The sequence below is a fragment of the Bradyrhizobium sp. B025 genome (assembly GCF_042257955.1).
GTDB classification, from domain to species: Bacteria; Pseudomonadota; Alphaproteobacteria; order Rhizobiales; family Xanthobacteraceae; genus Bradyrhizobium; species Bradyrhizobium diazoefficiens.
Map to the genome: position 1 here is coordinate 6,056,351 of NZ_CP170150.1, position 55,480 is coordinate 6,111,830.

The window sequence follows — 55,480 nt, forward strand, 5'->3', positions numbered from 1 at the left end:
CTCCAAGAAGGAGGAGAAGAACGAGACCTACACCAAGGCGGAAGACGCCTGCATGGGCAAGAAATGAACGTTACCAGGACCGATACCACCTCTTGGCGTCCTGCGAGAATTTGAGGAGTTTACGATGAAGACACGTGCCGCCGTTGCTTTCGAAGCCAAGAAACCACTCGAGATCGTCGAAGTCGATCTGGAAGGACCGAAGGCCGGCGAAGTCCTGGTCGAGATCAAGGCGACGGGCATCTGCCATACCGACGCCTACACGCTCGACGGCTTCGACAGCGAAGGAATCTTCCCGTCGATCCTCGGCCATGAGGGCGCCGGAATCATCCGCGAGATCGGCCCCGGCGTGACCTCGGTCAAGCCGGGCGACCACGTCATCCCGCTGTACACGCCGGAATGCCGGCAGTGCAAAAGCTGCCTGAGCCAGAAGACCAATCTCTGCACCGCGATCCGCGCGACGCAGGGCAAGGGCGTGATGCCCGACGGCACCAGCCGCTTCTCCTACAAGGGCAAGCCGATCTACCACTACATGGGCTGCTCGACCTTCTCGAACTTCACCGTGCTGCCCGAGATCGCCGTCGCCAAGATCCGCGAAGACGCGCCGTTCGACAAGAGCTGCTACATCGGCTGCGGCGTCACCACCGGCGTCGGTGCGGTCGTCAACACCGCCAAGGTCGAGCCGGGCGCCAACGTGGTCGTGTTCGGCCTCGGCGGCATCGGACTGAACGTCATCCAGGGCGCCAAGATGGCCGGCGCCGACAAGATCATCGGCGTCGACGTCAATGATTCCAAGGAGGACTGGGGCCGCCGGTTCGGCATGACCCACTTCGTCAACCCGAAGAAGATCACCGGCGACATCGTTCCGCATCTCGTCAACCTCACCGACGGCGGCGCCGACTACACCTTCGACTGCACCGGCAACACCACCGTGATGCGCCAGGCGCTGGAAGCCTGCCATCGCGGCTGGGGCACCTCGATCATCATCGGCGTCGCCGAAGCCGGCAAGGAGATCGCCACCCGCCCGTTCCAACTCGTCACCGGCCGCAATTGGCGCGGCACGGCCTTCGGCGGCGCGCGCGGCCGCACCGACGTGCCGAAGATCGTCGACTGGTACATGAACGGAAAGATCCAGATCGATCCGATGATCACCCACGTGCTCAAGCTCGAGGAGATCAACAAGGGCTTTGACCTCATGCACGAGGGCAAATCCATCCGTTCCGTCGTCGTCTACTAGCTCACTGCCATCACCCCAAGGAGGATCGTCCCATGACTATTGCACTCCACCCATCGATCGACAACGGCCTCAAACAGGGCAGCGGCAGCTTCGCCGGCGGCACGCTCGCCTGCAAATGCAAGGACCATCAGGTCAAGGTCGGCATCAAGGGCGACGTCGCCCACAACCACGCCTGTGGCTGCACCAAGTGCTGGAAGCCGCAGGGCGCGACATTCTCCGTCGTCGCGGTGGTGCCGCGCCAGAACGTCACCGTGCTCGAGAACGGCGACAAGCTCGAGATCGTCGATGCCTCCGCGGTGATCCAGCGCCACGCCTGCAAGGCCTGCGGCACGCACATGTACGGCCGCATCGAGAACAAGAACCATCCGTTCTACGGCCTCGACTTCATCCATCCCGAACTGTTCCAGGAGCAGGGATCGCAGGCGCCGCAATTCGCCGCCTTCGTCTCCTCGGTGATCGAATCCGGCGTGAAGCCGGAGCAGATGGCCGGCATCCGTTCGCGGCTGAAGGAAATCGGGCTCGAGCCTTATGACTGCCTGTCGCCGGCGCTGATGGACGCGATCGCGACCCACGTGGCGAAAGCCAAAGCAGCCTGACGAAGGCGACCTGAACGAGGCGGCCCGAGCAGGGCCGCCGGACCCACGCCACGTCCGCTCGCTGGTTCCGACCAGCACCAGCGAGCCGGACGGAGGTGGCTTCCCACGATCGCGACGAAGCCGCCACTTCTGCACTCTGCGTCTACGAGGGCCACGCTCCCTCAGTCCTGGTCTCTGAATGACTGCGCAGTGCCGCCCGCTTTCCGATTGAAGTCGGCGGCACCTGCGTTTCTCCCTCCCTCGACTGAGGCATCCTGCTTCGTCCGTACAGTCTTTCTGGCGGACGAAGCTTTTTTGCTGCGGCCTGCTTTGCAATTGCGCAATGCGCGCGGCGCGATACCGCGCCCTGCTTTTGACAAATCACAGATGCAACCTCTTCACGCCGAGAACAACCGGCTGTGAATGCCGGACCGGCGCGATCCCTGCTACGATCGCGCCGTGACGATGCCGCGCGAAGTTCAATCAAATAAGAACAAAACGGGAGGTATCGAACACATCCAGACATCGCCATTGGCGTTCCTGCCTCCCTCCGGGATTTGCCCGCGCGGGATGACGGCGGAACGCGGCAACGACGCACCGCCGCCGGCGCATGCCGGCGCATTTAATTCATGCTTATGAAGAGCGAGGGACGATCATGATCAAGGTGAAGATCAACGGCCAGGAACAGAGCTGGGACGGCGACCCGAATCTCCCGCTACTCTGGTTCCTGCGCGACGAGGCCGGGCTGACAGGCACCAAGTTCGGCTGCGGCCAGGCCTTGTGCGGCGCCTGCACCGTCATCGTCGACAAGGAGGCGGTGCGCTCCTGCGTCACGTCGATCAACGACGTCGCCGGCCGCGAGGTCACGACCATCGAGGGATTGCATCCGAACGGCGATCACCCGGTTCAAAAAGCCTGGCGCCAGGTCAACGTGCCCCAATGCGGCTTCTGCCAGGCCGGCCAGATCATGCAGGCCGCGGCGCTCCTGATGGACAACCCGAAACCCTCGCACGACCAGATCCGCGAGGCGATGTCCGGCAACATCTGCCGCTGCGGCTGCTACCAGCGCATCGAGAACGCGGTCCATCTCGCATCGACGGGAGTGTGACATGAATTTCATCGACAATCCCCGGAAGCTTCACAGCTTCGAAAAGAACATCCGTGTCGAGAAGGTCTCGCGCCGCAGCATCCTGAAGGGGCTCGGCGTCACCGGCGGCTTCGTGCTTGCCGCGCCCGTGATGTCCCGCCAGGCATTTGCCTATGAGACCGGCGCCGGAAAAATGCCGCATGGCGTCGTGGTCGATCCGCGCGTGTTCGTCGCGGTCGCGCCCGACGGCATCGTCAGCATCGTCGCCCACCGCTCCGAGATGGGCACCGGCGTGCGCACCAGCCTGCCGCTGATCGTGGCCGAGGAGATGGAGGCCGACTGGTCCAGGGTCAAGGTGCAGCAGGCCCATGGCGACGAGGTCAAGTTCGGCAACCAGGACACCGACGGCTCGCGCAGCACGCGGCATTACCTCATCCCGATGCGCCAGATCGGCGCCGCCGCCCGCACCATGCTGGAACAGGCCGCCGCCAAGCGCTGGGGCGTTCCGGCAACGGAGGTCAAGGCGGTCAATCACGAGGTCGTCCATAGCGGCAGCGGGCGCAAGCTCGGCTTCGGCGAACTCGCGGCCGACGCCGCCAAGGAATCGGTGCCGAGCGTCGAAGGCCTCAAGCTGAAGGACCCCAAGGACTTCCGCTATCTGACCAAGGGCCAGATCGGCATCGTCGATCTTCACGACATCACCACTGGCAAGGCGCGCTACGGTGCGGACGTGCGCCTTCCCGGCATGAAATATGCCGTGATCGCGCGCCCGCCGGTGACCGGCGGCAAGCTCGCCTCGTTCGATCCGAACGAGGCGTTGAAGGTGCCCGGCGTCGAGAAGGTGATGCAGGTGCGCGGCTGGCCGTGGCCGTCGAAGTTCCAGCCGCTCGGCGGCGTCGCGGTGATCGCGCGCAATACCGGCGCGGCGATCAAGGGCCGCGATGCGCTGAAACTGGTCTGGGACGACGGCGCCAACGGCAAATACGACTCCGTCGCCTACCGCAAGGAGCTCGAGGAGGCCTCGCGCAAGCCCGGCCTCGTCGTGCGCAAGGAGGGCGATGCGGACGCCGCCCTGAAGGGCGCCGACAAGGTGATCGTCGGCGAGTACTACGTCCCGCATCTCGCCCATGTCGCCATGGAACCGCCGGTGGCGGTCGCCGACGTCAAGGGCGACAAGGCCGAGATCTGGGCGCCGGTGCAGAGCCCGGGCGGCACCCGCGAGGACGTCGCCAAGACGCTCGGCATTCCGGAAGCGAACGTCACCGTCAACGTCACCCTGCTCGGCGGCGGTTTCGGCCGCAAGTCGAAATGCGACTATGCGCTCGAAGCCGCGCTGCTGTCGAAGGAGCTGGGCGCGCCGGTGAAGGTGCAGTGGACGCGGGAGGACGACATCCACAACGGCTTCCTGCACACCGTCTCGGTCGAGCGGATCGAGGCCGGCCTCGACAAGAGCGGCAAGGTGATCGCCTGGCGCCACCGCAGCGTGGCGCCCAGCATCGCCTCGACCTTTGCGGCCGGCACGGTGCATCAGGCGCCCTTCGAGCTCGGCATGGGCCTCGTCGACATGCCGTTCGAGATCGCCAACATCTCCTGCGAGAACCCGGAGGCTGCGGCGTTCACCCGCATCGGCTGGTTCCGCTCGGTCTCGAACATCCCGCGCGCCTTCGCGGTGCAGTCAATGGTCGGCGAGATCGCGAACGCGACCGGCCGCGACCAGAAGGAGACGCTGCTCGCGCTGATCGGCAGCCCGCGGATCGTCAAGCCCGCGGTGAAGGACATGTGGAACTACGGCGAGCCGCAGGACAGCTACCCGATCGACACCGCGCGCCTGCGCAAGGTGGTCGAGCTGGTGGCCGAGAAGGGCGAATGGGGCCGTCAGGTGCCGAAGGGCCACGGTCTCGGCATCGCAGTACACCGCAGCTTCGTCAGCTACATCGCGACCATCGTCGAGGTGGCCGTCGACGACAAGGGCAAGCTGACGGTGCCGCGGGTCGACACCGCGATCGACTGCGGCACCTACGTCAACCCCGAGCGCATCGCCTCGCAGATCGAGGGCGCGGCGATCATGGGTCTCAGCCTCGCCAAATATGGCGAGATCACCTTCAAGGACGGCAAGGTGCAGCAGAAGAACTTTGACGACTTCCAGGTCGTCAGGATCGACGAGTCTCCCATGGTGACCAACGTCCACATCGTGCCGCCCGCGCCGGGCACGCCGCCGAGCGGCGTCGGCGAGCCCGGCGTTCCGCCGTTCGCGCCGGCGCTGATGAATGCCATCTTCGCCGCGACCGGAAAACGCATCCGGAGCTTGCCGATCGGCAAGCAATTGGAGGCGTAAGGAACGCACGCGGCCTCGCGCCGTCTCCATCAGCCGATGTGCCCTCTCCCCCTGTGGGAGAGGGCAGCGACGCCGGTTGCTACGATCTCGCTCGGGTGAGGGGTTTGTCTCCGCGGATAGAGACCCCTCATCCGGCGCTTCGCGCCACCTTCTCCCACACAAGGGGAGAAGGGAAGACAGCACTCTCGACACACACAAAAATGCGGCGGACGTTTCCGTCCGCCGCATTCGCCACCCCCCTTGCTGCTCCGCCTCTTTCGATCCGCCCGCGGAGCTATTTCTTCAGCGCGAACACCCAGATCACGCCGCCCTGCGGCACATTGGCCTCGATGCCGATGTTGTTGGTCACCAGCGCATCCTGGATCCGCTGCGCGTCCACACCCCATCCCGACTGGATCGCGATGTATTGCGTGCCGTCGATCTCATACGACACCGGCATGCCCATGATGCCGGAGTTGGTCTTCTGCTCCCACAACAGCTCGCCGGTCTTGGCGTTGAAGGCGCGGAAGTTGCGGTCGTTGGTGCCGCCGGCAAAGATGAGATCGCCCGCGGTCGCCGTCACCGAGCCGAACAGCTGCGACTTCGGGAAGTTGTGCTGCCACACCTTCTTGCCGGTAACGGGATCCCAGGCCTGGAGCTCGCCAAAATGATCCGCGCCCGGCTTGGTCTTCAGCCCGATGTCTTCCGGCTTGGTGCCGAGCCAGAGCTCGCCCGGCTTGAGTGCGACCTTCTCGCCGGTGAATCCGCCGCAGAAATTCTCGTTGGCGGGCACGTAAACCAGGCCCGTCTTCTGGCTGTAGGCCGCCGACGGCCAGTCCTTGCCGCCCCATAGAGAGGGACAGAACTCCACGCGCTTGCCAATCACCGGCTTGTGCGCGGGATCGACGATTGGCTTGCCGGTTTCGGCATCGATGCCCTTCCAGACGTCGGTGGAGACGAACGGCCAGCCTGCCACGTAGTTGATCTTGGTCGGCGTGCGCTCGAGCACCCAGAAGATCGCATCGCGCCCCGGATGGACCAGGCTCTTGATGCTGCGGCCATCGCGTTGCAGGTCGATCAGCATCGGCGCTTCGACCTCGTCCCAGTCCCAGGAATCGTTCTGATGGTACTGGTGATAGGTCTTGATCTTGCCGTTGTTCGGATCGAGCGCGAGCACCGACGAGGTGTAGAGATTGTCGCCGGGATGGGTCTCGCCCGGCCACGGCGCCGCGTTGCCGACGCCCCAATAGATCGTCTTGGTGTCCTTGTCGTAATTGCCGGTCATCCAGGCCGAGCCGCCGCCGTTCTTCCAGTCATCGCCCTGCCAGGTGTCGTGACCGGGCTCGCCTTCGCCGGGAATGGTGTAGGTCCGCCACAGCTCCTTGCCGTCCTTGGCGTCATAGGCGGCGACATAGCCGCGCACGCCGAACTCGCCGCCGGAGCCGCCGACGATGACCTTGCCGTCGACGATAAGCGGCATCAGGGTCATGTACTGGCCCTTCTTGTAGTCCTGCACCTTGGTGTCCCACACGACCTTGCCGGTCTTGGCGTCGAGCGCGACGACATGATCGTCGGTGGTGGCGAGATAGAGCTTGTCCTCCCACAAGCCGACGCCGCGGCTGGTCGGATGCAGCTGGAACAGATCGTCGGGGAGCTGCCGCTTGTAGCGCCAGTACTCGTCGCCGGTTTTCGCGTTCAGCGCGATCACCTGCCCCATCGGGGTCGCCACGAACATCACGCCATTGTTGACGATCGGCGGCGCCTCGTGGCCTTCGACGACGCCTGTTGCAAACGTCCAGACCGGCGTGAGACCCTTCACGTTCGAGGTGTTGATCTGGTCGAGCGGGCTGTAGCCCTGCCCGTCATAGGTGCGCCGATAGAGCATCCAGTTGCTCGGTTCCGGATTCTCCAGGCGCTGCGCGGTGACCGGAGAATAATTCTCGATCGGGCCGGCACCGGCGGCGGTCGAGGCAAGACAGGTGAAGGCGACGAAGCCGGACAGAAACCATTGCTTCCTGGTCATGGACGTTCCCCTTTTTCATCCGTTTGAATTCTTGTGTTGAATTCTTTTCGTTCGTCCCGTCGTCCGCCCGTCGGCGGATGCGGCCTCTCGTGACGCGGGCACAACCCGCGACCGTCCATCATCCTGGCTGCGCGCCACCTACCTTTCCGATGAAGTTTCCGGCGACGCTGAGCGAACCTTCAGCGAACGCCAGTGGCAGCGCCGCGAGCCGTCGCGGTGCCGGCCCGAACACGACCTGCGCGCCCGCGCGAGGATCGTATTCGGAGTTGTGGCACATGCACTTGAGCACCTCCTTGTCGCCGACGTCGCTCTTCACCCAGGCGGTGACGGGACAACCGGCATGGGCGCAGATCGCCGAATAGGCGATGATGCCGTCGACGGCGCGCGCGCGGGTCTGCTCGTCGAGCTCGGCGGGATCGAGCCGGATGACCAGGATCTCGTTGAGCCGCGAGGCGCTGCGCACGACCGAGGTCTTGGGATCCTTCGGCCAGGCATGCACCGGCGGCCCGCCGGCCTGCAGGTCGGCCGCCGTGATCAGCTTTCCCTCCTGGTCACCTTCGGAGAAGACGAGCACATCGCCCTTCTGCGGTCGTTCGTCGGAGCCTGGCGGATCCTCGCCTGCGCGCGCCGATGCGGAACAGCCGAGGCAGGCCGTGGTGGCGAGCGCACCCAGCAGCAGCGTTCGCCGCGTCTGCTCTGCGCCCGCGTCAACTTCAGGTTCCGCAGGGTTCTCGGAAGATGAGGAATTGATGTTGAACGATGCGCGCGACATGCCCGCTAGCAGGCGCTGGAACTCTGCCGAAAAAAAGGCGAAGAATTGGCGCCGCAGTGCATCAATATGGCTCTGCTCGCTTTGATTGAACGAGAGTGAACGCGTTCAAACGTATTTTCACCAGTTCTACGTCGCACCACGCGAGCGGCATGATGATTTTGCAGATCAGACCGATGATGTTGGAATTGGTGCAACGCGCCATCGCGCGATGTGAGCTGCACGTTTCTCAGGCAGGCATTTTGTGTTTCACGATCTGAGCACGTGACGCGGCGAAGCGATGCGGCCTGCGACGGTTGCCGACGCCATTTCAAAACTGTCGGCGATGCGCCGTGCCTTGTCGATGAAGAGCGCCGCCGCCGCGGGCGGACAGACGTCGCGCGCGGTCTGTTCGAACAGATCGAGCCAGCGGTCGAAATGATCGCCGACAAGACCGAGCGGCAGATGCGCGCGCATCGGCGAGCCATGATAGCGGCCGCTCATCAGCACGACTGACGACCAGAAATCCCCGAGCTTGGCCAGATGCTCGTCCCAATTCCGCACGACCGCGAACACCGGCCCCAGGAGCGCGTCCTCGCGCACGCGCCCGTAAAAGCGGGCGACGAGTTCCGCGATCATCGCTTCGGTGATCCCGGTGCGCTCGATCGCATCCTGGGTCAGCAGGTTCCGGCGCGCGGCTGCCGCCTCACGCTCGGCCTTCAGTCGATCCGACATTGTCCTTTGTTATCCGTTCCGTTGTTCCCGCGGGCCACCCGTTCAACATTGTCGGGTCAATTGCGCGCGGCGTCTTTGTCGCAGCGCAAATTGCGGGAGGGGCGGCGAGGCTCGAAGGCCCCGCCGCCTACGCCTGTCATCAGGCGCCGTAAGTGTAGAAACCCTGCCCGGTCTTGCGGCCGAGATGGCCGGCATCGACCATTTCCTTCAGCAAGGGGGCCGGACGGTATTTGGGGTCGTTGAAGCCTTTATAAAAGACCTCCATCACCGACAACATGGTGTCGAGCCCGACGAGATCGGCGAGCGCCAGCGGCCCGATCGGATGGTTGCAGCCGAGCTTCATGCCGGCGTCGATCTCTTCCGCCGTCGCGATCCCCTCCTGGAGGGCGAAGATCGCCTCGTTGATCATCGGGCAGAGGATGCGGTTGACCGCGAAGCCCGGACTGTTCTTGGCCGTGATCGCCACCTTGCCGACGCGCTGGGCGAAATCGAGCGCCTTGGCGTGGGTGTCGTCGGAGGTCTGCAGGCCGCGGATGAGCTCGAGCAGCGCCATCACCGGCACAGGATTGAAGAAGTGCATGCCGATGAAGCGGTCGGGGCGATCGGTTGCGGCGGCAAGCTTCGTGATCGAGATCGACGAGGTATTGGTTGCAACGAGCGTGCGCGGCGACAGCGTCGCGCAGAGGTCCTTCAGGATCTTGACCTTGAGCTCCTCGTTCTCGGTGGCGGCCTCGATCACCAGGTCGCAATCGGCCAGCTTCGCCCGATCGGTGGTGCCGGTGATGCGCTTGAGCGTCGCCTCGCGGTCGGCCGCCGACATCTTCTCCTTCTTGACCAGGCGCTCGAGGCTGCCGCCGACGGTCGAAAGCCCGCGGTTCACCGCCGCATCGGAAATGTCGACCATCACGACCGAGAGCCCGGCCGCTGCGCAGATTTGCGCGATGCCGTTCCCCATGGTCCCTGCCCCGATGATGCCAACGGTTTGGATCATTGCGTCACATCCTTCTCATCCTTGCGGGCGTGCCGGTAGCGGCGCGGCCCCATTGTTCCTGCATCAGGGTCTAGCACCGCCGCGGGGGAGGCGCGACCTGATCCTGCCCCTTCCTTAAAGCATCCATCGCGGGAATAAAGCCGCAAAAGGGCATGATTTGGAGGCCTCGGGCCCGTTTGGCCCGCGCCATGCGGCGCATGCGCCCGTCCAGGCTGCGGTCAGGACCGGATCGATCAGCGGAGGCAACCTGCGGCGTCAGTCGCCTCATCCGAGACGGAGCACCTTGCCCGGATTCATGATGTTCTTGGGGTCGAGCGCCCGCTTGATCGTGCGCATGATGTCGAGCTCGGTCCTGGAACGATAGTGTTGGAGCTCGTCGAGCTTCTCGATGCCGATGCCGTGCTCGGCCGAGATCGAGCCGGCCATGGACGTGATCAGGTCGTTGACGACCCGCGTGATCGCCGCAGAGTACTGGTTGAGCGTCTCGCGATCCATGCCCTTCGGGCCCATGAAGGAGAAGTGCACATTGCCGTCGCCGATGTGCCCGAGCGGATAGGGGCGGATCGTCGGCAGGATCTCGAGCACGGCCTTGAGACCCCTGTCGATGAACTCGGGAATCCGCGAGATTGCGACCGACACGTCGTAGCTGAGGCCCGGCCCCTCGGCGCGCGATGCCTCGGCCACACTCTCGCGAATGCGCCACATGTTGCGCGACTGCGCTTCGGTTTGCGCGATCACCGCATCGAGCACCCGGCCCGCCTCGAGCTGATCGGCCAAGAACTGCTCCATCCGGTCCGACATGCACGTGCCGCCGTCCTGCCGCGGCCGGGCCGACGACCATTCGAGAAGGAGATACCATTCGGTCTCGGCCTTGAGAGGGTCCTGGGTGCCGGGAATATGGCGCAGCACCATGTCGGTGCAGGCGCGGCTCATGAGCTCGCAGGAGCCGACATTGTCGTCGGACGCGGCATGCGCCTCCGACAGGAGCTCGATCGCCGCCCTGGGATCGCGGATCGCGAGCCATGCCGTGCACACGTCCTTCGGCGCGGGCCAGAGCTTCAGCACCGCCTTGGTGATGATGCCGAGCGTCCCCTCGGCACCCATGAACAGATGCTTGAGGTCATAGCCGGTGTTGTCCTTCTTGAGTGCGCGCAGCCCGTCCCAGACATCGCCGTTGGCCAGCACGACCTCGAGACCCAGCACCAGATTTCGCGCATTGCCGTAACGCAGCACCTGCACGCCGCCGGCGTTGGTGGAGAGATTACCGCCGATCATGCACGAGCCCTGGGCACCGAGGCTGAGCGGAAAGAAGCGGTCGTGGCGCGCGGCCGTGTCCTGGAGCGTCTGGAGGATGCAGCCCGCCTCCACCGTCATGGCGTAGCCGACGGGATCGACATTCAGCACATGGTTCATGCGACCGAGCGACAGCACGATGCCGCGGTGCGCCGGCCACGGCGTGGCACCACCCATCAGGCCGGTGTTGCCGCCCTGCGGCACGATGGCAATGCCGTTGTCGTAGCAGAGCTTGACGACAGCGGAGACTTCCGCGGTATTGGCCGGACGCACGACCGCCGCGGCCTGCCCTGTCAGCTCGCCGCGCCAATCGGTCACGAACGGGCGCTTGTCCTGCTCGTCCAGGATCAGGCCCTTGTCGCCCACGATGGCTCGCAAGCGGTCGAGAATGGCTGGCGTCACGGGCGCAGTCGGAATGGAGGGAGCGGTGAGAAGGGCTGCGCCCGGCATGTGTTCCTCGCTTTGCGGCTCTTCTGCGCAGCCTGGGGCGCGCCGGCCTTCGTTGTCGTTCTCAATTCTGGACGTTTGCGCGATGAGCCTAGCACGAAGGTAACGCTCGCGGGAACGTCCCCGGCTGCGACGCTTGCGCAAACCTGCCTCGGCTGCTGAACGGGAAGCGCACTTCCGTCGACGCCCGGCGTGCCTTACTGTGCCAAGATCAACCTGGATTGGAGATCATGAGCCGCTTCTGGAGTCCCGTCGTCCACACGCTGTCGCCCTACGTCCCGGGCGAGCAGCCGAAGCAGGATGGCGTCGTCAAGCTCAATACCAACGAGAATCCCTATCCGCCCTCGCCGCGCGTCCTGGCGGCGATCGCATCGGCTGCGGAGCGGCTGCGCCTCTATCCAGATCCGCGCGCCACGCGCCTGCGCGAGGCGATCGCGGCGCATTGCGATGTTGCGGCCGAGCAGGTGTTCGTCGGCAACGGCTCCGACGAGGTTCTGGCCCACACCTTCCCGGCCCTTCTGAAGCACGACAGCCCGCTTCTGTTTCCCGACGTCACCTACAGCTTCTACCCGGTCTATTGCCGCCTCTATGGCGTAGCTCACGAGGAGGTGCCGCTCGATGCAGCGATGAGGATCGAGATCGCCGACTACAGGCGGCCATCGAGCGCCATTCTTCTCTGCAATCCGAACGCGCCCACCGGCATCGCCCTTCCGCGCGACGCGGTCGCGGCACTGCTCGCCGAAAACCCGGACCGGCTGGTGGTGGTGGACGAGGCCTATGTCGATTTCGGCGCCGAGAGCACCGTGCCGCTCGTTGCGCACCACGACAATCTGCTCGTCATACAGACCTTCTCGAAGTCGCGCGCGCTCGCAGGCTTGCGGGTCGGATTTGCCCTCGGCCAGCGGCCGCTGATCGAGGCGCTGGAGCGCGTGAAGGACAGCTTCAACTCCTATCCCGTCGATTGTCTCGCCATCGCCGGCGCCGTCGCCGCCATCGAGGACGAGGCATGGTTCCTCGAGAGCCGCACCCGCATCATCGCGAGCCGCGACGTGCTCACGCGCGATCTCGCGCAACTCGGCTTCGAGGTGCTGCCGTCGCTTGCGAACTTCGTGTTCGCGCGTCATCGGCGCCGGAGCGGTGCCGATCTCGCGGCCGTCCTTCGCCAGCGCGGCGTGCTGGTCCGCCATTTCAAGAAGCCGCGCATCGAGGACTTCCTGCGCATCACGGTCGGAACGGATGAGCAGTGCGGCCGGCTGATTGAAGTGCTGCGCGAGTTGATCTAGTTGAGGGCATGCGGCGGCCCGCCGCATGCTCACCACAATGGAAGTTGCAGGGACCAGTCTGTGACGCGCCTTTGCCGCCTCGACATCGACGCCCCGGAGGCCGCCCGAACATTGAAGTTCAGGCGCGGATGAACGACTTCGCACGATCCGTTGGTGCCGCCTTCGCGCTGATCGGCGAGGCCGATTCCGAGCTTGTGGGCATCGTCGCCTTGTCGGTGCGCGTCAGCCTGACCGCGAGCATCGTCGCGCTCCTGATCGGCGCACCGTTCGGCGCCTTGCTCGCGATCGCCCGTTTTCGCGGACGTCAGGTCATCATCGTGCTGACCAATGCGCTGCTCGGCCTGCCGCCGGTCGTGGTCGGGCTCGCGCTCTATCTGCTGCTGTCACGGTCCGGCCCGCTCGGGGCGGCCGGCCTGCTGTTCACGCCGGCGGCCATGGTGATCGCGCAGACGCTGCTCGCGACACCGATCGTGGTGGCGCTGGTGCACAGGCCGGCGAGCCTGCTCTGGGCGGAGTATGGCGATCTGGCGCGGATCGACGGGCTGTCGGTCCTGCGCAGCATGGGGCTCCTGTTCGCGCTGGGACGGACTTCGCTGCTGACGGCCTTTCTCGCGGCCTTCGGGCGCGCCATCGCCGAGGTCGGCGCCATCATCGTCGTCGGCGGCAACATCCGCGGCTTCACGCGCACGATGACGACCGCCATCGCGCTGGAAACCAGCAAGGGCGACCTGCCGCTGGCGCTGGGGCTCGGGCTGATCCTGCTCGCGCTCAGTGTGGCGGTGTCGACCGTCGCTTTCCTGCTAGTTGGACGCGTTGGGGAAAAATAGCTGCTCGCCGCCGACCTTGTAGCCGGCAATCGCCTGCTGTCCCTTCGGGGAAACCAGCCAGTCGATGAAGGCCTGCCCATCCTGCGCCTTCACGTTGGAATGCTTTGCCGGATTCACGAGCATGACGCCGTACTGGTTGAAGAGCCGCTTGTCCCCCTCGGTCAGGACGGCGAGCTCGCCGCGGTTCCTGAACGACAGCCAGGTGCCACGATCCGACAGAAGATAGGCGTTCGAGGACGAGGCCATGTTCAGCGCCGGCCCCATGCCCTGACCGATCTCGCGATACCAACTGTCCTTGCCGGCACTGAGATCGACGCCTGCCTCTTTCCACAATCTCAGCTCGGCTGCGTGCGTGCCGGACTTGTCGCCGCGCGAGATAAACGGCGCCTTCGCCGCCGCGATCTTGCGCAGCGCGTCAGCGACGTCCTTGCCGCCGCCAATCCGCGCCGGATCGCTGTTCGGCCCGACGATGACGAAGTCGTTATACATGACGTCGAAACGCTTCACGCCCTGCCCTTCGGACATGAACTGGTCTTCGGCGGGCCTGTCATGGACGAACACCACGTCGGCATCGCCTCTCCGCCCGATATCCAGCGCCTGGCCGGTGCCGACGGCTACGACCTTCACGTTGATGCCCTCGGCCTTCGAGAACAGCGGCAGCAAATAGCCGAACAGGCCCGACTGTTCCGTCGATGTCGTCGAGGCCACGGTGATGGTGCGATCCTGCGCAAATGCGCATGTTGACCAGACCAGAACCGCTGCGATGGCGGCAAGCTTCCTCATTGTGACGTCCTCGCTCCCCAGACAGCTCAAACTACGCGGGGAGGATGACGCAGGGAAGCCCGACGTTCGGCGCAGGATCAGCGGCCGGGGCAGTACCGCATGACGACCCGGATCGCCTGTGGCTCCGGCTCCTTCACCCAGGCGCCTTCGTGCAGCCAAAGCTTGTCGTCGCCGATGACATAGGCGAACGTCACGGTATCGAAGCCTCTGGGATTGCGAACCGTGACCTCGCCGCAGGCCACCTCGATGGAGCGGCCCTGCGGGTCCGACGCGTGGCTGGTCCAGGAGATGTGGATCTCCGCGTTCGGCGGAATGAGGTGAGCTGCGATCTTTGGCGTGAGATCGTCTGCAAGCGCGGGCGCGCAGATGAATGCGGCCAGGGCTGCCGCCAGGAATGTCTTGTGGATCACGTCTTCTCTCCGTCATTTCGCGAGGAAGCGTATCCACGTTCCGTGCAGTTGCACTGTGGTCGTCGTCACAATGGCGACCGGCGGTAACGCCGTGCCTTCATGACGTCCGCAGTCTCTCTCGCGCGCGATGGTGTGCTGATGTTCTGCAATTGGTCCCACCTACATTGACATCGGTGTGACGGCCGGGGCAGTTTTTCATATTGCTGGCGAATCAGCGATTGCTTCACGCCGAGTACCTCTTGGACAACTCCCTGTGCTTTCGAGACTGATATCGTTGCTGCGCCGCATCCCTGCGGTGAAATGGGCGTTTACGAGGCTTCGGCCCTTGCCGCACGGCGGAAGCATTGACGTTTTGCCGATCGCCACGGACGATTCGCCTGCCATCGTCGTCGACGTTGCAGAGGCCGCGCGCACTCCCGACATCAGCATCAGCGCCGATCCACCGCTCAGCGACCCGGGCATCGCGGTCGCGGCGCCGGTCGCCGAGGACGACACTGCGATCTCTATCATCGCGGAGAGTCCGCCGGCTGCGCGGACAGATACCGGCGACAGCGACGGTTCACCTCCGGAGACGCCGACGGAGGTCAACGAGGTCGTCGTGGAGGAGGCTTCGATCTCGTCTGTCGACGAGGAGACCGGGCCCGTTGATGTTCCCGAACTCACCGTCAGCGAGGCCGCACCTGCGGAACTCGGGACGGACGTCGAGTCGGTCGGCGCCGAAAAGGCCTCAGTCCCGTCTGTCGACGTCGATAGCGCGCCGGTCGACATTCCCGAACTCATCGTCAGTGGCAGTCCATCTCGCGAACTCTCGGCCGGCGTTGAGCCCGCCGTCGCCGAGGCGGCACCGGTTTCGTCCGTCGACGTTGAAATCGCTCCGGCTGCTACCCTCGACGTCGTCGTCAGCCACGAGCCACCTCCTAGCGTCCTCGTGGATGTTGAGCCGGCCGTCGTGGACGACCCGCCTGTCGCTCTTGTCGAGATCGAGGTCTCTGCGGCTGATATCCCAGCCGTCAGCGTCGACAGCGGGTCAACCGCCGACGTCGCCATGGAGATCGAGCCGGTCCCCGCAAGCGATCCCGCACCAGTCACAGCGGTCGCCACGGAGGACACTTCTGCCGCCACCTCCGGGGTCGACGCGGACATCGTGCCGGAGCCGATCCTTGCGTCTCCCGCACCGGAGATCCGCAACGCACCGAAAGTTCGCGCAAAAGCGACGGAACCCGTCGATCGCGCGGCGCTGATCCGGCAGCGGTGGGCGGAGACCGGGATCAGGATGTGGAATCCGCGGCTTCACGGCACCGGCGATGCCACGCTGAACATCCAGGGCCGGGTCGAGCTGCTGCCGCCCGCGCCCGGCGAGACGATGCCGCGCTACGACAAGCTCGAGTTCAGGATGCTGGGCGGGCAGATCGTTTGCGAGGGCGTCATCGTCGAGGCGCCCGCACAGGCGAGCCATCGCAGCTTTACCCGGCTCGCCGAGCCAGGGAAGCCAGACCGGGTCCGCGAGCCGGTGCGGGAACGCCAGGCCGCTCTCGCCTGATCCTTTTCCCTGCGGGGATACTCGCCATATGCTAGGCTGACGCCCCGGATATGGGAGATCGCATGCCCGCGACATCGTTGCGATTGATCGTGATCGTCGCCCTCTGCATCTCGCAAGGAGCATTGGCGGCGTCCAGTAAGCGGCCGCGCCACGTTCCGGCGACGGCACCCGCCGTCGATCCTGCGGCGCCCTACAAAGCCGACCGGCTCTCGTCCTCGCGTGGCGAGACGATCCTCGATACGCCCGGCCAGACCACCGTGCTCACGCGGCAGGTCCTCGACGACATGAAGGCAACGAGCCTGCGGGACGCAATGCGCTCGACCGCCGGCGTGACGATCGGGCGATAGGCTCGCGCTCAGCTTTCACCAAACGCACCGATATTCCCGCACGGCCCACGAATTTTTGCGGACACGTGGCAGTTGCCCCGAGCGCCAGCCACGACGTAACTTGCGCACCGCTCGGGCCACAACGCCCGCGCCAGACCAAAACGCCAAGAACACTGTGGGAGGTAAACTATGAGAAGGCTAACGGCCGCGCTGTGTGCTCTGACCCTGCTCTCGACTGGCGCGCAGGCGCAAACCATCAAGGATTTTCTGGCAGTCGCCATGAAGAAATGGACGGCGCCGTTCGAGCCGTTCCAGCTCATCGACAACATCTACTATGTCGGAACCGACGGCATTGCCGTCTATGTCATCAAGACATCGCAGGGCCTGATCCTGATGGACACGGCGATGCCGCAGTCAACCGGCATGATCAAGGACAATATTGCGAAGCTCGGCTTCAAGGTTGCCGATATCAAGCTCATCCTCAACACGCACGCGCATCTCGACCACACCGGCGGCTTCGCCGAGATCAAGAAGGAGACCGGCGCGCAGCTCGTTGCCGGCGAGCGCGACAAGCCACTGCTCGAAGGCGGCTACTATCCGGGTGACGAGAAGAACGAGGACCTCGCCTTCCCCGCGGTGAAGGTCGATCGCGCGGTGAAGGAAGGCGACAAGGTCACGCTCGGAGACACCACGCTGACGGCACACGCAACACCGGGCCACTCGCCGGGCTGCACGAGCTGGGAGATGAACGTCAAGGACGGCAAGGAGGACCGCGAGGTGCTGTTCTTCTGTAGCGGCACGGTGGCGCTGAACCGGCTGGTCGGCCAGCCGACCTACGCCGGCATCGTCGACGACTACCGCGCGACCTTCGCAAAGGCCACGGCGATGAAGATCGACGTGCTGCTCGGGCCGCATCCGGAAGTCTATGGCATGCAGGCCAAGCGCGCAGAGATGAAGGATGGCGCGCCGAACCCGTTCGTCAAGCCGGGCGAGCTCGTGACCTACGCGACCGGCCTGTCGGAGGATTTCGACAAGCAGCTCGCCAAGCAGACCGCGGCGCTGGAGAAGAAATAGCGTCATCAGATGCTGCCTTCCACCTCTCCTCGGGCGGGGAGAGGTGCGGCAACAGGTTGCGGCGACACACATAGTTAGCAGAGTGTAGCCGCAGCCTTGCAGTACTTTGCACTCGATACTGCTCGTTTCCATGGCCTCATATCGTTAACGCGACCTCACCAACGCACGCGAGCGGAACGGCTGCGGCAGCGTGCAACCAGCGCTAGCCTTTCCGCACGAAACTCGTCTAACGCGCCCTTTACCCCCGCTGTGCAAAATCGCCCTCGTTTTGAAGGGATCCGGGGCGCGTATTTCAATGCCTGTCGCCAATTTGAAGTCTCACTTCGCCGCCGCAATGCGGCTGTTTCGCGTACCGGCGGACAACCCGGACCTGACGCGCGCGCAGTTCGACGCCTTCTCCAAGCAGGTCCCGCTGCTCTACTTCATTCTCATGAGCAACACGATCGCGGTCGCCTACACATATGTGAACGTGGCGCCGGACTGGTTGACGATGATCGTGCCGAGCGTGCTGACCGTGCTTGCGGCCCTGCGCACCTTCTGGTGGCTGCGCCAGCGTCACCTCGTGCGCAGCGACGCCGACATCCTGCGCAATCTGCGCGCCACCAACTGGATGACATTGCCGATCGGCGCAGGCTTCACCATCTGGTCCTTCGCCCTCTACCCTTACGGCGATCCTTTCGCCAAGAGCCAGGTCGCCTTCTACATGGCGGTGACCGTGATCGGCTGCATCTTCTCGCTGATGCATTTGCGCTCCGCGGCGCTGATCGTGACGCTGGTCGTCGATGTGCCCTATGTGCTGTTCTTCTGGGCCACCGGCGAGCCGACGCTGAAGGCGATCGCGGTCAACAATTTGCTGGTCTCCGGCGCGATGGTGACGGTGCTGTTCATCTATTATCGCGACTTCGCCGACCTCGTTGCCAGCCGCAAATCGCTGCTGGCGCAGCAGGCGGCGACCCAGGCACTCTCGGACGAGAACTTCCGCCTCGCCAATCTCGATTCCCTCACCGAGCTGCCGAACCGCCGCCGCTTCTTTGCCGAGCTGTCCAGCGCCTTCGTTGATGCCGAGCGCAGGAGCGTCCGCGTCGCGGTCGGGATCATCGATCTCGACGGCTTCAAGCCGATCAACGACAATTACGGGCACTCGGTCGGCGACCGCGTCCTGATCGAGGCGGGCCGACGCATCCGCGAGGCCTGCGAGGGCTTCGGCCCGCAGCGGGTGGAGTTCGCCCGGCTCGGCGGCGACGAGTTCGGTCTTGTCGTGTGCGGCGACCCCGAGGAGGCGGATCTGACGCGGCTCGGCGAACGCATCGGCGACCAGGTCAAGCTTCCCTACCAGCTCGACACCGCCCATACCGGTCTATCCTGCTCGATCGGCTTCGCATTGTTCCCGCAGTCGGCAACGACGGCGGAAGCGCTCTATGAATGCGCCGACTATTCGCTCTATCACGCCAAGCGCCATCTGCGCGGCCGCACCGTGATCTTCTCGAGCGAGCTCGAGGCCGAGATCCGCAGCCGCGGCGTCATCGAGAATCTGCTGCGCACCGCCGATTTCAGCACCGAGATGGACCTGGTGTTCCAGCCGATCGTGGACGCCATGAGCGAGCACACTACCGGCTTCGAGGTCCTGGCGCGCTGGCACAGCTCCCGCCTCGGCCTGGTTTCGCCGGCCGACTTCATCCCGGCCGCCGAGCGCATCGGCCTGATCCGGCCGCTGACGCAGGCGCTTCTGATCCGCGCACTCGCGACGGCCAGGACCTGGCCCGACCACATCCGCCTGTCGTTCAACCTCTCCGCCCACGACATCTGCTCGCCCGAAGGGATCCTGCCGCTGATCAGCATCGTGGAGAAGAGCGGGCTGCCGCCACACCGGATCGATTTCGAGATCACCGAGACCGCCGTCACCTTCGACTTCGTGCGCGCGCAGCAGTCGATCGCGGCATTGAAGGCAATGGGCTGCGGCATTTCGCTGGACGATTTCGGCACCGGCTATTCCTCGCTGAGCCACGTGCACCGCCTGCCGCTCGACAAGATCAAGGTCGACCGCAGCTTCGTCGCCGACATCAACGACAATCCCGTCAGCCACAAGATCATCAAGTCGCTCACGGGCCTCTGCGACGACATGGAAATCGCCTGTGTGGTCGAGGGCGTCGAGACCCGCGCCCAGCTCGACAGCCTGCGCCGCCTGGGATGCGACTTCATCCAGGGCTACTATTTCGCAAAGCCCATGCGGGGCGATGCAATCGGCGAGTACCTCGCGAAGGAACGGCAACGCCTCGACGGCGCCGAGGCCAAGGTTGTGGCCTGAGGTCACACCGCGCAGTAGCGCTCCTGAATGTCCTTGTCCGCCAGCAGCGCCGCGGCGCTGCTTTGATGCACGACCTCGCCCTGGTCGATGATCACGGCACGATCGGCAAGCCGCAGGGCCCATTCGACATTCTGCTCCACCAGAAGCAACGTCTTGCCTTCATCACGCAGGCGGCGGAACAACACGCCCATTTCCTCGACCAGCACAGGCATGATCCCCTCCGAGGGCTCATCGAGCAGGACCATCCTGGGCCTGGCGATCAGGGCGCGCGCGATCGCCAGCATCTGTTGCTCGCCGCCGGAGAGCGTCACGCCCTCCTGATCGAGGCGTTCCTTCAGGCGCGGAAAGGTCTCGGCGATCTCGTCGATCGCGGTGCGCTCATCGATCTCGCTGCCGGCAGCAACCAGGCCGAGCCGCAGGTTCTCGCGCACGGACAGGCCAGGGACGATGCGGCGCTCTTCGGGCACATAAGCGAGGCCAAGATGAAAGCGCTGATGGGCGCGGAGCGGCAACAGCTCCCTGCCCGCAAAGCGCACGCGACCCGTCGCTTTCGGCATAAGGCCCATCATTGCCCGCAAAGTCGTGGTCTTGCCCGCACCGTTGCGGCCGACGAGCGCAACCACTTCGCCCTCCTTCACCTGCAGGGAAATGCCGTGAAGGACATGGCTCGCGCCATACCAGGCGTGGAGGTTCTCGATTTCGAGCAGCGCGGTCTCAGCCATAGCCTTCACTCTGTCCGAGGTAGACCCGGCGGACTTCCGGATTGCTCCTGATCTCGTCGGGCGCGCCGTCCGCCAGCAGGCGGCCGTGATGCAGCACCACGACGCGCTTGGACAGGCCCAGCACCATCTTCATCTTGTGCTCCACCAGCAGCACGGTGCGCTTGTCGGCGAGCCGTTCGAGCAGCGCGACCATGTCCTTGGTCTCCTCCGGTCCCATGCCGGCGGTCGGCTCGTCGAGCAATAGCAATTCCGGCTCGGAGACCAGCGCAATCGCGATCTCCAGCGCGCGCTGCTGGCCATGCGACAGGAATTTCGCCACCTCGCTGCGCTTACCGAGCAGCCCGACGGCGTCTAGCGCGGCATCGGCCCGCACATTCAGCTCCGCCAGCCGGGCACGGTTGCGCCAGATGTCGTAGCTGACGGTCAGCGCCTGTGCTGCCACGCGCACGTTCTCGTGCACGGACAGGTCCGGGAAGATGTTGGTGATCTGGTAGGAGCGCGAGATGCCCTGATGCACGAAGCGATGCTGGGGCAGGCCATTCAGCTCGCGTCCCCTGAAGTGCAGCTTGCCCGAGGTCGGCGTCAAAGCACCCGAGAGAATGTTGAAGAAGGTGCTCTTGCCGGCGCCGTTCGGCCCGATGATCGAGGTGAGCTGTCCCGCCGCAAAGGACACGGTGATGCCTTCGAGCGCGACGAAGCCTCCAAAGCGCTTGCCGATCCCTTCGGCGCGAAGCAACTCGCCGCTCATGGCCGTGCCTTTCCGATGCCGAGCGCATCGAGCAGCGTGCCCCAGATGCCCTTGGGCAGGAACAGCACAAAGAGGACGAAGATCGCGCCGACAAAGATCTGCCAATGCGGCGTCCAGAGCGAGATGACGTCCTCCAGGATCAGAAAGCTCGCCGCGCCGACGAACGGACCGAAGAAGCTGCGGGCGCCGCCGAGCAACACCATCATCACGATCATGCCGGAGGTCTGGTAGTGCAGGATGTCCAGCGGCACGATCGACAGATGCAGCGCCAGCATGCAGCCGCCGAGCGAGGAGATCGCGCCCGACAGCATGAACACGATCAGCTTGCTGCGCTCGACGTCATAGCCGCAGGCCCGCGCCCGCTGCTCGTTCTCGCGGATCGCCTCGATCACGGCACCGAACGGCGAGTTCAGGATGCGCGACTGGAACCACAGCGCCAGCGCCGCGAAGACCATCAGCACGTAGTATTTGTTGATGGGATCAAGAAAATTGACGGGAAGGCCGAACAGGCTGATGCGGTCGACGGTGAAGCCGCGCAGGCCGTTCTCGCCGCCGGTGAAGGACGAGGCCTGCAGCGCGACGTAATAGACGAGCTGGGCCAGCGCCAACGTCACCATGGAGAAGTAAATGCCACGGGTGCGTGTCGAGACGATACCGATCGCAGCAGCGAGGCAGGTGCTGAGGAGCACGGCGATCGGCACCGCGGCGAACCAGGCCACGCCGTAGCGGCCGATCGCAATGCCGGTGAAGTAGGCGCCCGCGCCGAAGAAGGCGGCCTGGCCGAACGACAACAGCCCGGTGTAGCCGAACAACAGATTGTAGCCCATCACCACGACCCCGTAGATCAGGACGTTCACGGCCAGCGCCTGTGACGGCAGCAGCCAGGGCAGCACGGCAAGCACCGCGATCGAGAGCAGCACACGCTGGTCGAGAATCCAGGCGATCCCATTGCGCGAGGGCCGGGCTACCGACTCGCCGCTCGAAGGCAGCATCACGCGGTCCTCCCTCTGACGCCGAACAGGCCCTGCGGGCGGATCAGCAGCACCACCGCCATCAGCGCGAACATGACGATGGTCGCCATCTCAGGGGCGAACAGCGCGACCATGCTGATGGATATGCCGACCATGAGGCCGGCAACGACAGCCCCGACGATCGAACCAAGGCCACCGATCACGGTCACCACGAACGCCTCCGCAAGCACGAGCGAGCCCATCTCCGGATTGACGCTGCGCATGGGACCGGCGAGCACGCCGCCGAGCGCGGCGAGCCCGACGCCGAGGCCGAAGATCGCAAGCCAGACCCGGCCGATATCGACGCCGAGCACCTGCATGATGGTGGGATCGCGCGCGCCGGCGCGCACGATCAAGCCGATGCGGGTCTTTTCCAGTGTCAGCCAGAGCACCAGCAGCACCACGGCCACCAGCGCGATGACGAACAGGCGGTAGCGCGGGAAGAAGCCGATGCCGAGATCAAGCACGCCGACCAGTTGCGGCGGGGTTGGAAACGGAATGCCGTCGCTCCCGAACACGATGCGCACACCTTCGACGAGGATGTAGCTGAGGCCGAAGGTGAGCAGCAACGGATCGTCGATCGAGCGTCCATAGAGCCTGCGGATCAGGACGAACTCGATCAGCATGCCGAAGGCGCCGATCAGGATGGGCGCGAGCAGCAGTCCCCACCAGAAGCTTCCGGTGAGCGACGCCAGATACAGCCCAGCATAGGCCCCGATCATGAACAGCGCGCCATGGGCGAAATTCACCACCCCGAGCATGCCGAACACGATCGTCAATCCAAGCGCAGTGATCACCAGGACCGCCCCAAGGGCGATCCCGGAGAGAAGCTGCATGATGATCAGCGACAGGTCCATCGTCACAAGACTTACGTCGCGTGGCCGAGTTCGCTGCAGCTGCGCAGCATGTCGTCGGAGCCGGCGTCATTGGCGAGAATGGCGAACAGATCGTTGTCGTTGGTCATCGCGGACTTCTTCTTGGACTCCAGCACCAGCACCGACTGCACCGACTGATGATCGCATTTGCGGTAGTGCTGCGGCCCCTTGGTCAGATCGTACTGCAGCTTCTCCAGGGCATCGACGACCTTGTCGGTGTCGGTGCCGCCGGCGGCCTCGATGGCGGCCAGCAGCGATCCGACGCCAGAATAGCCATAGGCACCGTAATCGGTCGGGATCGCGCCGCCGTTGGCGGCCTTGAATGCCGCGTTGAAGCTGGCTGCCGTCTTGCTCTGTGTCTCAAGGCCCCAATAATAGTTGGCGCCGCCGACCACGCCCTCGAACACGTCGGGGCCAACCGCGAGGCGCTGGTTGTGCAGGATGACGGGCACGACGATCTTCATCTGCTGCTTCACGCCGAAATCGACCGCCTGCTTGATCGCGTTGGCCTGGTCCCGGCCGAAATTGGAGATGCAGAGCACGTCCGGTCGCATCGACATCAGCCGCGGCATGAAGGTGGAATAGTCGGCCGCCCCGAACGGATGCAGAATTTCGCCGACAGTGTCAGCACCAATGGTCGTCTGCGCGCGCTTGAAGCCGCGCAGCATTTCATGGCCGTAGGCATAGTCGGCAACGAGATGGGCGACCTTCATGCCCTTCTTCAGGGTCTGCCGCGCTACCGCAGCGGTGGTCATGTGCGGGTTGAGCGCCTCGTGGAATGTGTACTTGCTGAAATCCTTGGCCTCGTTGATCGTGTCGGACTGACTGATCGAGACGTAGATCACGCCGCGGGCGCGGGTGACCTCGTTGACTGCGAGCTGCACGGCGCTGGAGAGCGCGCCGACCACCGCATGAACCTTGTCTTTCTCGATCAACTCCAGTGTGCGGGTCGCAGCTTCGCCCGCATTGAGCTTGTCGTCGCGGACCAGCAGCTCGACCTTGCGGCCGCCGATGCCGCCCTTGTCGTTGACGAGCTTGACCGCGAGCTCGGCGCATCTGACCTGGTCGCGCGCTTCCGCTGCGAACGGGCCCGTCAGCGGCGTCGGGAAGCCAATGCGGATCGTCTCATCGGCGGCGCGGCCGAGCCGGGGCATCGCGAGCAGCGCCGCGCTGGCCGAGAGGCCGGCGAGTGCGGTGCGGCGGGTTATTTTCGGGGTCGAACCGGATTTAGGCATGATTTCCTCCAGGGTCTTTTTCTAGAAACGCTTCAGGGCTTTCAGGACTTTTGTCGGCGTGATCGGAATCGAGTTGATCGTGGCGCCGAACGGCGCGAGCGCGTCGTTGACCGCGTTGAGCACGCAGGCTGACGCCGCCGCCGTGCCGGCCTCGCCGACGCCCTTGGCGCCGAGCACGGTGTCGGCGGTCGGCGTCTCGACATGGCCGATGACGATGTCGGGCATCTCCATCGGCATCGGAACGAGGTAATCGGCGAGCGAGCCATTCATGAGCTGACCGGTTTCGCTGTAGCGGCATTCCTCGAACAGCGCGGCACCCAGCCCCTGCACGACGCCGCCGCGGAGCTGCTCGTCCACCAGCATTGGATTGATGACGCGGCCGCAATCCTCGACGATGAAATGCTTCAGCATCTTGATGAAGCCGGTCTCGACATCGACCTCCAGCGAACAGCCCTGAATGCCGTTGGTGAAGGCGAAGGGATAACCCTGCGGGGCGAAGTGATGGCTTACCGTGAGCTGCGCCTGCGTGCCCAGCGGCAGCGTATCGGAGCGGAAATAGGCGATGCGCGCGATCTCCGCGATTGGCATGCGCTGGTTCCGCGTCACCGCATCGACGACCTCGCCATCGATGATGTCGAGCGCAGATGGCTGCTCCTGGAGGATCAGCGCGGCGATCTCCAGAATATTGCGCTTGAGCGCACGCGTGGCCTGGAGCGCGGTCTCGCCGCCGATGCCGGCGCCGCGGCAGGCCCAGGTGGCGCCGCCATGCGGCGTCACCTCGGTATCGCCGGTGATGACCTTGACGCGCTCCTGCGCGAGGCCGAGCTGGTCGGCCACGATCTGGCTGATGATCGCCTCGGTGCCCTGCCCCTGCTCGGTGACCGAGATCAGGCAGCGCACCTCGCCCGACGGCGTCAGGCTGAGAATGGCGCCGTCCTGTGAGGAGATCCGCGCGCCTCCGACGCCATAGAAGGCCGGGCTCGGGTTGGTGATCTCGACAAAGGTGGCGATGCCAATGCCCCGATAGATGCCGCGCTTGCGCAAATTCGCCTGCTCGGCACGCAGCGCGTCATAATCCATCATCTCATGCAGGCGCTTCAGGCAGGCCTGATGGGACAGCGCCTCGAAGCGGTAGCCGGTCGGCGAGGTCTGCGGATAGGCATCATCGGCGATCACGTTCTGTGCGCGGATGGCAAAGGGATCGAGCCCGACCTTGGCTGCGGCCATATCCACCAGCCGCTCGGTGACGGCGCAAGCGATGGGATGGCCGACAGCGCGATACTGGCTGGTCTGCACCTTGTTCTGGAAGAGCACCTCCAGCGTGGCGCGATAGTTCCTGAAGCGATAGGGCGCGCCCATCAGGCGGATCACCTGATTGCCTTCGACCACGCTGGTGCGCGGATAGGTCGAGAACGCGCCGATCGCGGTCAGGTCAAGGACGTCCATCGCCAGCATTTCGCCCTTGGCATCGACCGCCATGCGGGCCCGGACGCGATGGTCGCGGGCATGGATGTCGGAGACAAAGGATTCAATGCGGTCGGCGACATATTTGACGGGGCGGCCGAGCAGGATCGAAAGGCCGACCACCGCCATGTCCTCGTGATAGACATGAAGCTTCATCCCGAAGGAACCGCCGATGTCGGTTGCGATGACGCGAACCCGGGCCTCGGGGATGCCGTAATGGCGCGAATAGAGGTCCTGGAACTGGTAGGGCGTCTGCGTGGCGTGATGCACCGTGAGCGCGCCGGCAGCGGGATCATAGTCCGCGACGATCGCGCGTGGCTCCAGCGTCACGGCGGTGTGGCGGCCGAAGGAGAATTCCTCCTCCACCACGTGGGCCGCATGCGCGAAGGCCTCGTCGACGGTGCCGTTGTCGAGCTGAGCGCGGAAGCAGGTGTTGTTGGCACTGCCGGGATTGATCACCGGCCCGCCCGCTTCCCGCGCACTGTCGATATCGACAACGAGGGGAAGATCCTCGTAATCGATCTCGATCAGTTCCAGCGCGTCTTCCGCGATCGCCCGGCTCTCGGCGACGACGGCGACCACGGCCTGCCCGGCCCAGACCACGCGATCCAGCGGTAACGGCAATTGCGGCGCCGAGGTCATACCCTTGAAATGATCGAGCGTGCCGGTCCAGGGCGTGCAGATTTTTGCGAGGTCCTCACCTGTGGCGACAAGATGCACGCCTTCGAGCGCACGGGTCTGCTCGGTGTTGACGGCGACGATCTTGGCGTGCGCATGCGGGCTGCGCAGGAACGCAGCGTACAGCATGCGCGGCAGGCGGAGATCGCTGACATAACGGCCGCGGCCGGCAAGCAACCGCTTGGCGTTCGGGCGTGGCACTGAACGGCCGATATAAGAGTTCGGGCGGTCGAGCGAGGTCAGAGGCGCGCTCATGTCGCGCCTCCGTTGTCGCTGCGCGCCTTGGCAACGGCATCGATGGCATCGACGATCGCCTCGTAACCGGTGCACCGACAATAATTACCCGACAGCGCGTCGCGGATCTCCTCGCGATTCGGCCGCGCCACCCGCGAGAGCAACTCGTTGGCGTTGACCAGCATGCCCGGCGTGCAGAAGCCGCATTGCAGTGCGTTGCGGCGATGAAATTCGGCCTGGAGGTCGGCGATCACGCCGCTTTCGGTGAGACCTTCGATGGTCTCGATCTTCGCACCGTCGGCCTGCACCGCGAACATCAGGCAGGAATGCACGGCGCGACCATCGAACTGCACGAGGCAGGCCCCGCAGGCGCCCATCTCGCAGCCGGCATGCGTCCCCGTCAGTTCGAGCGCATTGCGCAGGCAATCGACCAGCGTCTCGCGCGGCGCGACCTCGCAGGCAACCTTGCGGCCGTTGACGACGAGGCGGACCCGCACGATCTCGTCGGCGTCCCCCAGCAGGGTTTCGTCGAAGCCGCTCATGCGCCCTCACCCAGACGTCCGAGCAGGCGTCCCAGCAGCACACGGGCGAGATGCAGCCGCATCGCCGGCGGCACCTCGTCGCTGTCAGGCGGCGCGAGATCGCCTTCGAGCGCGGCTTGGGCGACAGCGATACGCTCCGCATCGAGGGACGAGCCGATCAGGGTCGCCTCCGTTCCCTTCACCCGTGTCGGCGTATTGCCGACAGAGAAAAAGGAGATGCGGATGTCCTCGATGCGTTCGCCGGAGAAGGTCGCAAGCATGCCGCAGCCGACCAATGCATAGTCGCCGCGCCGCCGCGCCAGTTCGTCGAACGCAAAGCGCTGGTCGGCCTTGAACAGGGGAACGTAGACAGCGGTGATCAGCTCGCCGGGCTGCAAGGCCGTCTCGAACAGGTCGATGAAGAAATCGTCGGCTTTCACCCGCCGGGCGCCGGAAGGACCCACGACCTCGATCTCGGCATCGAGCGCCAGCGTCATCGCTGGAAATTCGGACGCGGGGTCGGCGAGCGCAACGCTGCCGCCGAAGGTGCCGCGGTTGCGGATCGCGGGATGGGCGACGAACGGCGCCGCGGCTGCGAGCAGCGGCGCGAACTCGGCGATCAACGGCTCGCTCAGCATCTCGCAGTGGCGCGTCAGCGCACCGATGCGCAAATAGCCGCCCTCGCGCCTGACGCCGCGCAGCTCGTCAATGTGGGTGATGTCGATCAGCAGTCGCGGCGCCTGGAGCCGCAGCGACATTGCCGGCACCAGGCTCTGGCCTCCGGCGATAAAGCGCGCGTCGTCACCGGCACGGGCGTGAGCATCCAGCGCCTGGTCGATCGTCGCAGCACGAAAATAGCTGAAAGCCCTCGCCTTCACTGCCGTTTCCTCGAGATCCATCGGCTCATCAGCCGGGATGCCAGATTTGTAACCATCTGGTCTCAAAATCCTGACACGGCTCCGAAGACCGGTCAACAGGAAATGACCATTTGGTCACAAATGCACCTTTAGGCTAAGAAGGCGGAAGAGATCGCGATTCACGGTAAAATGGCGAAGAAGACGCAGAAGATTGCGAAGCGACCGGTCCGGAAGCGGGCCGAGACAGGCAGCAAGTCCGCGCCAAAGCGCCGCAACATGCGCGCGGCCGACCGCGAGCGCGCGATCGTGGACGAGGCGATCCGCTTCTTCGCGGAGCACGGCTTCGAGGGACAAACCCGCGAACTGGCAAAACGCCTGGGCATCACCCACTCGGCGATCTATCGCCACTTCCCCAGCAAGGAAGCGCTGATCGAGCGCGTCTACCAGGAGGTCTATCTCAGCCGCTGGTCGCCCGATTGGGGTCCGATGATCCGCGACCGCTCGCTGCCGCTGGAGGCGCGGCTGACGCGCTTCTATCTCGACTATGTCGAACGCGTCTTCGAGTACAATTGGGTGCGGATCTTCGTCTTCTCCGGCATGAAGTCGTTCGGCATCACCGGCCGCTATCTCGACATTGTCCGCCGCGAGATCATCGAGCCCGCGGCCGCCGAGCTGCGTCACGATCTCAAGCTGCCCGATGCGAAGTCCCGCCCACTGAGTGAGCGCGAGACCGAGCTGTTCTGGGGCCTGCACGGCCGCATCTTCTATCTCGCCATCCGCAAATTCATCTACGAAACGCCGATCCCGCCCGATCTCGACGCAATCGTCCGCGACGCCGTCCAGACCTTCATGGACGGCGCGAAGACGACGATGCCAAAGCTGCTGATGAGCGGCTAACTACTTCGAAAGGCTCGGCAGATCGAGCCCCTTGTCACGGGCGCAGTCGATTGCGATGTCGTAGCCCGCGTCGGCATGGCGCATGACGCCGGTGGCCGGATCGTTCCAGAGCACGCGCGCGATGCGCTTTGCAGCTTCCGGCGTGCCATCAGCGACGATCACCATGCCGGCATGCTGCGAATAGCCGATGCCGACGCCGCCGCCATGATGCAGCGACACCCAGGTCGCGCCGCTGGCGCAATTGAGCAGCGCGTTGAGCAGCGGCCAGTCGGACACCGCATCCGATCCGTCCTTCATCGCTTCGGTCTCGCGGTTCGGGCTTGCCACCGAGCCGCTGTCGAGATGGTCGCGGCCGATCACGACCGGCGCCTTGAGCTCACCGCGCGCCACCATCTCGTTGAAGGCAAGGCCGAGCCGGTGACGATCGCCGAGGCCGACCCAGCAGATGCGCGCCGGCAGCCCCTGGAACTTGATGCGTTCCTTGGCCATGTCGAGCCAATTGTGCAGATGCTTATCATCAGGCATCAGCTCCTTGACCTTGGCGTCGGTCTTGAAGATGTCCTCGGGATCGCCCGACAGCGCGGCCCAACGGAACGGCCCGACGCCGCGGCAGAACAGAGGGCGGATATAGGCAGGAACGAAGCCGGGGAAATCGAAGGCGTTCTTCAGGCCCATGTCCTGCGCCATCTGGCGAATGTTGTTGCCGTAGTCGAGCGTCGGAATCCCTTGCGCGTGGAAATCCAGCATGGCCTGGACATGCTCGACCATCGAGGTCTTCGAGGCGCGCTCGACGGCCTTCGGATCGGACGCGCGCTTGGCTTCCCAGTCGGCGAGCGTCCAGCCTTTGGGGAGATAGCCGTTGATCGGGTCATGGGCGCTGGTCTGGTCGGTGACGATGTCCGGCTTGACGCCGCGACGCACCAGCTCCGGAAAAATCTCCGCGGCATTGCCGAGCAGGCCGACTGAGATTGCCTTCTTCGTCTTTGCGGACTCTTCCATGATCGCGAGCGCCTCGTCGAGCGTCGCGGCCTGCCGATCGAGATAGCCGGTGCGCAACCGCATCTCGATGCGGCTCGGCTGGCATTCAACCGCAAGCATCGAGGCTCCCGCCATGGTCGCGGCCAGCGGCTGCGCGCCACCCATGCCGCCAAGGCCGGCGGTGAGAATCCATTTGCCGGCAAGGCTGCCGCCATAATGGCGACGACCGACCTCGACGAAGGTCTCGTAAGTGCCCTGCACGATGCCCTGGCTGCCGATATAGATCCAGGAGCCGGCCGTCATCTGGCCGTACATCATCAGGCCCTTGCGATCGAGCTCGTTGAAATGGTCGAGCGTCGCCCAATGCGGCACGATGTTGGAGTTCGCGATCAGCACGCGAGGAGCATCGGCGTGGGTGCGGAAGACACCGACCGGCTTGCCGGACTGGATCAGCAGCGTCTCGTCGTCTTCGAGCTTGCGCAACGCCGCCGTGATCCGGTCAAAGCTCTCCCAGTCGCGCGCGGCGCGGCCGATCCCGCCATAGACGACGAGCTCGCTCGGGCGCTCCGCGACATCAGGATCGAGATTGTTCATCAGCATGCGCAAGGGAGCCTCCGTCAGCCAGCTCTTGGCGCTGATGTCGCTGCCGCGGGGCGCGCGGATGGTGCGGTCGTTGTCCAGTCGGCGGTTCATGCGGAACACCTCTTCAGGCAAGTCTCGGAAATGGATCAGATGAGAGCGCGCCGATCGCGGCCGCCGGCAGCGCATCGGCCTCGACGAGCGCGGCTGCCTTGGCGAGATCGCCGGCCATGTAGCGGTCGGCACCGAGCGCGGGCACCTGTTCGCGGAGCGCGGCGATGACGGCGACGAGCGGCGCGCTGGTCGCATGCGGCGCGCGCAGCGTAATGCCTTGCGCGGCGACCAGAAGCTCGATGCCGAGGATGGCGGCGAGATTGTCCGTCATATCGGCGAGGCGCCGCGCCGCATGCGCGGCCATCGACACGTGGTCTTCCTGGTTGGCGCTGGTCGGCGTCGAATCGATCGAGCAGGCAGCCGCACGCTGCTTGTTCTCGGCATAGAGCGCGGCCGCCGTCACCTCGGCGATCATGAAGCCGGAATTGATGCCGGGATCGGGCGTGAGGAACGGCGGCAGACCGAAATTCAGCGCGGGATCGACCAGCGTCGCGATGCGCCGCTCGCTGATCGCGCCTATCTCTGACAGTGCGAGCGCGATCGTATCGGCCGCAAACGCCACGGGCTCGGCGTGGAAATTGCCGCCGGAGACGATCTCGCCGGTCTCGACCAGGACGAGCGGGTTGTCGGTGACGGCATTGGCCTCGACGATCAGGGCTCGCGCAGCCTGCGTGATCAGATCGAGCGCGGCCCCTGCGACCTGCGGCTGGCAGCGCAGGCAATAGGGATCCTGCACGCGTTCGTCGCCTTCGAGATGCGACAGGCGGATGTCGCTGCCGTCGAGCAGCGCGGTCAGCGTCGCAGCCGCGGCGATCTGCCCGGCATGGCCGCGCAGCGCCTGGATTTCAGGGCGGAACGGCGCCGTGGAGGCCATCGCCGCATCGACCGACAGCGCGCCGGTGACGAGCGCGGCACGGGCCAGATGAAACCCACGCAGCACGCCGGAAATGGCATAGGCGGTCGAAAACTGCGTGCCGTTGATCAGCGCGAGCCCCTCCTTGGGGCCAAGCGTCAGCGGCGCAAGCCCGGCGGCAGCGAGTGCCTCGCCGCCGGACACGGTCTTGCCGTCGACAATCGCCTGCCCCTCGCCGATCATGACGGCCGTCATGTGCGCGAGCGGCGCGAGATCACCGGAGGCGCCGACAGAACCCTGCTGCGGCACCAGCGGACAGACGCGCCGCCCCAGCATTCCCTGCAACTGCTCGATCACCTCGCGGCGTACGCCGGAAGCGCCGCGCCCGAGCGAGATGATCTTCAGCGCCATCATCAGCCGCACGATCGGCTCCGGCGTCGCCGGACCGACACCACAGCAATGCGAGACGATGAGGTTGCGCTGGAGCAGCGCGGTCTGGTCGGGCGGGATGCGCTTCGAGGCGAGCTTTCCGAATCCGGTATTGATGCCGTAGACGGGGGCGTCTGCTTGTGCCGCCCTGGCGACGATCGCCGCGGCCGCCTCGACACGCGGCCAGAACGACGGATCGAGCACGACGGACTGTCCCGCAAGCACGCGCGCGAGATCGTCGAGGCTGACCGTTCCCGGTTTGACGACGATCGCCGCGCCCTGCTCCGTCATTGCCCCCTCCAAACCCGGCCGTGCAGCGGATTGAAGCCGATGCGGTAAACGAGCTCGGCGGGCCGCTCGATGTCCCAGATCGCGAGATCGCACCATTTGCCGGCCTCTAGCGTGCCGGTTTCATCGAGCACGCCAAGCGCCCGCGCGCCTTCGCGGGTGACCCCAGTGAGGCATTCGGCCACTGTCATCCGGAACAGCGTCGCGCCCATGTTCATCGCCAGCAGCAGCGATGTCAGCGGCGAGCTGCCGGGATTGCAGTCCGTCGCCAGCGCCATGTGGACGCCGTGCTTGCGGAACGACTCGACCGGCGGCTTCTGCGTCTCGCGGATGAAATAGAAGGCGCCCGGCAACAGCACAGCCACCGTTCCCGCCTTCGCCATCGCGGCCGCACCTGCTTCATCGGTATGCTCCAGATGATCGGCCGACAGTGCGGAGAATTTGGCCGCGAGCGCGGCACCGCCGAGGTTCGACAATTGGTCGGCATGAAGCTTCACCGGCAGCCCGAGTCCCCTCGCCGTCTCGAACACCCGCGCGGTCTGCCCGGCCGAGAACGCGATGCCCTCCATGAAAGCGTCGACGGCATCGGCAAGACCAGTCTTGGCAACCGCGGGCAGCATCTCCTTGCACACGAGATCGATATAGCGATCCTTGTCACCATCGGCCTCGGGCGGCAACGCATGGGCGCCGAGGAAGGACGTGCGGATCGCAACCGGCCGCTGGCGGCCGAGGCTGCGCGCGGCCGCGAGCTGCCGCATCTCGGTGTCGACATCGAGGCCGTAGCCGGACTTGATCTCGACCGTGGTGGCGCCCTCGCCGATCAGCGCGTCGAGCCGCGGCAGTGCGCTTGCGACGAGCTCGGCCTCGCTTGCCTTGCGCGTCGCGGCCACCGTCGAGACGATGCCGCCGCCGGCGCGCGCGATCTCCTCATAGCTTGCCCCCTTCAGGCGCAGCTCGAACTCGTGCGCACGGTTGCCGCCATAGACCAGATGAGTGTGGCAGTCGACGAGGCCCGGCGTGATCCAGCGCCCAGCGCAATCGATCCGCTTGATGGCATCTGCGTCAGCCGGAAAGTCCGCCGCCGCACCCGCATAGACGATGTGGCCGCCGCGCGCGGCAATCACGCCGTGCTCGATCTCGCCGAGATCGGGGCGATCGGCCCGCATCGTGGCGAGGCGGGCATTGTGCCAGATCCGGTCGAAGCGCTCTGCCATGCAACTGTCCCTTCGCGGATGTCCCTGCGCCCTGGGATGCTTGACTTATATGTCTAGACATATAATCGTAAGGCGGTTCTGTCCAGCCGGCGTGTAATCATGACCCGACTGCATTTCGCCTCCGCGCTCCTGCCCTCGGGCTGGGCCAATGACGTGCAGGTGGTGATCACCGCCGGCGCGATCGCGGCGGTGACACCGGGCGTGACGCCGGTCGCCGGCGACGAGCGCCACGAAATCGCGCTTCCGGGGCTGGCAAGCCTGCACAGCCACGCCTTCCAGCGCGGCATGGCGGGACTTGCGGAACAGCGCGGCGACTCGACCGACACGTTCTGGACCTGGCGCGAGACGATGTACCGCTTCGCGCTGGCGATGACGCCGGACGATGTCGCGGCCGTCGCAACGCTGCTTTATGTCGAGATGCTGGAGCAGGGTTTTACCCGCGTCGGCGAATTCCACTATTTGCATCACGATCGCGACGGCTCGCCCTACGCCGACCTCGCCGAAATGGCCACGCGCATTGCGCAGGCTGCCGAAGCGTCGGGTATTGCGCTGACGCTGCTGCCGAGTTTTTATGCGCATGGCTCTTTTGGGGGCGCAGCACCACATGCCGGCCAACGCCGCTTCATCTGCTCCGTCGATCGGTTTGCGGCCCTGATGGCTGCCTCGCGCAGAGCGATCGCAAACTTGCCAGGGGCCAATATCGGCATCGCGCCGCACAGCTTGCGCGCGGTGGCGCCGGACGAGCTCGCCGCGATCATTCCGCTCGCCGACGGCGGCCCCGTGCACATTCATGCCGCCGAGCAGGTGAAGGAAGTCGAGGATTGCCTGGCCTGGTCGAGCCGGCGCCCCGTGCAATGGCTGCTGGAGCACGCACCGGTCGATCAACGCTGGTGCCTCATCCACGCGACACACACGACGAACGAGGAGGTCACCGCGCTCGCCAAGGTGGGCGCGGTAGCCGGCCTCTGCCCCATCACCGAAGCGAGCCTCGGCGACGGCATTTTTCCAGCCCGCGAGTTCCTCGACGCCGGCGGCCGGCTCGGCGTCGGCACCGATTCCAACGTGCTGGTCGGTGTCGCCGACGAGCTGCGCCAGCTCGAATATGGCCAGCGGCTGAAGCATCGCCAGCGCAATGTGCTCTCCGGCGGCGCAGGCGCCTCGACCGGACGCACGCTGTTCGATCAAGCGCTCGCCGGCGGCTCGCAGGCACTTGCGCAGCCGACTGCCGGCCTCACTCCGGGGGCGCGCGCCGACATCGTCACGCTCGATGCCGCGCATCCGTCGCTCGCGGGACGTCAGGGCGATGCGGCCATCGACGGCTGGATCTTTGCGGCAGGTAGCGGCGCAATTGATTGCGTCTGGGCCGGCGGCGACAAGGTCGTCGAGGGCGGACGGCACCGGCTGCGCCAGGCAGCGCGCGAGCGCTTCAACGCATCGGTGCGGAGGCTGCTCGCATGAGCCTCGCTACTGATGGCGCCGACCAGCCGACGCTCTACAAGCGGATCCGCGCCGACATCGAGAATCGTATCCTGACCGGCGAGTGGCCGCCGGGTCATCGCATTCCGTTCGAGCACGAACTGGTGGCGCGCTACGGCTGCTCGCGCATGACCGTGAACAAGGCGCTGTCGGAACTCGCGCAGGCCGACTTGATCGAGCGGCGGCGGCGCGCCGGATCGTTCGTCCGCCGGCCGCAGCATCAGTCCGCGGTGCTCAAGATCGCCGACATCCGCGCCGAGATCACCGCGCTCGGCCGCGCTTACGGCTACGAGCTGATCCATCGCAAGCTGCGCATGGCGACCGCCGCCGACCGCGACCGTCTTGGCGTGAAGAAGGCCGGCAAGGTGATCGCGATCGCCTGCCGCCACAGCGCCGACAACGTGCCGTTTGCCGTCGAGGACAGGCTGATCGACCTCTCGTCCGTGCCGAATGCCGCGACCGCGGACTTCTCGCGCGAACCGCCTGGCTCGTGGCTGCTTCACCATGTCCCATGGACAGAGGCCGAGCATACGATCAGCGCCATCGTTGCGGACGATCGCGCGGCGCAAGCGCTCGACATCGCCGTCGGCGCGCCCTGCCTCGTGATCGACCGCTACACTTGGCGCAGCACGCGCACGATCACCGCCGTGCGGCTGCTCTATCCCGGTGACTCCCACCGCCTTGTCGCCCGATTCAAGGGAGGCTGAGAGACCAATGTCGGCACAATTCGTGCAACGCTTCGGGCAACGGTCTGCATGGACCGACACGAACAGATCAACAGGACGTCAATCCATCGATCGGCAAGAGGACGACAATCATGCGTAGTTCAAAGGTATTTGCGACAATCATTGCCCTCGCGGCCTCCACTCCGGTGCTCGCCGACGACGTCAAGGTCGGCGTCGGCATCTCCGGGTGGACCGGCTTCGCGCCGCTGACGCTGGCGAAGGAAGCCGGCATCTTCAAGAAGAACGGCCTCGACGTCACGATCAAGAAGATCCCGCAGAAGGACCGCCACCTTGCGATTGCTTCCGGCGACATCCAGTGCGCGGCGACCACGGTGGAGACCTGGATCTCCTGGAACGCCAACGGCGTTGCCACCAAGCAGATCTTCCAGCTCGACAAGAGCTATGGCGCCGACGGCATGGCCGTGCGCAACGACATCGCCGCGATCAAGGATCTGAAGGGCAAGACGGTTGCGGCCTCCGCGCCCGGCACCTCGCCGTATTTTGCGCTGGCCTGGATGCTCAAGAAGAACGGCCTCACCACGAAGGACGTGACCGTGGTGAATCTCGAGCCCGCCGCGGCCGCGCAGGCCTTCGTCTCCGGCCAGAACGACGCCGCCATGACCTACGAGCCGTATCTTTCGACCGTGCGCGCTGCGCCCGACAAGGGCAAGATCATCGCCACCACGCTGGACTATCCGATCGTGATGGACACGTTTGGCTGCACGCCGAAATTCCTGAGCGAGAATCCGAAGGCGGCGCAGGCGCTCGCCAACAGCTATTTCGAGGCGCTCGAGATGATCGCCAAGGACCAGGCCAAGGCCTATGAGATCATGGGCGCGGACGTGAAGCAGACCGGCGAGCAATTCGGCAACTCGGCGAAATATCTGCGCTGGCAGGACAAGGCCGCGAACCAGAAGTTCTTCGCGGGCGATTTCCTGACCTTCAACAAGGACGCCGCCGAGCTCCTGCTCGAGATCGGCATCATCAAGGCCGCGCCGAAGGTCGAGGACCTCTACGACGCGAGCTTCATCAAGTAGACTTCTGCAAGCTGCCGGTTCCGCCAGGAGGCGGAGCCGGCGCGTGATCGATTATTCGGATAGACAGTTTGATGCGTCCCCTGGATCCCGTGACATCGAGGCAGCGTGTGGCCTTTGGCCTCGCTTTCTTCGTGCTGTTCGTTGCCCTCTGGTCCTGGGCGACCTTCGGCGGCCATGTGTCGAAGACCTTCCTCGCCAACCCGCTGACCATGGTGCAGGAAGGTTTTGACCTGCTGACGAAGCAAGGCTTCATGTTCGACATCGGCATGACGATCTGGCGCGTCGTCGGCGGCTTCGCGCTCGCCGCGATCATCGCGGTGCCGTTCGGCGTGCTGATGGGTGCCTACAAGCCGGTCGAGGCCTTTCTCGAACCGTTCGTCTCCTTTGCACGCTACCTGCCCGCCTCCGCCTTCATCCCGCTCTTGATCCTGTGGGCCGGCATCGGCGAGCTGCAAAAGCTGCTCGTCATCTTCATCGGCTCGGTGTTCCAGGTCATCCTGATGGTGGCGGTGACCGTCGGCGCGACGCGGCGCGATCTGGTCGAGGCGGCCTATACGCTCGGGGCCAGCGACCGCGGCATCATCCGCCGTGTGCTGCTGCCCTCCTCCGCGCCGGAGATCGCCGAGATCCTGCGGCTGGTGCTGGGCTGGGCCTGGACCTATGTCATCGTCGCCGAGCTGATCGGCTCGTCCTCCGGTATCGGCCATATGATCACCGACAGCCAGGCGCTGCTCAACACCGGCCAGATCATCTTCGGCATCATCGTGATCGGGCTGATCGGCCTCGTCTCCGACTTCCTGTTCAAGGCGTTCAACGCCTGGCTGTTTCCGTGGAAGCTCGCATGACGACGCTGAAGATCGAACAGGTCTCACGGACCTTCCCCGCGCGCCACGGAAATGCGCCGACCAGGGCGCTGGAGCCGACCGACCTCATCATCGGCAACAACGACTTCGTCACCATCCTCGGCCCCTCCGGCTGCGGCAAGTCCACGCTGCTTCGTATCGTCGCCGGCCTCGACCGCCCGACCGGCGGGCGCGTCACGCTCGACGGGCGCGAGGTGACGGGCCCGGGGGCGGATCGCGGCATGGTGTTCCAGTCCTACACGCTGTTTCCCTGGCTGACCGTGCGCGAGAACATCGCCTTCGGCCTGCGCGAGCGCGGCGTGTCGCAGGACGAACGGTACAAGATCGCCGACGCCTTCATCCGCCAGGTCGGATTGTCCGGCTTCGAGAACCATTGGCCCAAGCAGCTCTCCGGCGGCATGCAGCAGCGCACGGCAATCGCCCGCGCGCTTGCCAATGATCCAAAGATTCTGCTGCTCGACGAGCCCTTCGGCGCGCTCGACAACCAGACTCGCGCCTTGATGCAGGAAATGCTGCTCGGGATCTGGGAGCGCGACCAGAAGACCGTGCTGTTCGTGACCCACGACATCGAGGAGGCGATCTTCCTCGGCAGCCGCGTCATCGTCATGAGCGCACGCCCCGGCCGCATCAAGGCCGAGATTGCCATAGACCTGCCGCATCCGCGTTCCTACAAGATCAAGACCACGCCGGAATTCGTCCAGCTCAAGGAACGGCTGGTCGAGGAAATCCGTACCGAGGCGTTGAAGGTTGCCGAACATGCCTGACAATGGTCCTTCCTTCGACGGCGCACGCGTTCTCGCCGACCTCAATGCGCTGCGCGCCATCGGCGCCTACAAGACCGGCGTGCACAAGCCGACCTTCTCCGAACCGCACAAGCAATCGCTGGACTGGCTGGTGCAGAAGCTGCCCGACGCGGATCTCTCCGCCGCGATTGACGGCATCGGCAATGTGTTCGGGACGAGCGCCAAGCCCGGCCCAAAGCTTCTGGCGGGCTCGCACCTGGAAAGCCAGAACTACGCCGGCTGGCTCGATGGTCCGCTCGGTGTCGTCTACGCGCTCGAAGCCGCGCGGGTGCTCAATGCCGATCCGTCCGTGAACGGCGCGGTCGAAGTCGCTGCCTGGTGCGACGAGGAAGGACATTTTGGCAGCTTCCTCGGCTCGCGCTCCTATGTGGGGCAAGTGACCGAGGCTGACATCGACGCCGCGCGCGACCGCACCAACGGGCGGCCCATGCGCGATGCGCTTGCCGACATGGGGCTCGCGGGACGCTCGCGCATCACCGCCGAGAAGGGGCGGCACGTCGGATATCTGGAGGCGCATATCGAGCAGGGCGATACGCTCGAGAGCGGACAGCTCGCGGTCGGCGTCGTGACCTCGATCGTCGGCATCTGGCAATACCGGATCAACTTTGTCGGCGAGCAGAACCACGCCGGTACCACCCGCATGGCTGCGCGCAAGGACGCCGGCCTTGCGCTGGCCAAATTCTGCGTCGCGATCGACGAGCGCTTCCCGGCCGCGTGCGGTCCGCGCACGGTCTGGACCACGGGCCGCATCACGCTCGATCCGGGCGCGCCGAGCATCATTCCGGGTGGCGCCGAAATGCTGTTCCAGATCCGCGACGACAACCCGGCGGTCATCGCGCGGCTGGAGGAATTGCTGAAGGCCATGGCGGACGAGGTCAACGCCAGCGGCCCCTGCGCCGTGACCGTGGAGAAGCTGCGGACCGGTGCTCCCGCCTTGATGAACTCAGGCTTTCAGGACGCGATCGAAGCTGCGAGCAAGGCTGTCGCCGGCGGACGATCCATCCGCATGCCCAGCGGCGCCGGCCACGACGCACAGATGCTCGCGACCATCATGCCCGCGGGGATGCTGTTCGTGCCGTCGATCGGCGGCATCAGCCATCACTGGACCGAGAACACCGCGGACGCCGACATCGTCACGGGCGCGCAGGTCTTCGTCGACGCCTGCCGGCGAATCCTCGGGGGTTAGGCCTCTGATGCCGGCATGAGCGCAAGCGAGACTTATACCGAGGCGACGACCGGCTACTGGCAGGAGCTGACGCCGGAGGTTCCCTTGCGTTTCCCGGCTATGCCACCTTATCGCTTGGGCTATCCCGCGACACTCCCCTGCGGCCGTGTCCTGGTTCTGCCGCTGCGCCAACTGCCCGATGGCGACCGCGCCGTCGCATCGCTGATCGCCAATCAGGCCTCACACCTCGTCGTCGCCGCGCTGGCCGACCATATGGCGACGCAGGCGCGCGCGCTCGATGCCGAGATCATCGTCGGGCTCCCGACCCTTGGTCTTGCCTTCGCATCGCAGGTCGCAGAACGGCTCGGACAGCCGCGCTATGTCCCGCTCGGCTATTCGCGCAAATTCTGGTACGACGACGCGTTGTCCGAGCCCGTCAGTTCGATCACCAGCCCCGACGCCGGCAAAAGGCTGCGGCTGGATCCGAACCTGCTGCCCCTGCTCGAAAGCCGCCGGGTGGTGCTGGTCGACGATGCGATCTCGACCGGCGCGACTGCGCTCGCGGCGGTGCGGCTTTTGCAGACGATCGGCGTCGAAATTGCCGGCATGGTCGTTGCGATGAAGCAAACCAATCGCTGGCATGCCTCGACCACGGCCCTTCCGGTTCGCGCAGTCTTCGGGTGCCCGCTCTTCCAACGTGGCGACGGCGGCTGGATACCGCTCGCGGAGACGCAACCCAACATTCCCTGATGGGTCAGGCGATTGCGAGCATCGGCTATGTTGGCCGGCCCGAGGCACCTGTCTTGAGCAGGATTGGGCAAAACCCGACCGCTTTGGGAAAGATCGCGGGTCCGTATCGCGGCTAGAATCTGGCTCGCACACGCGAGAGATCCGCCATGGCCGAGAGCCCGAACGATGCCGCAACGCCCGCCTCCATCGTCGAGGCCCTGAAGGCCGTCGCGGGCAATCCACCGAAGGTCCGCGCCAGCTTCGCCAAGGGCTGGTGCGTTCGAGGTACCTACACCCCGTCGGACCGCGCGGAGGAGATTACGCGGTCGCAGAGCTTCACAAGGCCATCGCGCGTGCTGGCGCGCTTCTCGGTCGGCGGCGGCAATCCCAACGTCGCGGATACCAACAATCTGGTGCTGCGTGGCTTCAGCTTCAAGCTTGGCGACGACGATCATCGCTCGGATATTCTGGTGGAGAGCGCGCCGGTGCATTTTGCACGAACGCTGGACCAGATGCTGGCCTTTCTCAAGGCGCGTATCCCGGGACCCGATGGCAAGCCGGACATGGCGAAAGTGAAAGCGTTCTCGGCGGCCAATCCCGAGACGCTGAACCAGGCGAATTACATCGCCGCGCGTGCGTTGCCCGGAAGCTTTGCCGGCACGACCTATTGGGGCGTCCATGCCTTTCCGGCAACAAACGAACAAGGCGAGACCCGCTTCATCAAGTTCAAGGTCGTCCCGGCCCGCGGCGAGATCACGCTGAGCGAGGACGAAGCCAGGACGAAGCCGGCCGACTTCCTGCACGACGACCTCGGCACGCGGATCGCTGCGGGCAATGTCCGCTTCAACGTCATGGCGCTGCTCGACCGCCCCGGCGACCCCACCATGGATGTCACCATACGCTGGCCCGACGAGGATCAACGCGACGAGGTGCGCCTGGGCACGATCGTGATCACGGGCTTCGAGCCGGATCAGGCCTGCGACGTCACCATCTTCAATCCGGCCAATCTCGCCGAGGGCATCGGTCACCCGCCGGACGAGATCTTTGCAGCGCGGCGCGCCGCCTACATGATCTCGCTCGCGAAGCGCCGCTGAGGACGGAAGGCGTCCGGATTCACGTCTCGCCGTTCGATGCACCGAGCATCTCGCGGCGCCATGCTGCCGGGCTGACGCCGACGATCGAGGAGAACACGCGCGTGAAGTGACTCTGGTTGGCAAACCCGGCCGAGATCGCGATCTCCGACAGCGGCAGGTCGCGAACGCTCATCAACTGCTTGGCGGCCTTCACGCGCTGCTGAAGCAGCCATTGGTGCGGCGGCACACCGACCGAGATTCGAAACGCGCGGGAGAAATGGCTGACCGAAAGGTCGAGCTCGGCCGCGATCCTCTGCAACGAGAGCTTGCCGCCGAGATCCGATTCGAGCCTCTCGCAGGCGCGTTTCGCCTGCCACGGCGCGAGACCGCCGCGCGCGAGCCCGGGCGTGCGCTGGAACCCGCCATAGGTCTGGGCGACATGGGCGGTCAGCCCGAGCATCATGTGATCGATGAAAAGCTGATTGGCCTCGTCCGGCCGGCGCAGGCCCTCCTGCAGCGACGCGCCGATGTGGCGGACGATTCGGTCGTCATGGCCAACGCCGATCTGACAGTCGAGCTCGTCAACCCGCGGCGCGTTGCACTGTTCGGCGATGCTGTCGAGCGCCGAACGTGGAATGTAGAAGAACAGGGAATGGAACGGCTTGTCGATCACGTAGCGCGGATCGCACTTGAGGTCGTACAAATAGGTCGTACCCGCATGGACGTCCGCGGTCATGATGCATTTGCCGCGCTCCCAGAGCTCGCAATCCGGGTAGTCGTGAAGCTTCAGGCTGACGAGAAAGGCATCTTCGGCGGCGAGCGATCCGGACAGGCCGGGCACCGGGTTGTCATTCCGGGTTTCGGTCACCGCGAGCTCGGCGCTACGCAGCGAGCGCGTAACCAGCGAGGGCGGCGCATCCTTCAAACGCAGGAACTGCCCTAGCCTCTGTCCGTAAGCGCCTGCCTGTGTCATCGGGTCAGTCCTTCCGCGGGTCCAAGTGCAGGCCACAGCGCCCCGCAATTTGCGGAAGGTATTATCGGACATCCGCCGCAGGCTGTCCACGCGCGCACGAGGCGAACAGCTCTCGCCCGACACTTTCACATCGGCGCAACAGGACGATTTGGCAGCAACTTCAATGCGGTTTTGACGTTCCCTCTCCATCCGGAAGCTGATCACGCGTTTTCACAAATGCACGACAAAATGCCGCGACGTCCCGTGCGGGTGTCGCAGCGCTGGAACGAGGTTCCGCCGCCGAACCTGAACTCCTGGACGTTGTCGTATTTGCCCTTGGTCAGCGGCAGTATCAGACTTGCCGGTCGTCATTGCGAGCGCAGCGAAGCAATCCAGAGTCTTTCCGCGGAGGGATTCTGGATTGCTTCGCTGCGCTCGCAATGACGGAGGATGAGGTATGGGCTGGTTCTCCAGATGATACTCCCGCGAAGGCGGGGAATCCAGTACGCCGCAGCTTCTCGGCTCCATCACAACCGCTTCTGGAATACTGGATCGCCCGCCTTCGCGGGCGAGGACAGCGAGCGTGTGGTCGCAGACACGCCTTCGCATCCTCGCGGCGGATTTCGCCCGAGCTTTGCTTGATCGCTCCACCCTCTCAATCGAGAGGGCGCAGGGAAGGCCGGGTGCCCGACGGCACCCGCGGTCTGCTGCGCGAAAAGCACACGCAGAGAAACCGCACAGCAGCATACAGGTGTAGCCAATCACTCGGCCTTCCCTGCGCAGTGGTTGGACGGCTTATGCCGTGCTCTCCCGGGAGCCGAGTTCGTTCTGGCCTCCCTCACACTCGCGAAAGTCGCCGACATCGCGCCGGTTGACGCGACTGCCGCATCCGCAAGAGCTTGACCGTAGCAACGACGGCCAGGACCACACGTCTATATTTTGGCATTCGGTGAAACACGCCGAAACTAAGAAATCTCTTTAAAAGAAGCGCTTTTCGAATAGCCTGATGCAAGCTGTTTCAACGGGCTTCACCAAAATAAGGGCCCGGCCCTAAGCCTTTCAGCGTCCGCACGACAAACTGAAAGTCCAAGAAGCCGAGCCCTTTGGTCTCAAGCCTTAGGAGCCGAAACCACATGAATAGTAGCATTGTCCCCTCCCCCGCCGGCAAGCGGGGCCGTAATAGCAGCGTGATCCTCACCGATCGCCTGTGCGAGAAGCGGGTCGCCCAAAGGACCAAGTTCTACGACCGCAAGTGCCCTGGCCTTTACGTCAGCATCACCGCGGCGGGCGTCGCGACCTTTTCTTTCAAGTTCACCGACCGGCAGACCGGCAAGCAGCGCACCGGATGGCTCGGCATCTACAATCCTGAGACCTTCACGGTCGAGGACGCCCGCAGCAAGGTCTATGGCCTCAAGGCCATGGGGGGCGAGGCCGTGGCCGAGACCTTCCGCGACCAGAAGGCTATGAACGTGAAACGCGGCAAGACCGTCACCGAGATCATCGACGAGCGCATCAAGTGGATGAAGGTGCCGGTCAAAAAGCCGGACGGCGAGATGCGCCCGCGGCTGGAGAGCTGGGAGAACACGGCAAGCCACCTCAACCGCCTCATCCGCCCCCGCCTCGGCAAGAAGCTGGCCATGGAGGTCACCAAGCACGACATCGCGACGCTGTCGAACGATATCGTCGCGGGTAAGTTCGGCAAGCCATCGGTCAGCAACGCGCGCCACATGCGCAAGGCGGCCTCTGGCCTGTTCAACTGGGCGGCCGAAGCCGGGCGCGACTACGTGACCGCCAGCCCCTGTGTTAACCTGCCGAAGCTCGACCCGGAGGATCCCCGCACCCGCGTCCTCTCCGCGGACGAGATCAGGATCTTCTGGCATGGCCTCGACCGCAACGACCTTCCCTATGACCGCCGAACTCGGCTCGCGCTCAAGTTCGAATTGGTCACCATGCTGCGCTCACGTGAATTGCTCGGTGCACATCGGGATGAGCTGTTTGACCTCGACGGCGAGCATCCGCGCTTCGACGTCCCCCTCAAGCGGGTCAAGAAGCGGCGGGTGATCCAGCAGCCGTTGTCCGATCTGGCAGTCGAGATCATTAAGGAAGCGCTGGCCTCGGATGATCAGCAGTTTGTGTTCGAGAGCCCCATGTACAAGGGCCAGCCGGTTCACCGCAAGGCGATGGCCGACGCGCTGCGCGGCACCAAGCTTGAGAAGAACAAGGACAAGATCAAAACGCCTGGGCTCTGCGAGCTATTGGGCCTCAAGCCATTCACGCCGCACGACTTGCGCCGGACGGCAGCGACATTAGCCGGCGACCTCGGCTTCGACGATGCTTCGATCGCGAAGTGCCTCGACCACGTCGCCAGCAAAAAATCAGAACAGATCGTGCCGACCGTTACCGGCAAGGTCTACAACCACTCCAAGCGGATGAAGGAGAAACGCGCGGTGCTGGACGGCGTCGCGGCCGAACTGAGGCGGATCGTCGCCGGGCCTGTCGCTAAGGCCCTGGCGCAGGAAGGGGCCACGGCTCGCCGCCTGATTGCATATGCCGACCGATTCTGAGCCAGGTCACAGCTCCCGCGGGCCGCTTTTCCCTGCGCAGGGAGTGTGTTCGGACAAGAACCGTATAGAAATCAATGCGATGGGAATGGTGTTTCGTATTTGTGTCGCGATCCGGCTGGCTTATCAGCAAAGGCGCTACGCATGAATTTCTGTGGAGCATGATGGAGCCCGGTGGAAAACCGGGCGGTGGAAAAGACCCCGGACTGATTGGGTTCGCGTGGCGGGGCTGCCCGGTGTGCTGCGATATTGCAGCATGGACCCAAATGAACGCACTGCGGTCATCGCAAATGCTGCGCGGCTCTTGCAGGATTCAAAACTGTTGTTCGACCACACCCGCTTTGCCAGCGCCTTTGCGCTTGCCGTGCTGGGCGTCGAAGAAATCGGAAAGGTGATCCTCGATATTTGGGGGAGCGCTGCGCCGCTCTCAAAGCCCGTTGCTCGGCGTAGCGCGCACATCCGAAAGCAGGCTGCCGTCAGTTCACTGCTGCTTGCTTCAGTCGCGGTCCGAGAGTTTAGCGCCGAAGTCGATAATGAAGAGCTTGTCCATCGCGTCGCTGAGGCCTTCAGGCTGAGCCGCGAAGGACAGTTCATGTCTAATGTTCACGTCGGTGCCCTCGACAAGGCCAAGCAGATTGGCCTTTATCGCGACGACTGGCTGACGGATGCAACACTGCACGCCGATCAGTTCACTGAAGCTGATGTTGGCGCGATCTTCACGATTGCGCGTCGCGCAATCGAGGCCGTGGAAGACCCGCTCATCATGAACACAGGGCGAGCGATCTATGAAACCTGACTGTGATGTCGCTCTCGCTCTGCGGTGCCATGTCCGGTCGATGTTTTTCGACGCGCGAATGGGGAACGACCGATGAGTGAAGATGAAAGCGATTGCGGCGGCGGCGACGATTGGTTGCTGGATGACGCGTCAGAAGGAAACGAGTTCATCCACTTCGACGAGTATGAAGATGCGGTAGCCGCCATCGAGCTGGTTGCCTCACAATCTATCGACCTTCAGAGACGGCCGTCGCAGTGGAAGTGGGTTATCACTGCCATGCAAAACGCCGTACAGGGTGCGATGGTGATCGCACTCAGCGGCACAGACGGTTGTGGCGCGCTCACCGATAAATCTAGACGACAGAATCGGGTGTGGCTGGACAACCCTACCTCGGATCGACCACGAACGATAATGGCCGATTACAATGTTTTACTTGAGCGGATCGGAAAACCTGAACTGATGGAAGGGCCCGTGCCCGAGCTGTCGGCGGAGGATTATCGGAACCTTCAACGACTGAACGACAACCTGCGACGTCAGTTCGCCCACTTCCATCCGACTGGTTGGGGGATTGAACTCAAATACATGCTGAACATCATGCCGATTGCGCTAAACTTCTTCGAATTTCTCACGACGACCCAAGTCCGTCCAAATATTCATTTCACCGAAGAGCACCGCGCTCGCATGACGAAAGCCTTGGCACAGGCGCGGGTTTCTTTCGAGGCATTCAAACAAACGCCCTGATACGTGCGCCGCGTCACAGGCACGTTGCCGATCATAAACCATCCAGCCCTTGGACCCCTGGCGAACCAAGAACCTGGATGGAGGAGACGCCTTGTCGCGCTCCTTCATTTCCGATCCCGCGTGTTGATCATCGGACGATCACCTCAATTCTTCAATGAGCGTCCTCCAGCCGAGCGCATCGTTCGCCGTCAGCAGCGAAGCGCCAAGCGTTGCCAAGTGCTGTGGCAATTCGCAATCGGGACGCGCGTTCATATTGCCGACAAACGAGGCGACCGCGTTCTTAAGATCACCTCGGTCGAGATGATCGAAGGCCCGTTGCTTGCACCGCTCGACATATCTGTCGCGCTTCATCTCAATTAACAGGGAACGTTCCATTTCGCCTCCCCAACCGATGACTACTTCCAATAGTGAAGTTGGAGCGGAGTGGATTTGGGCCGTCTGTTCGAAAGACGACAAACGGATGCGCTTTTGGTCGCAAGTGTGGGAATTAGGACACAGACGCAACTGCGACCGCACCGTTGGCGTCGGGCGCATAGCAAGAGGCTCTTTGTCTTCACACTCAGTCTGGCTTGGTCAGATGTTTCAGCATGGCGTTGCAGGCCACCTCGGCTTCCGCGAACGTCTTGAATGGAGAGCCGCCGATCTTGATCGCGCCTCGGCTCTGATAAAGCGGGCGCCATGACGCCACATAGCCGGGGCGTCCGTGAAATCCGGGACCGGCGGGGCTCTCATATGTGATGACGAACGAAAAGTCGTCGTTGCTTGCGCTCCATATTTCCATGTCCTCGACGGCACGGTGGAATTGAAGGGACATCACCAGTCGTTCACTTGTAGCTACGGCCGGAATAGAAACGGCCCGGAGTGTGCCGGGCCGTTGGGCGATCGTCGTTGTCGTAGAGTTGGCGCCATGACAGCAACGCAACACGGCGTGCCCGCACCGGGCGCCCCGACAGGAACCTCAGCCTAGAGGGCGCGCAACTAACGCGGCCAGCCGCCTCTGAAATCCGTCGATCTCCTTCAATGCATTCTGTCGCTCTGGTCCCTCGGGGAGCCGTTGCGCGGCTTCGCATAGGCTCGCCAGCATCTGCGCCATCTCTTGCAATTCGTGATCGGATCTTCCACCGCGCGTTGGCTCAACGTTGTGCCCTCACAGATCGAATTCTATTGCCGCGCACACACTTGTCGCGGATAACGTTCTCAACGTTAAGTAGCGCCAATTTCCAGCTCTTAGTAATGTCCAATACGAAGGTCAGCCTCCGGTTTGCAGCATAGATGTACGGAGAAGATTAGTTCTGAACGATGTGACACGAAGGAACCGTCCCAGTCTGCGTATGCTTGCCCAATTTGGCCGGTTCAAGCTAACCATGCTGCGCGATCCCCTTAGTGGTATGCTTTCCCTCGGTCGGAAACCGTTCCAATGTGCTGGCGCTGACACTCAGGGGGCTGAGCTAATGCCCATTTATCGGTTACTTCAAAACCTCCCGATGGGGCCGGAGGAGGTTAACCGTATGACGACGGCTTTCGACAAAGCGCTGCGTACCATCGGCATCAAAGACCGCAGCGATCCTATGGCCGAGATGATCGCGAAGAAGATCGTCGAGATCGCGCAAACTGGCGTGCGAGACCCGGCGGAGATTTCCGCGCAGGCAATCCGTGAGCTTGGCATGTAGTGAGCCGGGGATAACTACTCGCGCGATGCGGATACGCTTAAGATCGTGGTGCACCTTGTTCAAAGGGTTGGGGGCACACCTTGGGAGAATTCATCATGGCTCACCCAACGGAAGAGCAGATACGGAAGCGCGCGTTCGAATTGTGGGAGCAGGCGGGCAAACCTGAAGGACGCGAGAACGAGTTCTGGCAGCAAGCGCAGAGGGAATTGCGGGACGCAGAAGAGCAAGAGCGTGGTGATCCAAACAAAGGTGCCGACATTTAAATTCCGCGTCCCTTAATGTCTGACCAAGGCCGGGCGACCGGCAGCATCAGAGCTTGTGCGGCGTTTGCTGACCAACATACCTGCGGGGAAGAGGCCAGCCAGTTAGGCGGCCGCAATCCGGTGTGCGTCATTCGAGTTGGCAGTTCGTTGTGGTTGCATCACGTCATTCGAGCTGGCCGCGCACTCTTTGAAATGCTCCAGCAGAGCGGCGCTTGCCATGTGCTCCCAGAACTCCGCCTCCGCGAGCAGCTTCCAGCTTCTGTCAGGATGATGCGCGGCGCTCTGTCGGCACAGCAACGCCATCGCGCGCAAGCGCTGTACGGTTTCCACTCTGATCCTCCCGTGATTTTTTCCGCGTTTTTTCCACCTTATTTTCCGTTTTCGCGTCAGTGTCATCATCATTATATCAAGAAACTATTTTTAGGTTGTTCGGAACGAGAAACCAGCAATCGATGCCGCGCTTGCTACGAATAACTTTCGCTTTTGCTTCACTTCGGCTCATTGCACGTGCGCCGCCTGTCGTTCCGTGATTGGAACCTTCTTGCCCCGCTAACAGTTGGCTTGCCTAAAAGCGAGGGTTCAGCATGACGCGCCTTAGGCTGAAGCACGCGACCACCCTTGAAGAACGTCTCGCCATGGATGCCAGCCAATCCAGAAAAAGAGCGATGAGCCTGCCGCCGGGCCAAGAACGGGAAGCTCTCCTCAGGAAAGCTCGGCGGGACGAGATGGCCGCGACCGTCACCAAGTGGTTGACGTTACCCCGTCCGCAGCTACCCCGCCGATAGCGCCACCGTCCGCAGACGTGGGCACTCCCAATCCATAAGTGCACTTCGACATCCTCGCCGAGGGGCGCGACGATCTGCGGAAGTTGTCCGCTGCATCTCGCACGAGCAATATGGAACGCCTACTTGCGCGGCGCCCACGATCTGCGCCACGGCAACTCGACAAGAACGCGCGTCTGCTTGAGTTACCTCCTAATCGTAGACGCCCCATCTACCGTTTGCTCGCAACGATCGGCATGATGCGCGGACTGTACGCCGTGAGGTAGAGACAATGAGCAATGACCGCCTCGTGCAGACACCGCCGATTGCTCACATCCGCAAAATTGGCATCGTCGGGACCGCAGCCCTAGTGTTCGGGCTAATGGTCGCTTCCACCGCCCTTGGAGCAGGAACGCGCATCTCTGATGCCTTCGAACCGTTCGAGAAATCACCGAATGAGCGCGTCGCCCAAGCCTTCGAGGACATTAATGACCTCGCGTCCATCACTGACGAGCTGAAGACTGCGCTGGCGTTGCTGAGCCAGAGCGTGCAGGGCCCGCAGAAGCCGCCTGTTCAGGCTCAAGGCAATGAATGACCTGATGGTTAGCAAACAGCGACATGGCGGGCGGACCATCCACTTTGGGTGGGCCAAGGGCAACCCTCGATTTCGTAGGCGTGAAGGCGTCGGATGGTGATCGCGGGCAGGTACCACCCGTAATTTTCCCAAGTGCTGGTAACCAGGCGCACTGGTTAAGTGGCGGCAGGTTGAGCGCCACACCATGAAAACACCGAAGCCAAAGCAATGGGCCGAGCAGGAAGTTCGACGATTAGTCAGGCTCGCCCGGCAGGGAGTTGGCGCATCGAAGATAGCTGCCGAGCTGGGCCGACACGCCGGATCAGTGAGGCGAATGGCGCGAACAGTGGGAATACTGTTGAAGAAGTAGCCCTGCGCCTCCCTGCGGAGAGCATGTTCACGCCGCCGCGCTTACTCATCGGAAAGAGCCTATCGGGAAGCTAGCGCGACGTAGGCTTCAATCGAAGGCAGCGAGATTTCACATGTTCCAAATTCGAAACCCGGTGTCTGAGAGATGATCCAGCACCAACGGCCCGTATAACCACTGTAATCCTATTTAGGCTTTTGGGTTACTTACGTTTCGCCTTAAGTTCGCTGAGCTGGAAGTTGGGAGCGCGGTCGCGCTCTGTAGGTGAAATCTCCGTCAGCCTTAAGGTGTCCGGCTGGCCGTTTGAGAGCTTCCTGACATGACCAATTATTCATACGCCACTGATCGACAATCCCCTCGGCGCCGGAAGCACCCAGCCGAGGAGTCAGAAATTGAGGGTGCATCCCTCGATATTGTATGCGCCAAACCCAAGATGGGAGGTTTCCATGCGCATTATTCAAGCATCAGCATTAGCCTTTTGTCTGCTCATCGCCGCTCCGGCGATAACGCTCGCCGCTGACGCCAAGGCCGACGTCGAGAAAGCCTACGTCACCTTTGATGCTGCATTCAACAAACAGGACGCGAAGGCCGTCGCTGCCAACTATGTCCCAACCGCCAAGGTGCTGCCGCCGACGCACGAAGTCGCGTCAGGCCCGGCGGAGATCGAAAAGTTCTTTGCCGGGTTTTTCGCGAATGGTGTGACCGGCCACAAGCTGGAGGTTATCGACGCGGGCGGAGACGACAAGGTCGTCGTCGGCACAGCTAAGTGGAGCGCCACGGGCAAGGACAAGGAGGGCAAACCGGCTCCCTTCAGTGGACTTGCCATGCACGTCTTCGAACGCCAAGCGGATGGTTCGTTAAAGCTGAGGTTTCATACCTTCAATTGAGTTGGTCGTACCCACGACCGGCAGTAGCTCGCGCGCTTCCCGAGCCGCTAGGAATCGATAATTTGCAAGGTGCTCACGACGGCACTTTGATCTCGGCATGCCTCGTCCTGTTCGACGCCACACGCCTGCACACGTTCACGGCCGCCCCGTCAAGATCACCTTCGGCGAGATGCGCGAAATGGGCTTCGGTGGCGTCCTGGTCTACTGCCATTGCGGCCATCACGTTGCTCTGGATGCCGACCATTGGCTTGACAAGGTAAGGCTATCGGATCTCGAGCCGCGATTTGTCTGCCAGGGCTGTGGGTCTCGCGGTGCCGACGTTCGGCCGGACTTCGACTGGAACGCCAAAGCGCCTGTCGGTGGCTTGGGCTAATTGATGCCACTTGAAAGACGGCCCCGGCCGTGGGGGGCTTTTGAGGTGTGGAAGGCCGGGGCCGCTGGAGGTGCTGGACTGCGTCGATCCAGCGACCCGAGCCTAGGAAAATTCGGCATTCAGCTCTGTTCGCTTTCAAACCTTGGCAGTACAGTTCCCCTCAGGGAACGGAATAGCTGCAATGAAAGACATGCAGGCTCAATTGGAAAAGCTCCGCACAGATGCCGCCGAGTGCGCCCTCATCCGTGACTTGGCGACCGACCCGAAGAAACGAGAGCTTTTTACGAAGCTGGCTGATCACCTGACGGTTCTCGCCGCAGAAGTTGAACGCGCAATCGCGGAAAGCGTGAAGAGGACCTGATGAAGGCGGGCTGGGGGCGGCCTTTCGAGGAGGCAGATCAGGGTCAGGGCCCACCAACGGCGCTTTGACGCATCGGGAAAAATCGGCAATACTCGCCGTATGGTTGCTCTCGATGAGATTGCAGATGCCAGCCGCCGCGAAGCTGACCGCGCGCATCGACTGAGATTAGAGGGTCTGGTCGAGGACATCCGGAAGACCATAGAGGGACCGAGCAGCGCCAAAAAGAAGGTGGCGCGGATCAGAGAGCTACTCGCCGTCCAGGGCTATCGCGCCCAAGAGTAGGCCCGCCAGCTTGAAACCGACCACCACCTGAGGCGGCCTTACTTCCAGAACGTCAGCACTGCTAGCGCCACCACAGGCGTGAGCCCTAAACAGATAATGGCGATACGAACTAGTATCTCGCTCCACATGGCCGGGGAAAAATAGCACCTGCAACTTGGTCGCACAATCCAAAATTGTACGCCAATTGGGCCCGCCAGCGTAACCGGCGGGCATGAGCCTGGCGATTCGAACTTTCGCTGAAGGCCGTGCGGCACATCACCGTTACATCGTTGGTGGGTTCAAGGCCTTGAGACCCGCCGCTTTCAACGCGTCGGTTGAGAGCTGTCCATGTGCCGCAGCATCGAGCAGCTTCGAGGCAACGTACGCTCTGGCGCCCGTCTCGCTTACAGGAATATTTTCGCAAACTTCCTCGAGCACCGCCCTGAGCAGCGCAGTCATTTCAGCATTAAACACACCTAACTCCCGAAATTGAGAGGATGCTGAACGCTGCACAATCGGAGTATATTCGCTCGGCAGAGTTCGCCGCGTATTCCGGTCTGGGCTCTGAAATCCCAGCACCTGCCAAACCGGCACCTGTCTGTCAAAGTAATGTGACAGCTTCCCCGCCGATCTGGTGGTCCGGCCCGCCAAGCGGAGAGCCCTCAGTCCGACGTCCAGCCGTCCCATCGCAGCCGACTCCGGCGCCGAGATCTCGTCTGCGCTACAAGCCTTCATCGCCGCTAACGCCACAAAGCGCTTCGACATGCAGCTAGCGCTGCCCTGGCGGGGTCGGCCTGATGTCCAACGAGGAAAAGCCCCTGGCCGCCGGTGCAATGGCCACGACGTGCGCCAACTGTGACGATCGCGGCTGGGTTTGCGAGAACCATCAGGACCGTCCCTGGGACGACCCGCGCGCATGCACCTGTGGCGGCGCTGGCGCGCCCTGCCCGGCCTGCAGCGTTACCGACGAAGGTAAAGTGCCGCGGATGCCGAAGGCTTTCGGGTGGAGGTCGACAAGGACGGCTGGCGGCACTGAAATGCCTTGTGAGCGGCCCCAAGCGCCTTCGGGGCTGGAGGCGAGACGCCGGGACCGCCACGACGCACCGGCTCAAGGCTGGGCGCCGCCGACATTCTCCGCCCCTCGATTCATCGCTGGCCCTAACAAATGTATGGTGCCCTAGATTAACTTTGTAGGCCAACCGTCGCCCTGTGCAACGCGATCAGTGTTCCTTCGCGGAACAGCGCCGACGGGATACTATTGAAACAATCGGCTACTCTCATTGCCCCAACCGGGCGCGACGTTTGCATCCCTGTTCAATTTTCAAAACAACAGATCACGGCTTATCTTGCGGTTTTTCGGGCTCTCCATTCGGTAGGACAGCATCAATTATGCGCTTCAGCGCATCCAGCGAACAGGGTTTGATGAGGACAGGCATTCCTTCAAATCCGTCGGGCACGCCTGCGCTGCCGTAACCACTCAAGAAGAAGAGAGGCAGCCCTCGGCTCTTTACTACCTCGGCAACTGGATGCACGTTGATCCCCTGCAAATTGATGTCGAGGATCGCGAGATCTCGGCTAGCTTTGTCATGCAGGCGCTGCGGATGAATTCCTGCACGCCGGGGTCGGCGAACACGCATGGCATGAGCTACCTCAGTCGGGAAAAAGAGGTAATGGAACTCGACTTCAACTCGCCGCTGCGTGGTTTAGCGGCGCAAGCCACACGTTTCCCAGGCGGCGCAAAAGCAGACATCGTGGGATGTCCGAGTTGGATCGAAAGCAGCGGTGGACGCCAAGTTGGATCGGCGCCCGGTTTGCCCCTGACAACCGACGTGACACGCGCTCAATGACCTTCGGCTAAGGGCCAGTTGCAGACGTCAAACCATTTTACTCCGGCCGCATTTTGTCAATCAGGCGTTTGTCTTTAGCTTCCGTGTTTCTTGGATAGCTCTGTTCTTCGATACAGGCCTGCCGCAATTTGTCCCCATTGTAGCAAAGGCTCCGTTGATCGCCGCTGGTGGGGCGCGCTCGCGGAAGGATTTCTAGAGATCCCCTCTTAGGATTTTCCTGCCCGCCGCGGTCTGGGACATCGCATCCTTGCAGGGATCTCTCAACTCAGCCATGTGCAATTTTATGCAGGCCCTGATACCGCCGGTGCCCGGCACAATACCGGCGCACAGCTTCGCAACGTCGGCCTTGCACACCTTTCCGGCCACGGCAACCGTGAGCAAGCGTTCCTCGCAGGCTGGTGACAGGTCGGTCAAATGCGACTTTATGCAGGACTTGATCCTGCCTTCGCCGGGCTGAATGCCGGCGCACAGTGTCTTGATATCGTTGGCGCAGGGCTTGCCCGCTTGCTGTGCCACGGCGGCAGAGCCTGACCAAAGCAGCGCTGTCAATATAACAAGCCCGGATCGCATTCCTGCCATCTTAGATTCCTCTGGGATACAAAAAGGGCAGATTGGGGATGATATCCGAAAGTCGGCCGCAAGGCGATTCGTTCCGGAGGACGGATCAGCGTAGCCGGCTATCTGGGCGGGACGGAGCGCCGCGTCAATCCGCTCGACGTCTTCCGCAAGCAGGCCATGGGTCAAACTGGGAAGTCCGGGCGCTCAGCCGGCAGGTCAGCTTTGCCCCCAACTCCAGACAAGCCGCTGCATCGGACTAACTGACGCGATGGGCCATGTGTGGACGGCTCCGGGTTGGCAAGGAGAATCTTCACTTTGCAGCATTGGTCGGAGCAGCCATGTGTTCGGCCTGTTCGCGCGGTACCCATGACCGCTGGCCATAATGCCCTCCGCGGATCAGATCCCGGTCAAAAGCACGCATTCGATGATGCTGTGGCCCATGTGGGTTGTCCTGATCGCCGGATCGACCGGCACTGCATTACGTGCTGTTCGCCCTCCCAACCGTTACGTCACACTGGGCTGTCCGGTGTGATTTCGTTTACGCCGCAAGAGCGGCGGGTTCCTTGTAGCCTTCATTCCTCGCCATCATCGCCCATGCCATCCTCGCGAGTTTGTTGGCGAGCGCAATTGCGGCGACCTTGGTTGGTCGGCGCGCCAACAGCGCGGTGAGCCAGGGCCGATGCTGGGTGCCGTGGATCTTGGCATAGCGGATCACGGCGAGTGCGCCTGCCGTGAACAGGCTGCGCAAATAGCGATCGCCTTGCTTGCTGATACTGCCAAGCTTGTCCTTACCCCCGCTCGAGTTCTGCTTCGGCACAAGCCCGACCCAGGCCGAGAAATCCCTCCCTGATCGGAAGGCTTCTGGGTCAGCAATGCTGGCGACAAGGGCCGTGGCCAGCGCCGGCCCGACGCCGGGGATCGCATCCAGCCGCTTGCTCGTCGCATTTGATCGATGCCAGGCGATGAT

General features: G+C 63.8%; 54 protein-coding genes and 1 pseudogene (2 of these 55 cut by a window edge). 30 read left to right on the forward strand and 25 right to left on the reverse strand.

Translation table 11 applies throughout. The features are described 5' to 3' along the window. The 5 genes from ACE10W_RS28460 to ACE10W_RS28480 all read left to right on the forward strand — a co-directional run. Positions 1-67, forward strand: partial view of a c-type cytochrome, methanol metabolism-related gene (locus ACE10W_RS28460; protein ID WP_249162777.1) — the end only. Its footprint begins 455 nt before the window's first position; 67 of the gene's 522 nt are visible here — the last part of the coding sequence; its start codon lies beyond the left edge, outside the window; its stop codon occupies positions 65-67. Between the two features lie 57 nt (positions 68-124). Continuing rightward, positions 125-1,234, forward strand: a complete 1,110-nt coding sequence (locus ACE10W_RS28465; RefSeq protein WP_011088955.1) for an S-(hydroxymethyl)glutathione dehydrogenase/class III alcohol dehydrogenase — start codon at positions 125-127, stop codon at positions 1,232-1,234. A 32-nt stretch (positions 1,235-1,266) separates the two neighbouring features. Then, positions 1,267-1,830 carry an S-(hydroxymethyl)glutathione synthase gene (gfa, locus tag ACE10W_RS28470; protein WP_011088956.1) on the forward strand — a complete coding sequence of 188 codons (564 nt, stop codon included), beginning with the start codon at positions 1,267-1,269 and terminating at the stop codon, positions 1,828-1,830. A gap of 634 nt (positions 1,831-2,464) precedes the next feature. Continuing rightward, on the forward strand, positions 2,465-2,917 hold the full coding sequence (locus tag ACE10W_RS28475; RefSeq protein WP_011088958.1) for a (2Fe-2S)-binding protein: 453 nt from the start codon (positions 2,465-2,467) through the stop codon (positions 2,915-2,917). 1 nt (position 2,918) lies between these two features. Beyond that, the gene (locus ACE10W_RS28480; protein ID WP_028174356.1) at positions 2,919-5,231 is read left to right on the forward strand and encodes a molybdopterin cofactor-binding domain-containing protein; all 2,313 of its coding nucleotides are present in this window, start codon (positions 2,919-2,921) and stop codon (positions 5,229-5,231) included. 274 nt (positions 5,232-5,505) lie between these two features. Here the strand turns inward: ACE10W_RS28480 and ACE10W_RS28485 are convergent, their stop codons facing one another. From ACE10W_RS28485 to ACE10W_RS28505, 5 genes are all read right to left on the reverse strand, one after another. After that, complete coding sequence (locus ACE10W_RS28485) at positions 5,506-7,233, reverse strand: methanol/ethanol family PQQ-dependent dehydrogenase (RefSeq protein ID WP_011088960.1); 1,728 nt, start codon at positions 7,231-7,233, stop codon at positions 5,506-5,508. A gap of 118 nt (positions 7,234-7,351) precedes the next feature. Further along, the gene (locus tag ACE10W_RS28490; protein ID WP_011088961.1) at positions 7,352-8,005 is read right to left on the reverse strand and encodes a ubiquinol-cytochrome c reductase iron-sulfur subunit; all 654 of its coding nucleotides are present in this window, start codon (positions 8,003-8,005) and stop codon (positions 7,352-7,354) included. A 246-nt stretch (positions 8,006-8,251) separates the two neighbouring features. Next, positions 8,252-8,716: a group III truncated hemoglobin gene (locus ACE10W_RS28495; protein ID WP_060908411.1), complete on the reverse strand. Its 465-nt coding sequence runs from the start codon at positions 8,714-8,716 to the stop codon at positions 8,252-8,254. Positions 8,717-8,855: 139 nt separating this feature from the next. Continuing rightward, positions 8,856-9,707: a 3-hydroxybutyryl-CoA dehydrogenase gene (locus tag ACE10W_RS28500; RefSeq protein ID WP_011088963.1), complete on the reverse strand. Its 852-nt coding sequence runs from the start codon at positions 9,705-9,707 to the stop codon at positions 8,856-8,858. A gap of 264 nt (positions 9,708-9,971) precedes the next feature. Next, positions 9,972-11,450 carry an FAD-binding oxidoreductase gene (locus ACE10W_RS28505; protein WP_271552125.1) on the reverse strand — a complete coding sequence of 493 codons (1,479 nt, stop codon included), beginning with the start codon at positions 11,448-11,450 and terminating at the stop codon, positions 9,972-9,974. 227 nt (positions 11,451-11,677) lie between these two features. On the opposite strand from ACE10W_RS28505, the gene hisC reads away from it, so the two are divergent. Both hisC and ACE10W_RS28515 read left to right on the forward strand, forming a co-directional pair. Continuing rightward, a complete protein-coding gene (hisC, locus tag ACE10W_RS28510) occupies positions 11,678-12,730 on the forward strand; it encodes a histidinol-phosphate transaminase (RefSeq protein WP_182872254.1) in 1,053 nt (350 codons plus the stop codon). Between the two features lie 128 nt (positions 12,731-12,858). Then, on the forward strand, positions 12,859-13,557 hold the full coding sequence (locus ACE10W_RS28515) for an ABC transporter permease (RefSeq protein ID WP_011088966.1): 699 nt from the start codon (positions 12,859-12,861) through the stop codon (positions 13,555-13,557). Here the strand turns inward: ACE10W_RS28515 and ACE10W_RS28520 are convergent. Together ACE10W_RS28520 and ACE10W_RS28525 are read right to left on the reverse strand one after the other, a co-directional pair. Then, positions 13,531-14,340 (reverse strand): extracellular solute-binding protein, encoded by an 810-nt coding sequence (locus ACE10W_RS28520; protein ID WP_182872255.1) that lies wholly within the window; start codon positions 14,338-14,340, stop codon positions 13,531-13,533. The two genes, ACE10W_RS28515 and ACE10W_RS28520, sit on opposite strands and share 27 nt — an antisense overlap. Positions 14,341-14,417: 77 nt before the next feature. After that, positions 14,418-14,750, reverse strand: a complete 333-nt coding sequence (locus tag ACE10W_RS28525; RefSeq protein WP_182872256.1) for a hypothetical protein — start codon at positions 14,748-14,750, stop codon at positions 14,418-14,420. Between the two features lie 274 nt (positions 14,751-15,024). Between ACE10W_RS28525 and ACE10W_RS28530 the strand changes: the two genes are divergently transcribed. The 4 genes from ACE10W_RS28530 (at position 15,025) to ACE10W_RS28545 (ending at position 19,995) form a co-directional block, all read left to right on the forward strand. Next, positions 15,025-16,290 carry a hypothetical protein gene (locus ACE10W_RS28530; RefSeq protein ID WP_271552124.1) on the forward strand — a complete coding sequence of 422 codons (1,266 nt, stop codon included), beginning with the start codon at positions 15,025-15,027 and terminating at the stop codon, positions 16,288-16,290. Positions 16,291-16,352: 62 nt separating this feature from the next. Beyond that, the gene (locus ACE10W_RS28535; RefSeq protein ID WP_182872258.1) at positions 16,353-16,637 is read left to right on the forward strand and encodes a TonB-dependent receptor plug domain-containing protein; all 285 of its coding nucleotides are present in this window, start codon (positions 16,353-16,355) and stop codon (positions 16,635-16,637) included. A gap of 168 nt (positions 16,638-16,805) precedes the next feature. Then, positions 16,806-17,690, forward strand: a complete 885-nt coding sequence (gene blaBJP, locus ACE10W_RS28540; protein WP_304564154.1) for a BJP family subclass B3 metallo-beta-lactamase — start codon at positions 16,806-16,808, stop codon at positions 17,688-17,690. A 295-nt stretch (positions 17,691-17,985) separates the two neighbouring features. Then, the gene (locus tag ACE10W_RS28545) at positions 17,986-19,995 is read left to right on the forward strand and encodes a bifunctional diguanylate cyclase/phosphodiesterase (RefSeq protein WP_271611951.1); all 2,010 of its coding nucleotides are present in this window, start codon (positions 17,986-17,988) and stop codon (positions 19,993-19,995) included. 2 nt (positions 19,996-19,997) lie between these two features. Here ACE10W_RS28545 and ACE10W_RS28550 read toward each other — a convergent pair whose 3' ends face one another. The 8 genes from ACE10W_RS28550 to ACE10W_RS28585 are packed head-to-tail and all read right to left on the reverse strand — an operon-like array spanning position 19,998 to position 28,360. Then, positions 19,998-20,717 carry an ABC transporter ATP-binding protein gene (locus ACE10W_RS28550; protein ID WP_038966750.1) on the reverse strand — a complete coding sequence of 240 codons (720 nt, stop codon included), beginning with the start codon at positions 20,715-20,717 and terminating at the stop codon, positions 19,998-20,000. Next, positions 20,710-21,465 carry an ABC transporter ATP-binding protein gene (locus ACE10W_RS28555; protein ID WP_011088973.1) on the reverse strand — a complete coding sequence of 252 codons (756 nt, stop codon included), beginning with the start codon at positions 21,463-21,465 and terminating at the stop codon, positions 20,710-20,712. Before ACE10W_RS28555 ends, ACE10W_RS28550 begins: the two co-directional genes overlap by 8 nt. Further along, a complete protein-coding gene (locus ACE10W_RS28560; RefSeq protein WP_028174343.1) occupies positions 21,462-22,460 on the reverse strand; it encodes a branched-chain amino acid ABC transporter permease in 999 nt (332 codons plus the stop codon). Before ACE10W_RS28560 ends, ACE10W_RS28555 begins: the two co-directional genes overlap by 4 nt. Then, entirely contained in the window at positions 22,457-23,332 is an 876-nt protein-coding gene (locus tag ACE10W_RS28565; protein ID WP_028174342.1) for a branched-chain amino acid ABC transporter permease, read from the reverse strand. The genes ACE10W_RS28560 and ACE10W_RS28565 overlap by 4 nt, the downstream gene beginning before the upstream one ends. 11 nt (positions 23,333-23,343) lie before the next feature. Next, positions 23,344-24,585 (reverse strand): ABC transporter substrate-binding protein, encoded by a 1,242-nt coding sequence (locus ACE10W_RS28570; RefSeq protein WP_271611952.1) that lies wholly within the window; start codon positions 24,583-24,585, stop codon positions 23,344-23,346. Between the two features lie 21 nt (positions 24,586-24,606). After that, a complete protein-coding gene (locus ACE10W_RS28575) occupies positions 24,607-26,982 on the reverse strand; it encodes a xanthine dehydrogenase family protein molybdopterin-binding subunit (RefSeq protein ID WP_271611953.1) in 2,376 nt (791 codons plus the stop codon). After that, the gene (locus ACE10W_RS28580; RefSeq protein ID WP_271611954.1) at positions 26,979-27,503 is read right to left on the reverse strand and encodes a (2Fe-2S)-binding protein; all 525 of its coding nucleotides are present in this window, start codon (positions 27,501-27,503) and stop codon (positions 26,979-26,981) included. The genes ACE10W_RS28575 and ACE10W_RS28580 overlap by 4 nt, the downstream gene beginning before the upstream one ends. Beyond that, positions 27,500-28,360 (reverse strand): xanthine dehydrogenase family protein subunit M, encoded by an 861-nt coding sequence (locus tag ACE10W_RS28585; RefSeq protein WP_271611967.1) that lies wholly within the window; start codon positions 28,358-28,360, stop codon positions 27,500-27,502. The genes ACE10W_RS28580 and ACE10W_RS28585 overlap by 4 nt, the downstream gene beginning before the upstream one ends. 255 nt (positions 28,361-28,615) lie before the next feature. Between ACE10W_RS28585 and ACE10W_RS28590 the strand changes: the two genes are divergently transcribed. Beyond that, on the forward strand, positions 28,616-29,236 hold the full coding sequence (locus ACE10W_RS28590) for a TetR/AcrR family transcriptional regulator (RefSeq protein WP_271552162.1): 621 nt from the start codon (positions 28,616-28,618) through the stop codon (positions 29,234-29,236). Here the strand turns inward: ACE10W_RS28590 and hutU are convergent, their stop codons facing one another. From hutU to hutI, 3 genes are read right to left on the reverse strand one after another with little or no spacing between them, the layout of a single operon-like run. After that, positions 29,237-30,907: a urocanate hydratase gene (gene hutU / locus ACE10W_RS28595; protein ID WP_182872264.1), complete on the reverse strand. Its 1,671-nt coding sequence runs from the start codon at positions 30,905-30,907 to the stop codon at positions 29,237-29,239. It abuts the gene before it with no gap. A 13-nt stretch (positions 30,908-30,920) separates the two neighbouring features. After that, positions 30,921-32,480, reverse strand: coding sequence for a histidine ammonia-lyase (hutH, locus tag ACE10W_RS28600; RefSeq protein WP_182872265.1), 1,560 nt, complete (start codon positions 32,478-32,480; stop codon positions 30,921-30,923). Beyond that, a complete protein-coding gene (gene hutI, locus ACE10W_RS28605) occupies positions 32,477-33,691 on the reverse strand; it encodes an imidazolonepropionase (protein ID WP_182872266.1) in 1,215 nt (404 codons plus the stop codon). Before hutI ends, hutH begins: the two co-directional genes overlap by 4 nt. Positions 33,692-33,790: 99 nt before the next feature. On the opposite strand from hutI, the gene ACE10W_RS28610 reads away from it, so the two are divergent. The 8 genes from ACE10W_RS28610 (at position 33,791) to ACE10W_RS28645 (ending at position 41,583) form a co-directional block, all read left to right on the forward strand. Beyond that, complete coding sequence (locus ACE10W_RS28610) at positions 33,791-35,149, forward strand: formimidoylglutamate deiminase (protein ID WP_182872267.1); 1,359 nt, start codon at positions 33,791-33,793, stop codon at positions 35,147-35,149. Continuing rightward, positions 35,146-35,874 carry a histidine utilization repressor gene (hutC, locus tag ACE10W_RS28615; RefSeq protein WP_028174332.1) on the forward strand — a complete coding sequence of 243 codons (729 nt, stop codon included), beginning with the start codon at positions 35,146-35,148 and terminating at the stop codon, positions 35,872-35,874. Before ACE10W_RS28610 ends, hutC begins: the two co-directional genes overlap by 4 nt. A 110-nt stretch (positions 35,875-35,984) precedes the next feature. Continuing rightward, a complete protein-coding gene (locus tag ACE10W_RS28620; RefSeq protein WP_060908427.1) occupies positions 35,985-36,929 on the forward strand; it encodes an ABC transporter substrate-binding protein in 945 nt (314 codons plus the stop codon). A gap of 71 nt (positions 36,930-37,000) precedes the next feature. Continuing rightward, positions 37,001-37,774, forward strand: coding sequence for an ABC transporter permease (locus ACE10W_RS28625; protein ID WP_011088987.1), 774 nt, complete (start codon positions 37,001-37,003; stop codon positions 37,772-37,774). Next, a complete protein-coding gene (locus ACE10W_RS28630) occupies positions 37,771-38,556 on the forward strand; it encodes an ABC transporter ATP-binding protein (protein ID WP_038966753.1) in 786 nt (261 codons plus the stop codon). The genes ACE10W_RS28625 and ACE10W_RS28630 overlap by 4 nt, the downstream gene beginning before the upstream one ends. After that, on the forward strand, positions 38,549-39,781 hold the full coding sequence (locus ACE10W_RS28635; RefSeq protein ID WP_271552115.1) for a Zn-dependent hydrolase: 1,233 nt from the start codon (positions 38,549-38,551) through the stop codon (positions 39,779-39,781). Before ACE10W_RS28630 ends, ACE10W_RS28635 begins: the two co-directional genes overlap by 8 nt. A gap of 15 nt (positions 39,782-39,796) precedes the next feature. Next, complete coding sequence (locus ACE10W_RS28640; protein WP_182872269.1) at positions 39,797-40,510, forward strand: phosphoribosyltransferase; 714 nt, start codon at positions 39,797-39,799, stop codon at positions 40,508-40,510. A 146-nt stretch (positions 40,511-40,656) separates the two neighbouring features. Continuing rightward, the gene (locus ACE10W_RS28645) at positions 40,657-41,583 is read left to right on the forward strand and encodes a catalase family peroxidase (RefSeq protein WP_271552114.1); all 927 of its coding nucleotides are present in this window, start codon (positions 40,657-40,659) and stop codon (positions 41,581-41,583) included. Positions 41,584-41,602: 19 nt separating this feature from the next. Here ACE10W_RS28645 and ACE10W_RS28650 read toward each other — a convergent pair whose 3' ends face one another. Beyond that, positions 41,603-42,535, reverse strand: coding sequence for an AraC family transcriptional regulator (locus ACE10W_RS28650; protein WP_182872271.1), 933 nt, complete (start codon positions 42,533-42,535; stop codon positions 41,603-41,605). Between the two features lie 1,166 nt (positions 42,536-43,701). Between ACE10W_RS28650 and ACE10W_RS28655 the strand changes: the two genes are divergently transcribed. The 3 genes from ACE10W_RS28655 (at position 43,702) to ACE10W_RS28665 (ending at position 46,591) form a co-directional block, all read left to right on the forward strand. Next, a complete protein-coding gene (locus ACE10W_RS28655; RefSeq protein WP_375762216.1) occupies positions 43,702-45,078 on the forward strand; it encodes a tyrosine-type recombinase/integrase in 1,377 nt (458 codons plus the stop codon). 253 nt (positions 45,079-45,331) lie between these two features. Further along, on the forward strand, positions 45,332-45,871 hold the full coding sequence (locus ACE10W_RS28660; RefSeq protein WP_060912326.1) for an AbiV family abortive infection protein: 540 nt from the start codon (positions 45,332-45,334) through the stop codon (positions 45,869-45,871). Positions 45,872-45,943: 72 nt separating this feature from the next. Next, the gene (locus tag ACE10W_RS28665; RefSeq protein ID WP_028171528.1) at positions 45,944-46,591 is read left to right on the forward strand and encodes a hypothetical protein; all 648 of its coding nucleotides are present in this window, start codon (positions 45,944-45,946) and stop codon (positions 46,589-46,591) included. A 138-nt stretch (positions 46,592-46,729) separates the two neighbouring features. On the opposite strand, the gene ACE10W_RS28670 is transcribed toward ACE10W_RS28665, so the two are convergent. Further along, a complete protein-coding gene (locus ACE10W_RS28670; protein WP_039184675.1) occupies positions 46,730-46,966 on the reverse strand; it encodes a hypothetical protein in 237 nt (78 codons plus the stop codon). 184 nt (positions 46,967-47,150) lie between these two features. Further along, entirely contained in the window at positions 47,151-47,405 is a 255-nt protein-coding gene (locus tag ACE10W_RS28675; RefSeq protein WP_039184677.1) for a hypothetical protein, read from the reverse strand. 694 nt (positions 47,406-48,099) lie between these two features. On the opposite strand from ACE10W_RS28675, the gene ACE10W_RS28680 reads away from it, so the two are divergent. Continuing rightward, on the forward strand, positions 48,100-48,261 hold the full coding sequence (locus ACE10W_RS28680) for a hypothetical protein (protein ID WP_231166501.1): 162 nt from the start codon (positions 48,100-48,102) through the stop codon (positions 48,259-48,261). A 95-nt stretch (positions 48,262-48,356) separates the two neighbouring features. After that, the gene (locus ACE10W_RS28685; protein ID WP_074076877.1) at positions 48,357-48,524 is read left to right on the forward strand and encodes a DUF2934 domain-containing protein; all 168 of its coding nucleotides are present in this window, start codon (positions 48,357-48,359) and stop codon (positions 48,522-48,524) included. 102 nt (positions 48,525-48,626) lie between these two features. On the opposite strand, the gene ACE10W_RS28690 is transcribed toward ACE10W_RS28685, so the two are convergent. Continuing rightward, positions 48,627-48,854: a hypothetical protein gene (locus ACE10W_RS28690; RefSeq protein ID WP_039184679.1), complete on the reverse strand. Its 228-nt coding sequence runs from the start codon at positions 48,852-48,854 to the stop codon at positions 48,627-48,629. A gap of 723 nt (positions 48,855-49,577) precedes the next feature. Between ACE10W_RS28690 and ACE10W_RS28695 the strand changes: the two genes are divergently transcribed. From ACE10W_RS28695 to ACE10W_RS28710, 4 genes are all read left to right on the forward strand, one after another. Then, positions 49,578-49,880: a hypothetical protein gene (locus ACE10W_RS28695; protein ID WP_039184681.1), complete on the forward strand. Its 303-nt coding sequence runs from the start codon at positions 49,578-49,580 to the stop codon at positions 49,878-49,880. Positions 49,881-50,672: 792 nt separating this feature from the next. Beyond that, the gene (locus ACE10W_RS28700) at positions 50,673-51,113 is read left to right on the forward strand and encodes a nuclear transport factor 2 family protein (RefSeq protein ID WP_028171523.1); all 441 of its coding nucleotides are present in this window, start codon (positions 50,673-50,675) and stop codon (positions 51,111-51,113) included. A 97-nt stretch (positions 51,114-51,210) separates the two neighbouring features. Next, positions 51,211-51,486: a hypothetical protein gene (locus ACE10W_RS28705; RefSeq protein WP_074076875.1), complete on the forward strand. Its 276-nt coding sequence runs from the start codon at positions 51,211-51,213 to the stop codon at positions 51,484-51,486. Between the two features lie 181 nt (positions 51,487-51,667). Continuing rightward, the gene (locus ACE10W_RS28710) at positions 51,668-51,847 is read left to right on the forward strand and encodes a hypothetical protein (RefSeq protein ID WP_039184683.1); all 180 of its coding nucleotides are present in this window, start codon (positions 51,668-51,670) and stop codon (positions 51,845-51,847) included. Positions 51,848-52,390: 543 nt separating this feature from the next. Here ACE10W_RS28710 and ACE10W_RS28715 read toward each other — a convergent pair. After that, on the reverse strand, positions 52,391-52,873 hold the full coding sequence (locus ACE10W_RS28715; protein ID WP_249793071.1) for a hypothetical protein: 483 nt from the start codon (positions 52,871-52,873) through the stop codon (positions 52,391-52,393). Between the two features lie 761 nt (positions 52,874-53,634). Here ACE10W_RS28715 and ACE10W_RS28720 point away from each other — a divergent pair. Continuing rightward, positions 53,635-53,955, forward strand: coding sequence for a hypothetical protein (locus ACE10W_RS28720; protein WP_162185842.1), 321 nt, complete (start codon positions 53,635-53,637; stop codon positions 53,953-53,955). Between the two features lie 192 nt (positions 53,956-54,147). Here the strand turns inward: ACE10W_RS28720 and ACE10W_RS28725 are convergent, their stop codons facing one another. After that, the gene (locus ACE10W_RS28725) at positions 54,148-54,534 is read right to left on the reverse strand and encodes a cysteine rich repeat-containing protein (protein ID WP_129557623.1); all 387 of its coding nucleotides are present in this window, start codon (positions 54,532-54,534) and stop codon (positions 54,148-54,150) included. Between the two features lie 517 nt (positions 54,535-55,051). After that, positions 55,052-55,480: pseudogene (locus ACE10W_RS28730) on the reverse strand (IS110 family transposase); it runs 602 nt beyond the window's last position.

What these genes read in the sequence shown, in the direction of transcription:
- ACE10W_RS28465 (WP_011088955.1), top strand. Translation starts at nt 125, where the DNA reads ATGAAGACACGTGCCGCCGTTGCTTTCGAAGCCAAGAAACCACTCGAG.
- gfa (WP_011088956.1), top strand. Translation starts at nt 1,267, where the DNA reads ATGACTATTGCACTCCACCCATCGATCGACAACGGCCTCAAACAGGGC.
- ACE10W_RS28475 (WP_011088958.1), top strand. Translation starts at nt 2,465, where the DNA reads ATGATCAAGGTGAAGATCAACGGCCAGGAACAGAGCTGGGACGGCGAC.
- ACE10W_RS28480 (WP_028174356.1), top strand. Translation starts at nt 2,919, where the DNA reads ATGAATTTCATCGACAATCCCCGGAAGCTTCACAGCTTCGAAAAGAAC.
- ACE10W_RS28485 (WP_011088960.1), bottom strand. Translation starts at nt 7,233, where the DNA reads ATGACCAGGAAGCAATGGTTTCTGTCCGGCTTCGTCGCCTTCACCTGT.
- ACE10W_RS28490 (WP_011088961.1), bottom strand. Translation starts at nt 8,005, where the DNA reads ATGTCGCGCGCATCGTTCAACATCAATTCCTCATCTTCCGAGAACCCT.
- ACE10W_RS28495 (WP_060908411.1), bottom strand. Translation starts at nt 8,716, where the DNA reads ATGTCGGATCGACTGAAGGCCGAGCGTGAGGCGGCAGCCGCGCGCCGG.
- ACE10W_RS28500 (WP_011088963.1), bottom strand. Translation starts at nt 9,707, where the DNA reads ATGATCCAAACCGTTGGCATCATCGGGGCAGGGACCATGGGGAACGGC.
- ACE10W_RS28505 (WP_271552125.1), bottom strand. Translation starts at nt 11,450, where the DNA reads ATGCCGGGCGCAGCCCTTCTCACCGCTCCCTCCATTCCGACTGCGCCC.
- hisC (WP_182872254.1), top strand. Translation starts at nt 11,678, where the DNA reads ATGAGCCGCTTCTGGAGTCCCGTCGTCCACACGCTGTCGCCCTACGTC.
- ACE10W_RS28515 (WP_011088966.1), top strand. Translation starts at nt 12,859, where the DNA reads ATGAACGACTTCGCACGATCCGTTGGTGCCGCCTTCGCGCTGATCGGC.
- ACE10W_RS28520 (WP_182872255.1), bottom strand. Translation starts at nt 14,340, where the DNA reads ATGAGGAAGCTTGCCGCCATCGCAGCGGTTCTGGTCTGGTCAACATGC.
- ACE10W_RS28535 (WP_182872258.1), top strand. Translation starts at nt 16,353, where the DNA reads ATGCCCGCGACATCGTTGCGATTGATCGTGATCGTCGCCCTCTGCATC.
- blaBJP (WP_304564154.1), top strand. Translation starts at nt 16,806, where the DNA reads ATGAGAAGGCTAACGGCCGCGCTGTGTGCTCTGACCCTGCTCTCGACT.
- ACE10W_RS28545 (WP_271611951.1), top strand. Translation starts at nt 17,986, where the DNA reads ATGCCTGTCGCCAATTTGAAGTCTCACTTCGCCGCCGCAATGCGGCTG.
- ACE10W_RS28550 (WP_038966750.1), bottom strand. Translation starts at nt 20,717, where the DNA reads ATGGCTGAGACCGCGCTGCTCGAAATCGAGAACCTCCACGCCTGGTAT.
- ACE10W_RS28555 (WP_011088973.1), bottom strand. Translation starts at nt 21,465, where the DNA reads ATGAGCGGCGAGTTGCTTCGCGCCGAAGGGATCGGCAAGCGCTTTGGA.
- ACE10W_RS28565 (WP_028174342.1), bottom strand. Translation starts at nt 23,332, where the DNA reads ATGGACCTGTCGCTGATCATCATGCAGCTTCTCTCCGGGATCGCCCTT.
- ACE10W_RS28570 (WP_271611952.1), bottom strand. Translation starts at nt 24,585, where the DNA reads ATGCCTAAATCCGGTTCGACCCCGAAAATAACCCGCCGCACCGCACTC.
- ACE10W_RS28575 (WP_271611953.1), bottom strand. Translation starts at nt 26,982, where the DNA reads ATGAGCGCGCCTCTGACCTCGCTCGACCGCCCGAACTCTTATATCGGC.
- ACE10W_RS28580 (WP_271611954.1), bottom strand. Translation starts at nt 27,503, where the DNA reads ATGAGCGGCTTCGACGAAACCCTGCTGGGGGACGCCGACGAGATCGTG.
- ACE10W_RS28590 (WP_271552162.1), top strand. Translation starts at nt 28,616, where the DNA reads ATGCGCGCGGCCGACCGCGAGCGCGCGATCGTGGACGAGGCGATCCGC.
- hutU (WP_182872264.1), bottom strand. Translation starts at nt 30,907, where the DNA reads ATGAACCGCCGACTGGACAACGACCGCACCATCCGCGCGCCCCGCGGC.
- hutH (WP_182872265.1), bottom strand. Translation starts at nt 32,480, where the DNA reads ATGACGGAGCAGGGCGCGGCGATCGTCGTCAAACCGGGAACGGTCAGC.
- hutI (WP_182872266.1), bottom strand. Translation starts at nt 33,691, where the DNA reads ATGGCAGAGCGCTTCGACCGGATCTGGCACAATGCCCGCCTCGCCACG.
- ACE10W_RS28610 (WP_182872267.1), top strand. Translation starts at nt 33,791, where the DNA reads ATGACCCGACTGCATTTCGCCTCCGCGCTCCTGCCCTCGGGCTGGGCC.
- hutC (WP_028174332.1), top strand. Translation starts at nt 35,146, where the DNA reads ATGAGCCTCGCTACTGATGGCGCCGACCAGCCGACGCTCTACAAGCGG.
- ACE10W_RS28620 (WP_060908427.1), top strand. Translation starts at nt 35,985, where the DNA reads ATGCGTAGTTCAAAGGTATTTGCGACAATCATTGCCCTCGCGGCCTCC.
- ACE10W_RS28625 (WP_011088987.1), top strand. Translation starts at nt 37,001, where the DNA reads ATGCGTCCCCTGGATCCCGTGACATCGAGGCAGCGTGTGGCCTTTGGC.
- ACE10W_RS28630 (WP_038966753.1), top strand. Translation starts at nt 37,771, where the DNA reads ATGACGACGCTGAAGATCGAACAGGTCTCACGGACCTTCCCCGCGCGC.
- ACE10W_RS28635 (WP_271552115.1), top strand. Translation starts at nt 38,549, where the DNA reads ATGCCTGACAATGGTCCTTCCTTCGACGGCGCACGCGTTCTCGCCGAC.
- ACE10W_RS28640 (WP_182872269.1), top strand. Translation starts at nt 39,797, where the DNA reads ATGAGCGCAAGCGAGACTTATACCGAGGCGACGACCGGCTACTGGCAG.
- ACE10W_RS28645 (WP_271552114.1), top strand. Translation starts at nt 40,657, where the DNA reads ATGGCCGAGAGCCCGAACGATGCCGCAACGCCCGCCTCCATCGTCGAG.
- ACE10W_RS28650 (WP_182872271.1), bottom strand. Translation starts at nt 42,535, where the DNA reads ATGACACAGGCAGGCGCTTACGGACAGAGGCTAGGGCAGTTCCTGCGT.
- ACE10W_RS28660 (WP_060912326.1), top strand. Translation starts at nt 45,332, where the DNA reads ATGGACCCAAATGAACGCACTGCGGTCATCGCAAATGCTGCGCGGCTC.
- ACE10W_RS28665 (WP_028171528.1), top strand. Translation starts at nt 45,944, where the DNA reads ATGAGTGAAGATGAAAGCGATTGCGGCGGCGGCGACGATTGGTTGCTG.
- ACE10W_RS28670 (WP_039184675.1), bottom strand. Translation starts at nt 46,966, where the DNA reads ATGGAACGTTCCCTGTTAATTGAGATGAAGCGCGACAGATATGTCGAG.
- ACE10W_RS28675 (WP_039184677.1), bottom strand. Translation starts at nt 47,405, where the DNA reads ATGTCCCTTCAATTCCACCGTGCCGTCGAGGACATGGAAATATGGAGC.
- ACE10W_RS28680 (WP_231166501.1), top strand. Translation starts at nt 48,100, where the DNA reads ATGACGACGGCTTTCGACAAAGCGCTGCGTACCATCGGCATCAAAGAC.
- ACE10W_RS28685 (WP_074076877.1), top strand. Translation starts at nt 48,357, where the DNA reads ATGGCTCACCCAACGGAAGAGCAGATACGGAAGCGCGCGTTCGAATTG.
- ACE10W_RS28695 (WP_039184681.1), top strand. Translation starts at nt 49,578, where the DNA reads ATGAGCAATGACCGCCTCGTGCAGACACCGCCGATTGCTCACATCCGC.
- ACE10W_RS28700 (WP_028171523.1), top strand. Translation starts at nt 50,673, where the DNA reads ATGCGCATTATTCAAGCATCAGCATTAGCCTTTTGTCTGCTCATCGCC.
- ACE10W_RS28705 (WP_074076875.1), top strand. Translation starts at nt 51,211, where the DNA reads ATGCCTCGTCCTGTTCGACGCCACACGCCTGCACACGTTCACGGCCGC.
- ACE10W_RS28710 (WP_039184683.1), top strand. Translation starts at nt 51,668, where the DNA reads ATGAAAGACATGCAGGCTCAATTGGAAAAGCTCCGCACAGATGCCGCC.
- ACE10W_RS28715 (WP_249793071.1), bottom strand. Translation starts at nt 52,873, where the DNA reads ATGTCGAAGCGCTTTGTGGCGTTAGCGGCGATGAAGGCTTGTAGCGCA.
- ACE10W_RS28720 (WP_162185842.1), top strand. Translation starts at nt 53,635, where the DNA reads ATGCACGTTGATCCCCTGCAAATTGATGTCGAGGATCGCGAGATCTCG.
- ACE10W_RS28725 (WP_129557623.1), bottom strand. Translation starts at nt 54,534, where the DNA reads ATGGCAGGAATGCGATCCGGGCTTGTTATATTGACAGCGCTGCTTTGG.